Genomic DNA, 49,958 nt, shown 5'->3' with positions numbered 1-49,958 from the left:
ACGTCGGGCTCGGACGTCTACTCCACCAACCTGCTGGCCTACACCGCCACCCTCGGCAACGGCTTCTCCGCCACGCTGTCGATGGAAGACCCGAGCTTCCGCCGCTCGCCGGTCTACGCCCCGACCGCCGCCCTGTCCGCGACGGTGGGCAACACCTCGACGCAGATCTTCGGCCAGGCGAACTCGCTGATCCCGGTGGTCCTCGGCGTCAACGCCGCCGGCCAGCCGATCGGCTTCGGCTTCACCGACGGCATCCAGCGCAACCGCATGCCCGACTTCGTCGGCGTGCTGCGCTACGACCAGCCCTGGGGCTCGGCCCAGCTCTCCGCTGCCGTGCATGAGATCAACACCGGCAACGTGATCACCCAGGGCGGCTTCCTCGGCACCAACAGCGCCGGGGCGGCCCTCACTGCCACCAACGCCAACACCGCCCGCACCCAGAGCGAGTACGGCTGGGCCGTCCAGGGCGGCCTGAAGGTCAACGCCCCGTTCATCGCGCCGGGCGATGCCTTCTACCTCCAGGGCGCCTATGCCGAAGGCGCGCAGATGTACACCGGCAACGGCTCGTACAACGGCTCCTATTCGATCAACCCGACCTCGATCGAGGGCGCGTCGTTCAACCAGAACTTCTCCGACGCGACGATCAACCCGTTCACCAACCAGCTGCAGCTCTCCACGAGCTTCTCGGTGATCGGCTCGTTCCTGCACTACTGGTCGCCGGAGTGGCGTTCGGCGGTGTTCGCCTCCTACGGCGAGAACACCTTCGGGGCCGGCGCCCGCGCCGCCCAGGGCGCCTATTACGGCTTCGTGCCGACCACGGGCACCAACATCGGCAGCACCGTCATCTCGACGCTGGGCGTCGGCACGCCGGGCACGCGGTTCTATGCCCTCAACGGCAACCTGCGCGACACGTACATGCTCTATGCCGGCGCGAACCTGATCTGGTCGCCGGTGAAGGACCTCGATATCGGCGTCGAGGGCATCTACGCCCAGTACGGTGTCCAGAACGGCCGGGTGCTCGACACCCAGAAATTCAACTACACCGCCGCCTACGTGAATGCCGGCAACCCGGTGAAGACGATCACCAGCACCGACGTCTTCCAGGCCCGCTTCCGCGTCCAGCGCGACTTCTGATCACCAATCTCGACCGGGATTCTCCAAAGCCCCGGTCTAGATGTCCCCCGTGCAAGAGGGATCTCGACTGCCCGGCCTCGTGCCGGGCATTTTTTTTGGCCACCGAAGACGAACTTCGTCGATGCACTACGGTTGCTCGACATCGCGAAGTTCTTGGCGCCCGGCGCCGGCCGATATCGGCTGACGTACTTGTCGTTACTTCCTCCCGAGTCTACAAGCGACCTCCATAGGAAGCGGACCGGGGCAGGGATGAGCGATGACATGGTTGCTCTCCTGCTGGCCGTGGCCGCAGAGAACGCCGACCTGCGCGACCAGCTCGCCACCGCCCAGGACATGCTGGTGGAGACCGCGATCGACGCCGGCAACCTGCACGCCCTGATCGAGGCCGTGCAGGCCGAGCGCGATGCGTGGCAGGCCGAAGCCGAATACCTGAGGGGAGACAGGATGAAGCGCGCCCGCTAGCGCGTTTTTCGCCAACCTCGGATCGGGTGTCCCCGCGCCTCGGTCCGGGTCCCCTCCCCCTTGTGGGGAGGGGTTGGGGTGGGGGTGGTGCCGGAGAGGGCTCCGGCGGTGCCCCCTGAACCTCCCCCACCTCCCGCTCCTCCCCACAAGGGGGAGGAGAGCCATGTGGCGCCGTGGGCGCACCCGATCCAGAATCCCCGGAAAACGCCGTGGCGCGCGCCCTCGCGGCGTCCCCGCCGCCGTTCTGAACGAATCGTCGAATGGGGGCGTTGGCCCATGAGGTGACACCACGTTCGCCTCGGGAGACAAACGCCATGTCCGTCAAAACACTTGCGCTCGCAGCGACCCTCCTCGTCACCGTCTCCGGGGGGGCCTTCGCGCAGACCCGCGCCGGGGGCGGAAGCGCCGAGGGCAACATGAACAGCCCCGGCAGCGTGAAGAGCGAATCGCAGAAGATGAACGAGGAGCGCGGCGGCGCGATGAGCACCGGTGCCCCCGGCACGAGCGGCGGCCCCCCGGTCAGCACCCCCGGTGCGGCGGCGGGGAGCGGTGGGGGCAACGGCGCCACCGGCAGCGGCGCAGCCCCCAGCGGCAAGTAATACAAGGAGGGGGAGCCCTGCGGAGGCTTCCCCTCACCCAGGCTGTGACCTACCGGGACGGCCGCACCCGGCGGGGGCGCGCGGCACCGGTGGCCCGCCGGGCCGCCGGCCTCAGCTCCGCCACGCCGGGGCGGCCTCCGAGGCCGGGCCGGCTTCGGCGAGGTAGGCCCAGGCGGCGGCCTCGTCGGCGAGGTCGAAGGTCTTCGTCTCCACCGGCATGATCAGGCCCGAGAGCTTGATCATCGCCTCCGCGAAGGCCGGCGCACCGACGACGACGTAATGCCGGATATGGGCCACCGAGCGGGCCTTCACGCTGGTGGCGTAGCCGTCGAAGGTCGCGCCGAGCTCGGACCCCTCGTAGTTCGCCATGACGATCAGCATGTCGATGGTCTTGTGGGCCTGCATGGCCTGGTCCGTCAGGGCGGACATCCATTCGATGTCGGGCCGGGTGATCTTGTCCCTGATCTCGAAGGCCAGGAGGTCGGGGCGCGGCGCGTCCCGCTGGACGATCGATCCATCCGGTGCTGTGTTCATGTGAACCTCCCCGCCGCGGTGCGGCCTTCGAACGATGGACCGGTCACGCCCGGTCCGGACGGCCTACCCCTCGGCGCGCAGGCTCCGGATGAACTTCCGGGCGATCTCGCGCACGGCCTCGTCGTCGCGGGCGGCGCCTTCGGACTTGTCCCAGAGATGATCGAGGCTGCCCTCCAGCTCGTCCAGCAACTCGGGGTGGCGCTGCGCGAGGGAGCGGATCGTCCCGAACAGCAGGTGTTCGACGGCCATCTCACGCCGACGGGCGTCGGCGACCTGGTCCAGCGGAGGGGGTGAGATCTGATCGGTCATGTGCCCTCAACGGGCATCGGCGGGCCCGGTTCTCCCCTGCGGCGAGGTGCGACGTCATGGGCGCGGGGGAGCGCCGGGGGCTTGGGAGGGGGCTCGGCTTGCCCCGCCGCGCGTCTGAGCCATCTCCTGCGGCTCGACGACGTATGGGACGGAGATCGTGATGCGCCCCTTTGCCCTCGCAGGCCTTCTGCTCCTCGGCGCGCTGCCGGCCCCCGCGCAGGAGGCGGCCGATACGGTGCCGGTCTGTGACAGCCTCATCGCCCTGCGCCAGCTCGCCGCCGGGGCCGGCGAGGACCGCGCCCGTGCCGCCGGGCAGGTCTCCAGCCAGCCCGGCTGCCGCCTCGTCCCGCGGGACCGGATCGGTGCGGTCGAGCGTCGGGCGATGTTCGGCGGAGGCACTTACGAATGCGTCGGCATCGCGGGCGGTGCGTGCGCCTGGGTGATGCCGTAGCGCCCCGCCCCCGGCCCCGGGGCGGAGGCCCGAGGGCGTGAACCGCCCCCGGTCCGTGCGTCGCCACCGTCGCGCGGCGGGGCCGTCACGTGCCGCCCGGCGTCGCCGCGTCACGCACCCGGAACGTGCCGGACGGCATGGGCGGCGTGCCGGTCGGGGAGGCGGTCTCCCCCGCCGAACAGCTTGCGCCGGAGCGAGCCGGGCGCGTAGGCGGTCTTGTACAGGCCCCGCCCCTGAAGCTCGGGGATCACGAGGTCGATGAAGTCCGAGAAGCTCTCCGGCACGACGATGCGGCTGAGGTTGAACCCGTCCACCTCACCCTCTTCGACCCAGGATTGCAGCTCGTCGGCGATGGACACCGCGTCGCCGGTCAGCACCGCGTAGCGCCCGCCGAGGCCGAGCTCCGCCAGCAGATCCCGCTTGGTCAGCCCCCGCTTGGCGGCCGCGGCGGTGGCCGACTGGATGGCGTTGCCGGGGGCGTAGGGGATCACCTCGTCGAGGCCGTAGCGGGCGAAGTCGATGCCCGTAGAGGCGGAGAAATGCGCGAGCCCGGCCTCGGCGCTGGCGTAGCGCATGTACTCGGCGCGCTTGTCCTCGGCCTCCGCGCGGGTGCGGCCGGGGATCGCGGCGATGCCGATGAACACCTTCACGTCCTGCGGGTCCCGTCCGGCGGCGGCGGCCTCGGCGCGGATCGCGCGGACGGCGTCCCGGGCCGACGCCTTGTCCCGCGCCGAGATGAACACGCATTCGGCGTGCCGCCCGGCGAAGGCCCGGCCACGGCCGGAGGCGCCCGCTTGGTAGAGGACGGGCGTCCGCTGGGGCGAGGGCTCGCACAGGTGGTAACCTTCGACCGCCAGGAACTCGCCGCGATGGGAGACCGGCCGGATCCTCGCCGGATCGCTGAAGACCCGGGCCTCGCGGTCGCGCCGCGCCGCCGCGTCGTCCCAGCTCCCCTCCCACAGCTTGTAGAGCACCTCCAGATACTCGTCCGCATAGTCGTAGCGGCGGTCATGGGCCGGAAGCGCCTCGCCCCGGCCGCGATGGGCGCTTTCGAGGTAGCCGGTGACGATGTTCCAGCCGATCCGGCCGCCGGTGAGGTGGTCCAGCGTCGAGACGCGCCGGGCGAAGGTGTAGGGCGCCTCCGCGAAGACGTTGACGGTGACGCCGAAGCCGAGGTGCTCCGTCACCGCCGCCATGGCCGGGACGATGAGCGTCGGGTCGTTCACCGGCAGTTGCACGGCCTCCCGCGCCGTCACGTCGATGCCGCCGCCGTAGACGTCGTAGACGCCGAGGATGTCGGCGATGAACAGCCCGTCGAACAGGCCGCGTTCCAGAAGCTTCGCCTGGTCCGTCCAGTAGCGCAGCGTGTTGTACTCGCTGGAACGGTCGCGCGGGTGGGTCCACAGGCCGTGGTTGATGTGGCCGACGCAATTCATGTTGAACGCGTTGAGCCGGATCTCCTTGCGAGGGGACGTCATCGCACCTTGAGCCTCCGCACGATGCTGTCGCCCGTGACCTGCACGAGGCAGACGAGGACGATCAGGATCGCGATGACCACCGACATCACCGTCGTGTCGAAGCGCTGGTAGCCGTAGCGGATCGCCACGTCACCGAGGCCGCCCGCGCCGACCGCGCCGGCCACGGCCGAGGCGCCGATCATCGAGACGATGGTGATGGTGAACCCGCCGACGATGCCCGGCAGGGCCTCGGGCAGCAGCACGTGGAGGAGGATGTGGCGGCGGCGGCAACCGATGGACTGGGCCGCCTCGATGAGCCCCGGATCCACCTCCCGCAGGGACACTTCCGCGATCCGCGCGAAGAAGGGCGTGGCGCTCACCGCCAGCGGCACGATGGCCGCCCAGACGCCGATGGTGGTGCCGACGACGAGCCGGGTGAACGGGATCAGCGCCACCAGCAGCACGATGAAGGGCACCGCCCGGAAGCCGTTCACCACGAGGCCGACGAGACGGTTCGTCCGCGGCGCCGGGACGATGCCGCCCGGCCCGGAGGTGACGAGGAACAGCGCCAGGGGGATGCCCGCGAGCACCGCGATCCCCGCCGACACGCCCACCATGAACAGCGTGTCGAACGCCGCCTGCCAGAGGCGGTCAATCATCTGCGGCGACATAGCCGACTCCTTCGACGGTTTCTCCGATCGCCCTCAGCCTCGCCTCCGCCTCCGGGCCCTCGGCGGCGATGAGCAGGCGGCCGACGGCGTGCCCCTGGATCCGCTCGACGCCCGCCTGCAGGAGCTGCACCGCGCCGCCCGTGGCCGCGACGAGGGCGGACAGGTCGGGGGGCGTGCGCCCGGAATAGGTGATCCGCAACACCGCCCTGGCGCCGGGCGCCGGATACGGCATGAGCCGGTCCGACAGATCGCTGGACAGGTCGCGGGTGAGGGGCGCGAGCAGCGCCCGGGTCGCCGGGTGTTCGGGCGCGCCGAACAGGCGCCAGACCGGCCCGGCCTCGGCGACCCGCCCGGCTTCCAGCACCACCACATCGGTGCAGATCTCGCGGATCACGCTCATCTCGTGGGTGATGAGGATGATGGTCAGGTTGAGCCGCCGGTTGATGTCCCGCAGCAGGCCGAGGATCGAGAGCGTGGTCTCGGGGTCGAGGGCCGACGTCGCCTCGTCGCAGAGCAGGATCTCCGGGCCGCTCACCAGGGCGCGGGCGATGCCGACGCGCTGTTTCTGCCCCCCCGACAGGCGCGAGGGATAGGCCTCGGCCTTGCCCTCCAGGCCGACGAGGCGCAGCGCCTCCTCCACCCGGCGGGCGGTCTCCGCCCTGCCGACCCCCTGCACCTTGAGCGGCAGGGCCACGTTCTGCCGGACGGTCTTGGCCGAGAGCAGGTTGAAGTGCTGGAAGATCATGCCGATGCGGCGGCGCAGGGCCACGAGGCCGTCCGTGCGCAGGGCCGCGATGCGCTCGCCATCCACCAGCACCCGGCCGGAGGTCGGCTCCTCCAGGCGGTTGACGGTCCGCAGCAGGGTCGACTTGCCGGCGCCCGAGCGACCGATGATGCCGAAGATCGCCCCGGACGGGATGTCGAGGCTGACGTCGTCGAGCGCGCGGATCTCGCCCCCTGCGGAGCGATAGGTCTTCGAGACGTTCTCGAACCGCACGGTGCCGGTGCCGCCCGGTCCCGCCTCCCCCCGGGCGGCCGTGATCGCGGGCCCACCCGCCGCCGCCGTGGGCGTGGCCGGGCCTGCCATCCCGAGACTGTCCAAGGCCAAGGTCGCCATCGTCAGTTCTGCCACGCGAGCAGGTACAGCTTATCGCTGCCAGCGAACGATTTGTTGATCTGCTGCTTCACGGCCTCGGAATTTTGGAAGATCTGCACGAACTTCCTGATCGTCGGATCGTCCTTGCGCGACGCCTTGGTGACGAAGCTCACCGCGAACAGCTTGTCCTCGATGCCGGAATAGATCAGCCCGCTCGTCGGATCGAAGGCGCCGGCGGCGACGATGAAATGCGGGTAGCCTTGGGCCAAGTCGACATCGCCGGTGATCCGCACCAGTTGCGGCCCCTCCACCTCGACGAATGTCAGCTTCTTCGGGTTCTCGGTGATGTCGTCCAGGGTGCCGAGGAAGCCGACGCCAGCCTTGAGCGTGATGAGGCCGGCTTTCTGCAGGAGCAGGAGGGCCCGCCCCTGGTTCACCGGATCGTTGGCGATGGCGACCTTCCCGCCCGCCGGGATCTGGTCGAGGCTCCGATGCTTGAGGGAGAACAGCCCGATATTCTGCAGGATGCCGAGCCCGACGATGTCGAACCGGTAGCCCTTCTGCTTCTCGGCGTTTTCCATGAAGGGGCGATGCTGGAAGAAGTTCAGGTCGATGTCGCCCGCATCGAGGGCGACGTTCGGCGTCGTCCAGTCGCTGAACTCGATCACCTTCACCGCGATGCCCTGGTCCTTGGCCTCCTTGGCGGCCGCCGTGACGGCGTCGCTGTAGGCCCCCGGCACGGTCCCGATCGTCAGGGTCTCGGCCTGGGCCGCCATCGTGCCGAGGGAGACGAGGGCGATGGCGAGGGTCTTCAGGAAGCGCATCGGTGGGGGACTCCGGTCTCCCGGTCCGGCGGCGCCGGGGCGGGGTGTCGAGGATCGAAGGGGGGGCGTGGCGCCCTCGCCCGGGCCGCGCCGGTCAGGACGGGCGGACGGGGACGACCGAGCCGCGGTAGCGGTCGCGGATGAACTGCGCGACCTCGGCCGAGGTCAGCAGCGTTCCGAGGCGCAGCACGCGTGGGTCCTTCGCCAAGCCCTCGGTGGTGACGAGGACGTTCGCATACGGGTTGCCCTCGGCGCGTTCGAGCGCCAGCGCGTCCCGCGCCGGCTCCAGCCCCGCTTCCAGCGCGTAATTGCCGTTGATCACCGCGAGGGCCACGTCATCGAGGGAGCGCGGCAGTTGCGGCGGCGCGATCTCGACGAAGCGGAAGTTCTTCGGGTTCTCAACGATGTCGTCCAAGGTCGCGTTCGCCCCCGCCCCCATCGCCCGCAGCCGGATCAAACCGTTCGCCTGAAGCAGCGACAGCCCGCGGCTGGTGTTGGTGATGCTGTTCGACAGGGAGACGACACCGCCGGCCGGCAGGGCGGCGAGCGATCTGGCGCGGCGGCTGTACAACCCCAGGGGCTCGATATGCACCGCCGCGACGACGGCGAAGCGCATCCCCATGGCGGCCTCCTCCGAGCGGAGGAAGGGGACGTGCTGGAAGAAGTTGGCGTCGGCGTCGCCGTCGCGCAGCAGGGCGTTCGGGCGGAGATCCCCCGAGATCTCGATGGTCTTGAGCGGCAGGTCGGGCGCGAGCTTTTCGGCGACGAATTCGAGGATCTCCGCATGCGGCGCCGAAGAGGCCACGACCCGCAGCGGCGCCGCGGCGGCGCGGGCCGGTGCGATGCTCAGGGCCAGGGCGCCGGACAGGAAGACACGACGGGTTGATGCAGGCACTGCGCGCGCTTTTCGGAATGATCTGGAAGATGAAAGCTGGTCTTCGTATCTCGAAACGAAGGTCTCGTATCAAGAGGACCGATTATCGAATTTCCGCCCGCGCGAAGGGCATCGTTTCGGAATCCCGTCATCGGAGGATGGCAACGTTCTCCCGGCACGGGGCCGTGACGGGACTCACCGATGACGCTGCCGGCGCCCGCCCTCACGGGGGATGCCGCCCGCCCGGGGCGCCGGGGCGGTCGCCACGACAGGCCCGGCGGCCCCTTTGACGGAATCAGGACGCGTGGACCCGCCCGGCGACCGGCCTTTTCAGACACAAGTGGGTGAACGCAGCGGTGGCGCCCTCCGCACGCGGCAAACAGGGGCATTGTGCCGGCCCGTTTCGACCACAATCGGCTGACCTTTACATTCCGCCGCATGCCGGCTCTGATGAAACCCCGCGATCGATGGGCCACCAAGGCCTCCGACGCTTTGGCACCGGGAGGGGGACGATGCAGAATGTTGCTTCGTCCGAAGTCCACTGGGGCGACAGTTCTCCCCATGAGACCGAGCGCGCGGCGGAAGCCCGCCAGATTTATGCACGCAAACGCAGCGCCGACGCCGCGAGGGAACGGTGCTTGGCCCTGGGGCAGGTCGTCCAGGCCGAGATCCTCCCGCAGCTGATGCTGCTGCATCGGGGGTTCGTGTCCGCGGAGGCCAAGCCGGTCTTCAAGCCGGATGTGGGGCAGGTCGCCGCCTTCTCCGATCTGGCGCTGGCACCGGACGAGGCGCCGATCATCGAGGCGTTCTCGGCCCTGTTGGCGCAGGGCCATCCCCTGGATCGCCTGTTCCTCGATCTGCTGGCGCCTGTGGCGGCCCTCCTGGGCCGCATGTGGGACGACGACTTGTGCGATTTCCTCGAGGTGACGACGGGCGTCGCCCGGCTCCAGCATCTCGTGACGCGGTTCCGAATCGACGACGAGGCGTTTCCCCTCAATGGGAAGCGGCGCGTCCTGCTGATGGGCGCCCCCGGCGAACGACACACATTCGGCGTGCGGATCATCGAGCAGTTCCTGCGCCGGGCGGGGTGGATCGTGTCGATCGGGCTCTCCTCCAGCCCGGACGAGATCGCCGCCCTGGTGGCCTCCGAATGGTTCGCCGTCGTCGGCCTGACCCTCAGCGACGAGACCCGCGTCGAGCCGTTGGCGCAGGCGATCCGCTCCGTGCGGGCCGTCTCGCTCAATCGCGGCATCGGCGTCATGGTGGGCGGTCCGGTGTTCCTGGCGCAGCCGGAGCTCGTCGCCCGGGTCGGCGCGGACGCCTCTGCGGTGGACGCGGCGACGGCGGTCCTCCTCGCCCAGCGTCTGCTCGAATTCGGCACGCACGGCGCCGCCCGGGCTTAGCGGCGGCGGCGTTCCCACGCTGCCCTCGTCGTCCTCCCCGACGGGTCCCCGCGAGCCGCCCCTCGGACGGATCGGAGCGGGGGCGCCGCGCGGACCCGGCCGCGGGCCGTCCATGCCCGCGTGCACCGCCGCCGCGCCGAGGGGGGGGGCCTGCCGGGACCCATCGGCGGCACGTTTCGCGCGCCGCTGCCCCCGCGCAGGCCCGGCCCGGGACATCGCATCGACAGTCCGCGCCCGCGATGACCGCGCCGGATAAAGACTTTCCGCGTGGGCGGAAGATGTTTCTAAAATGGCACAGGTCTCGCCGGGACGGGTCGATCAGGCTTCATTCGTTCATCGTTCCTGTCTGGCTCAGTTCAAGTGACTGTAGTGTCATGAAGGTTCGCGCATCTGACGATGGCGCCGGCCCACCCGGTTGGGTCCCGCGCCCCGTGTCAGAGAACGTCCGCCATGTCCTTACGCCGTCGGCTCCCGTCTTTCGTCGTCCTCGCCGCCGCGGCGGTCCCGGATCCGGCCGCGGCGCAGTCCGTGTCCGACATGGCGGCGCGGATGGATGCCATGCAGCGCCAGATGCAGGCGATGCAGCAGGAACTCGCCGCCCTGCGCCGCCAGGCGGCCACCCCCCGGGCGGCCCCGGGCAGCGAGGCCCAGGGGCGCCGGAACCCGCCGCGTGAGCAGGCCAGGATCGCCCTCCGCACCGAGCGCCAGCAGCGGAGCGCCCAGGCCGGCGACCCGGGCGGAGCCCCGCCCGCCCCGAGCGACCACACGCCGGTCATCCTCGCGAACGACCTCGTCTGCAACGCCGGCAGCTATGCGCTGGGACCGGCGATCTGCTTCACGCCGGGGGGCTTCGTCGAGCTCGCGGGCTTCTACCGCAGCGCCAACACCGTCTCCGACGTCGCTACCGACTTCAGCGGCATCCCGTTCCGCAACAGCCCCCAATCCCGCGAGGGCGAGTTCCGGCTCTCGGCGCGGCAGAGCCGCCTGAGCGGTCTGTTCACGGCCCGCGTCGAGCCGACGCTCCAGATCTCAGGCTACTACGAGATCGACTTCCTGGCCGCCGGCGTCACCTCCAACTCCCGGGAGAGCAACAGCTACGTCCCGCGCATCCGCCAGATCTTCGCCACCGTCGAATCCCTCGACACCGGCTGGCACGTCCTCGCGGGCCAGGCCTGGAGCCTGATCACCACCGATCTGTCCGGGATCACCCCGCTCAAGGAGCAGATCCCCCTGACCATCGACGCCCAGTACGTGCCGGGCTTCAACTGGACGCGCAATCCGCAGATCCGCGTGGTCAAGGACCTGGCGCCGGGCCTCTGGGCCGGCCTGTCCGTCGAGTCGCCCCAGAGCGTCCTGCCCCCGAGCCCCTTCGCCGCGCCCTCGACCGTCAACGTCAACAATACCGGCGATGCGGCCGGCCTTCTCAACAACTCGACCACCTACTCGAACAGCCGCATCCCTGACATCGCCGGCAAGCTCGCCTTCGAGCCGGGCTTCGGCCATTACGAGGTCAAGGGGCTCGCGCGCTTCTTCGACGACCGGATCGCGCCGACCGCCCTCAGTGCCACCGTCCGCACGCCCGGGCGGTCGGACACCGCGTTCGGCTACGGCATCGGCGGGGCCGCCACGCTCCCGGTCATCGACAAGCGCCTCGACCTTCAGGTCAGCGGCCTCGTGGGCCGGGGCATCGGCCGTTACGGCTCCGCCCAGTTGCCCGACTTCGCCCTGCGCGCGGACGGCGCGATCGCCCCGATCGCGGAATTCCAGCTGCTGGCGGGCGCCGTGTTCCATGCGCAGCCGGGCACCGACCTCTACGTCTACGCCGGCTGGGAGCATGCCGGCCGGGCGGGAGCCTTCAGCACGGCCGGCTACGGCTCGCCGACCCTGGTGGTGACGGGCTGCGACGTCGAGGGGGCCGCGAGCGGCACCTGTCAGGCCGAGACCCGGGACATCCGCCAGATCACCGGCGGCTTCTGGCACGACCTCTACAAGGGCGGGTACGGCCGTCTCGTCGCCGGCGCCCAGGTCTCCTACACGGAGCGCGATGCGCTGCCGGGGGCGCTCGGCATCCAGCCCACGGCCCACCTCGTCACGGGCCTCACCTCCCTGCGCTACTATCCCTTCTGACCGCGGCCTTCGCCCGGCGCCGAACGCACGGACGGCGTCGGGCGAAACGAGGACGGGCCCTCCCGGTGGGGCAGGCCGCCGCACCTGAATCGACGCCCCGCACGGCTTGCGTCGAGGGCGGCGCTCGCCATGGTGCGCCCCATGATCCGCCTGATCCCCAGCCTGCCCGCCCTCTACGTCATCGCGCGCGTGGTGTGGCCGAGCCCATGGCCCCCCGCGGTCAAGCTCGGCCTGTCCGTCCTCCTCCTCGTCGCGTCGCAGTACCACCTGTGGAGCCGCCTCTCGTCCGGATCGGTCTTCGCCCCGGAATTCCCCCGCCCGGTGGTGATCCTGTTCAACTGGGCGTTCGGTGCGCTCGCGCTGGCGGCCCCGATGCTGCTCGCCCTCGATGCCGCGGCCTTGGTGGGCCGGGTCCTCCCCGGGGGCGGATGGGCGGTCTCCCCGGCCTGGCGCGAGGCGGCCGCCGTCGCAGCCTCGGTGCTGGCGGCGGTGGCGGTGGCGCAGGCCGTGCGCGTGCCGCCGCTGAAGGACGTCACGGTGGCGATACCGGACCTGCCGCCAGGCTTCGACGGCTACACGATCCTGCATCTCACCGACCTGCACATCAGCCGCCTGTTCCCGGCGGCCTGGGCGGAGACCGTGGTGGCCCGGGCCAACGCGCTGGGCACCGACCTGATCGCGGTGACGGGCGATTTCATCGACGGGTCGCTCGAAGCCCGGCGGACCGACGTCGAGCCCCTGCGCGCCCTGAGGGCGCGAGACGGCGTCTGGGCCGTGCCCGGCAACCACGAGTACTTCTTCGACCACGACGCCTGGATGCGCCACCTCGCCGGGCTGGGGATCCGCGTGTTGGCCAACGCCCACACGGTCCTCGGGCGCGCTGGCGGGCGGCTCGTGCTGGCGGGGGTGACCGACCGCTCGGCCCCCGCCACGGGCCACCCGGGGCCCGACCTCGCCGCGGCGCTGGCGGGCATCCCCGCCGGTGCACCGGTCGTGCTGCTCGATCACCAGCCGGCGAACGCCCCGCGGGCGGCGGCGCAGGGGGTCATGCTGCAACTGTCCGGACACACCCACGGCGGCATGATCCGCGGCCTGGACCGGCTGGTGGCGCGGGGCAATGCCGGGTTCGTCTCCGGGGCGTACCGGGTCGGGGGCATGGTGCTCTACGTCAGCAACGGCACCGCCCTGTGGCCGGGCTTCGCGCTTCGGCTCGGCCGCCCCTCCGAGTTGACGCGGATCACCCTGCGGCCCTCTCCGTAGCGCCGCCCGTGGCCGTTCGGTACGGCATCGCGGGCGCGCGGGGATGGCGAGGCGTGGGGATGAAGCGATCATGACCATGGATCGACCGCAGGGCGTGACACCCCGCCGCGTCCTCGTGGTGGGGGCGACGGGCACGATCGGCCGGGCGACCGTGCGGGCGCTGGTGTCACGTGGGCACCGGGTCGTCTGCCTCGTCAGGCGCCCGGCCGACACCGCCGGTGCGGGCGACGGGCCCGAGGGTCCCGCGAGCGCCATCGAACGGATCGTCGATCTCACCGACCCGGCGTCGCTGGCGCGCGACGGCGTCCGCGGCGAAGCGTTCGACGTGCTGGTATCGTGCCTCGCCTCGCGCACCGGATTGCCCGACGACGCCTGGGCGATCGATTACGGCGCGCAGGTGAACGCCCTCCACGCGGGCCGGGCGGCCGGTATCACGCATGCCGTGCTGCTGTCGGCGATCTGCGTCCAGAAGCCGGTCCTCGCCTTTCAGCACGCCAAGCTCGCCTTCGAGAAGGTGCTGATCGACTCGGGGCTCGACTACACGATCGTTCGGCCCACGGCCTTCTTCAAATCGCTCTCGGGGCAGATCGACCGCCTGAGGCGCGGCAAGCCGTTCCTGGTGTTCGGCGACGGAACCCTGACGGCCTGCAAGCCGATCGGGGACGACGACCTCGGCCGCTATCTCGCCGAATGCCTCGACGACGAGGGCCGGCGCAACCGCGTGCTGCCGATCGGCGGACCGGGCGAAGCGATCACGCCGCGGGCGCAGGGCGAGCGGCTGTTCGCCCTGCTGGGGCGCGAGCCGCGCTTCACGCAGGTGCCGGTGGCGCTGCTGGATGCGGTCGTCATCGTCCTGGCGACGATGGGACGATGGGTGCCGTCCCTGGCCGGCAAGGCGGAACTCGCGCGGATCGGGCGCTACTACGCGACCGAGTCCATGCTGGTGCTGGACCCCGCCACCGGGCGATACGACGCGCACGCCACCCCTTCGACCGGGTCGGAGACGCTGTTCGACTATTATGCGCGGGTCATCCGTGGCGAGGCGGTCGCCGAGCGCGGCGACCACGCGGTGTTCTGACGGCGCCGAGGCCCGAACGGCGTCCCCCCCGATGCGGGGAGCGGACCTCGTCCCGGAGGGCGTTCCGCCTCCGGCCCTCCGCGGGCTCACGGCGAGTGGATGAGGTCTTTGATCCGCGAGGCGAGCGCTTCCATCGCGAACGGCTTGCTCAGCACCTGCATGCCGGGTTGCAGGTGCCCGCTGCCGAGGAACGCGTTCTCGGCGTAGCCGGTGATGAACAGGACCTTGAGTGCCGGGCGCCGCTCCCGCCCCGCATCCGCCATCTGCCGCCCGTTCATGCCGCCGGGAAGGCCGACATCGGTGACGAGCAGGTCGATCCGCACGTCCGATTGCAGGACCTTCAGCCCCGCGACGCTGTCGGCCGCCTCGATGGCGGTGTAGCCGAGATCCTCCAGGACCTCGGTCACCAGCATGCGGACCGACGGCTCGTCATCGACGATGAGCACGGTCTCGCCCTGTCCGGCGCGCGCCACCTCGGACAGCCGGGTGATGTCGTCGTCCTCGTTGGCCTCCCCGTAGTAGCGGGGCAGGTACAGGCACACGGTCGTGCCCTGGCCGACCTCGGAGTAGATCCGCACCTGGCCGCCCGACTGCCGGGCGAAGCCGTAGATCATCGACAGGCCGAGCCCGGTGCCCTCGCCGATGGGTTTGGTGGTGAAGAACGGCTCGAACACCCGCGCGATCACCTCCGGCGGCATGCCGGTGCCGGTGTCGGTCACGCACAGCGAGAGGTACTGCCCCTCCGGAATCTCGTGCGTGGTGGCGGCCGGTCGATCCAGCCATTTGTTGGCCGTCTCGATGGTGATGCGCCCCCCGTCCGGCATCGCATCCCGGGCGTTGATGCACAGGTTCAGGAGGGCGTTTTCGAGCTGGCCCGGGTCGATCAGGGTCGCCCACAATCCCGCCGCGCCGACCACTTCCAGGGCGACCTGGGGGCCGATGGTCCGGCGGACCAGCTCCTCCATCCCGGCCACGAGACGGTTCACGTCGGTGGGCTTCGGGTCGAGGGTCTGGCGGCGGGAGAAGGCGAGCAGGCGGTGCGTCAGGGCCGCCGCCCGCTTGGTCGCACCCTGGGCGACGGTCATGTAGCGGTCGAGATCGCCGAAGCGTCCCTGGCCCATGCGCGTCTGCATGAGTTCGAGGGAGCCCGAGATGCCCGCGAGCAGGTTGTTGAAATCGTGCGCCAGCCCCCCCGTGAGCTGGCCCACCGCCTCCATCTTCTGGGCCTGACGGAGCTGCTCCTCGGCGACCAGCAACTCGGTCGTCCGGTCGGCGACGCGCTGCTCCAGCGTCTCGTTGAGGGCCCGGAGTTCGGCGGAGACCCGGTCGCGTTCGGCCTCCACCGCGCGCCGCCCATCCACGTCGATGAGGACGCCCGGAAAGCTCAGGGGCGTGCCGTCCGGGGCATGGTCGACCCGGCCGTTCGCCTCCAGCCAGTAGTACAGGCCATCGGCGCGGCGGACGCGGTACTGGTGGGCATAGGCGCCGCCGCGGGTGATCGCATCGTTGATCGCCTCGGCCAGTCCCGCCTGGTCGTCGGGGTGGACGGTCTCGACGATCTTGGCGAGCGGGATGCCCTCCCGGCCGTGGGCCGGGTCGAGGCCGAAGGCGCGGGCGAAGGCCTCGTCCACCGTGAAGCGGTCCCTCGGCAGGTCCCAGAACCACGTGCCGATGATCGCGCCCGCCGCGAGCGCGAGCTGGACGCGCTGGACGTTCTCCCGGGCCAGGGCCTCGCTGGCGCGCAGTTCCGCCTCCGCCCTCTTGCGGGCGGTGATGTCGGTGAAGAGGACCGCCACCTCGCACCGAGCGGCCGGCTCGATCCGGTGGGCGGCGACCTCCAGGTGCCGGCCGGTCAGGGCGAACATCCGGTCGAACCGCACGGGCTGGCCGGTGCGGAGGACGTCCCCGTAGCGCTTGAGCCAGTCCTCGGCTTCGAAGTCCGAGGCGATGTCGCGCAGCGTCTGCCCCTCCACGTGCGGGATGCCGAGGTGGTGCTCGAACGCGGGGTTGGCCTCGATGTGCACGTAGTTGCTCAAGGGGCCGTGGGGCCCGTCGATGAAGCGGATGACGCAGAAGCCCTCGTCGATCCTGTCGAACAGCGTGCGGTAGCGCCCCTCGCTGCGGGCGAGGGCCTCGCGGGCGGTCTGCTGCTCTGTGATGTCGCGCGCCACGCCCGCGAACCGGACCGGCCGGCCGGACGGGTCGAACTCGATCTCCCCCTTGCGGGCGATCCAGCGGATCTCACCGGTGTCGGGGCGGCGGATGCGGTACTCCACGTCCCGGGGCGGCGCGCCCTGCCGGCGCGTCCGGGCCGTGGAGACGAGGTGCGCGTCCTCCGGGATGATGAGCGCCTCGAACGCCGTCGATGGGTACCCCGCCCGTTCGGGCAATCCGTAGAGCCGGCAGAATTCCGGGGTCGGCGTGAGGACGTTGTCCGCCAGGTCGATGGTGAAGAGGCCGACGCCGCCCGCCGCCTGGGCCTGGCGCAGGCGCGCTTCCGCGTCCGCGAGGGCGTTGCGGGCCAAGTGCTCGTCGGTCCTGTCGCGCAGGATCTTGACGAAGCCGGTGGCGGTGCCGGCCTCGTCCCGCAGGGCCGACATCTCGCCGCTGGCCCAGAACGGCGTCCCGCGCTTGCGCAGGTGCCAGCGCTCGTCGACCGCGCGCCCGTCCGTGAGGGTGCGCCGCATCTCCTCGCCCGGGATGCCGGCGGCGCGGTCCTCGGCTGTGAAGATCGCTTCGCCGGATTGCCCCCTGATCTCCTCGGCCGTCCAGCCCAGGATGCGGACCGCCCCGCCGCTCCAGTTCGTCACGGTCCCGTCGAGGTCCATCACGATGATGGCGTAGTCGATGGCGCTCTCGAAGACCGCCCGGTAGCGGCTCTCGGTGGCCTGCGCGGCACGCTGGGCGGCGACCTCCCGGGCCTCGACCAACCCCGCCGAGGCGGCCCCGGCGAACAACCGCACGACCTGCAGGTGCCGGTCCGTGAACACGTCCGGCCTGCTCGACTGGATCTTCAGGACACCGATGCTCGTGCGCCCCCGGAAGACCGGGACGGTGATGCACGCGCGCAACCGCATCCGCTCGGCCAGGAGCTGATCGACGCGCACGTCGACCCGGACGTCGGGCACGAGGCAGGGTTTGCGGGCCTTGAAACACGCCCCGGACAGGCTCCCCTCCAGCGGCACCCGCCGGCCCCGGAAGGCTTTCAGGGTGCCGGCGACGGCCCGGTATTCGAGGTCCTTGCCGTCGGCCAGCTCGACGGTCCCGCCATCGGCCTCGGGCACGGCCTGCATGGCGCCGACGATGAGGATATCCAGGATCGTGTCGAGATCGCCCCCGGCCTCCGAGATGGCCGCCTGGGTGCGGTGAAGGACCTCGCGGGCCTGGTGGATCGCGGCCTGGTCGGCCAGCAGCGCATCGCGGGTGGCCACCGAGCGCCGGAGGTCGAGTTGGCTCATCACCTGGCGCGCCAGCGCCTTCAGGTCGCCGGCCTGGGCCGGCGTCAGGCCGTCCGGCCGCGGCGCGGTATCGATGACGCACAGGCTGCCGATGACCTGCCCCTCGGTCGTGCGCAGGGGCGCCCCCGCGTAGAAGCGGATGAAGGGCTCGCCGGTGACGAGCGGGTTCGCCCCGGTGCGGGGGTCGGCGGCGAGATCCGGGATGACGAGCAGGTCTGGCTCGTTCAGGACGTGGGCGCAGACCGAGCTGTCGAGCTCCGTCTCGCAGAAGGGAAATCCAGCCCGGGCCTTGAACCACTGCCGGTCGGCCGCCACGAGGCTGACCAGCGCCACGGGGGTCTGGCACAGGTGGGTGGCCAGCTGCACGATGTCGTCGAAACCCTCCTCGGGCTGGGTGTCGAGGATGTCGTAGGCGGCGAGCGCGGCGAGCCGGACCGGATCGCGAACGGCGTCATCGGAGGCGGACATGGCGCGTCAGACTGAGCCGCGGTCGATGTCGCGCCGCTCTCCCGCAGGTCGAGCGCCGGGCATCGCGCCCTGACGGCCGATCCGGCGGCGCCATGCCGCGCGCACGACTTCGCGGGCGCCGGTGCCGCGCCCGGAGGCGACCGCGGCCCGGATGGCGGCGTCCTGCTTCCTCGTCAGGGCGATGGAGCGGGTGGGCGTCGTGGACATAGGTCGCCTTCCCACAGCTGAACGGCGCTATCAATGCTCAGGAATGATGACGGCCTTCAACTGTCTGCCATCATCGGCCTCACCGACGTGAGGTCGCGGTGGAATGCGCGATTGCCGGTCCGCTAACCTTCGCTCGATTGGCCAACCCGTTGGCCGGCCCATCCGAGCCTGAGTTTCGCCCCCTGCCGGTTGATCACGCCGAACCGCAGCACGGCCTGTTCCAGGTAGTCGATCGCATCCACGAGGTGGCCGCGGGCGGTCGCCACCTCATCGTCCTCATCCGATGGGGTTTCGGCCAGCTTGACGGCCGCGATCAGGACCCGGTCGCGCTCGTCCTCGATGCGGGGATCGCGCTCGACATGGCCGCGCACGTCGGCGTCGAAGGCCTCGATCACCGCCCAGGGCAGGGCATCCTTCGCGATCGCCCCCGGAAACCGCGCGCAGTGCCGGCGGGCGGCCATCGCGGCCCGAGCCACGTGGTCTGCGAGCGTGGCGGCCATGACTCGCTCCTGCCGATCGGATCGCGCCTCGACCCTGCGCCGCATGCCCGTCCGTCACCGTGCCCTCCGGGCCGATCACGGGTGGGCGCGGTTGCCGGTCGTGCGTTCGCGAATTCTTGAGTAAACTGATTTGGGTCGGTCGCTCAATGATGGCGACTGGCGGAGGGAGCGGGATTCGAACCCGCGATACGGTTTCCCGTATACACACTTTCCAGGCGTGCGCCTTCAACCACTCGGCCACCCCTCCGGTCCGGGGCTCGTGGCGCCCGGCGCGGGGCCGGGCGCGGGGCGGGCCGCGCGGAGGGCGTGCTGTATCCTGCGCAGGGGGCCTCGCGCAAGGCACCGGCGGGAGGAAAATGCGCCTCCCGCCCGCCGTCCCTCCCGCGTCCGCGGGGTGCCGTCACTCCCCGTCGTCGAGGTGGAAGTGGACGCGCTCGACATTGGCGCGCTCGAAGGCCTGCATGACGTGCTGGTAGGACCGCTCCATCTCCGTGGCCGCATCCCCCGGCGTGTCCTCGGGCTTGAGGACGAACATCAGCAGCGAGCGGCCCGTCACCTCGTAGGGCTGGCGGAAGCCGAAGCTCTCCGCGTCCTGGCTGTCGGGCAGGTTGGTGTCGAGGAGGCGCGTCCAGGCCTCGCCGCCCACCGTCTCCGGCAGGGTGAAGCTCACGAGGTCGTGGTAGGCGTTGAACAGCAGCAGCAGGGTCGCGTCGCCGCCCCTGCGGTGCAGGCCGGTGGCCTGGGCGCGGCCGTCGAGGCGCACGGCGAAGGCCCGGGCACCGCCGTCGTTCCAGTTCTCCGGGGCCATCTCGCCCCCGTCCGGGCGCAGCCACGTGACGTCCTGCACGCCGAACTCCTCGTCGTAGCCCCCGGTCAGGAACCGGCCGCGATTGAGGATCGGCAGGGCGTTGCGCAGGATGATCAGGCGCTGGGTGAACTCCGCGAGGTCCCGCTCCTCCTCGGCGATGGCGTCCCAGTCGAGCCAGGAGATCTCGTTGTCCTGGCAATAGGCGTTGTTGTTGCCGTTCTGCGTGCGGGCGAACTCGTCGCCGGCCAGCAGCATCGGCGTGCCGCGCGACAGGAACAGGGTCGCCAGCATGTTGCGCATCTGGCGCAGGCGCACCGCCCGGATGCCCGGATCGTCCGTCGGCCCCTCGACCCCGTAATTGTAGGACAGGTTGTGCGAGTGCCCGTCGCGGTTGCCTTCGCCGTTGGCCTCATTGTGCTTGTCGTTGTAGGCGACCGTGTCGTGCAGGGTGAAGCCGTCATGGGCGGTGAGGAAGTTCACGCTCGCCCAGGGCTTGCGCCCGCGCTTGTTGAACTTGTCCGCCGATCCGGTGATCCGGGAGGCCATGTCCGGCAGCAGGCCGCCGTCGCCCTTCCAGTAGCCGCGCACGTCGTCCCGGAACCGGTCGTTCCACTCGGCCCAGCCCGGCGGGAAGCCACCGACCTGATAGCCGCCGGGCCCGCAATCCCACGGCTCGGCGATGAGCTTGACCGAGTTGAGCACCGGGTCCTGCCGGCAGGTGTCGAGGAAGCCGCCGCCCTCGTCGAAGCCGTAGGGCTCCCGGCCGAGGATCGTGGCGAGGTCGAAGCGGAAGCCATCGACCTGCATCTCCGTCGCCCAGTAGCGCAGCGAATCGGTGACGAGCTGCAGCACCCGGGGGTGGGACAGGTTGAAGGTGTTCCCGGTCCCCGTATCGTTGATGTAGTAGCGCGGCTCGTTCGGCAGCAGCCGGTAGTAGGAGGCGTTGTCGATGCCCTTGAACGAGAGGGTCGGCCCCTTCTCGTTGCCCTCGGAGGTGTGGTTGTAGACCACGTCCAGGATCACCTCGAGGCCGGCCCCGTGCAGGCGCGAGACCATCTCCTTGAACTCGGAGAAGGCGAAGTCCGGCACCGCGGCGTAGCGCCGGGCGGGGGTGAAGAACGAGATGGTGTTGTAGCCCCAGTAGTTCACCAGGTCCTTCTCCTGCAGGTAGTCGTCCTGCACGAAGGAATGCACCGGCAGCAGCTCCACCGCGGTCACGCCGAGGCTCTTGATGTAGTCGAGCACTTCAGGGGTGCCGAGGCCGGCATAGGTGCCGCGCAGCTTCTCGGGCACCTTGGGGTGGAGCTTGGTGAGGCCCTTCACGTGGGCTTCGTAGACGATGGTCCGGTCCCAGGGCACGTTGGGCTTCTGGTGGCGGCCCCAGGTGAAGGCGGGGTCGATCACGCGGGAGCGCCGGGTGAAGGGGCTCGAATCGCGCTCGTCGAAGGTCGTGTCGTCGCCCGTCTCCATCTGGTAGCCGAACAGGGCCGGGTTCCAGGTGATGGAGCCCACGAGGCCCTTGGCGTAGGGGTCGATGAGCAGCTTGTTCGGGTTGAACCGGTGCCCGGCCTTCGGCTCGTAGGGGCCGTGGACGCGGTAGCCGTAGATGGTGCCCGGCCGGGCGTCCGGCAGGTAGCCGTGCCAGATCTCGTCCGTGTACTCGGGCAGCTCGATGCGCTCGATCTCGCGCTCGCCCTGGTCGTCAAACAGGCATAGCTCGACCTTGGTGGCGTGCGCGGAGAACAGGGCGAAGTTCACCCCCAGGCCGTCCCAGGTGGCGCCGAGGGGATAGGGCTGCCCCTCCAGGATGCGCGAGCGGGCCGCACGGGCCTGGAACGTGGAACGAGGGGTATCGGACATGGGGTCTCCGGTGCTCCGCCTGCCGGCGCCGCGGCAGGGGCATTCCGGGAACGTCCCGGGCACGGCGAAGCTCCCGCACCGCCGCGAAAATTTGGGACGGGCCCGCCGGACTGTCCGCGGCTACGGGATATCCACCAGGGTCTGCGTTAGATAGGCCCGCGCGAAGCCCGCCAGCCGCACCGGGTCGAGGTCGGCGGGCTGCCTCAGGAGGCGCAGGCCCGCCAGCTCGGGCTCCGCCTCGGCCCGCCGATGCGCCTCGGCCCGGGCCAGGAGGGCGTCGGCCGTCTCGGGGAAGCGCACCGGGCGCAGGAAGGCGAGCTGCCCCTCCCCCGCCAGGAGGGTCCAGTCCTCCGCCGCCCCCTCCGGCAGGCGCAGGCCGGTCTCCTCGGTGAATTCCCGTTCCGCGCTGCCGGTGAGGTCGACCGCCGCGCCGCGCAGGTCGTCCCGGTCGGGGGTGCCGCAGGGGAAGTAGAGCTGGCCGGCATTGGCGGTGTGGGCGCCCATCTCGCCCACGAGCACCGCGCCGTCCGCGCTCCAGGGCACGATGGCCGCGAAGGCGTTGGCGACCCGCCCGTCGAACCGCCCGCCTTCGCGGTAGGCGATGAGCTGCGAGAAGCGCGCCTCGAACAGGTCGATCCGGCCGATCCCGTCCGTGACGGCGCAGGCGCAGGACAGGAGGACGACCCCGTCGAACATCGCGGGCCGGGCGGCGTGGCGCCGCTCCCAATGGGCGGCGATGGCCCGCGCGTTGTCCCGCGCCCAGGGCCATGCGTAGGGCACGAGGCGGGCCTCGATCCCCCTGAGGCGCGTCGTCCGGAACGCCTCAGACATGCAGCGTCCCTTCCGAGACGATCACCGCCGCGCCGCCGATCTCCACCGCGCGCAGGGCGCCGGATTCGACCGTGAGCTGGAGGGCGATCTCGCTCGGGCGGCCCATGGCCTGGCCCTGGCGGATCGCCACGTCGTGGGTGCCCTCCCCCAGGGTCTCGAACTGCATCAGCACCCCGGCGAAGGCGGAGGCCGCGGCGCCCGTGGCGGGATCCTCCGGGACGCCGAAATTCGGGGCGAACATCCGCACCCGCCAGCCCCCGGGGGGGCCCTCCGGGTCGGGCGTGTACAGGTAGAGGCCGTCCTCGGGGGCGGGCGCCTGGGCGGGGCGGGCGGCGTCGAGGGCCGCCACGGAGGCGACGGGCACGCAGGTGAACCGGGGGCCGACGCCGTGGCGGCTCGGCCGGTGGCGGCCGGTGGCGATGTCGCCGGGCTGGAGGCCGACGAGGGCGGCCAGCGCCTCCGGCTCCGGGCCGGGGCCGAGATACTCCGGCAGGAGCGGCAGCCGGAACCGCGCCCGGCCGCCGCTGCCGTCGGCCAGGGTCTCGACCACGCAGGGGACGGTCCCGATCTCCTCCTCCAGGCCGAAGGCGCGGGCATCGCCCCCCGTGGGATCCTGCAGGGCGAGGAGCACCGCCGCCCCCACCGTGGGGTGCCCGGCGAAGGGCAGCTCCCGGCCGGGGGTGAAGATGCGCAGGCGTGCCCGGTGCCGGGGCTCGGCGGGCGGCAGCACGAACACCGTCTCGGACAGGTTGAACTCCCCGGCGACGGCCTGCATCGCGGCGGCGTCGAGGCCCTGCGCATCGAGCACCACCGCCAGCGGGTTGCCCGCGAGCCGGCGCCCGGTGAACACGTCGAGGGTGACGAAGCGGCGTCGGTTCATCGGGGCGGACCTCGCGTCATAGGGGCCTGGGGACGCTCACACCGCCTCGGCGGGGAAGACCTCCGAGGGCGCGACGAACTCGTCCTGCGCCGCGACGGTGAGGATCTCCCGCGAGCCGGCCTCGGCGGTGCGCTTCAGGAGACCGTAGACCGAGGCCGCCGCCCGTTCGAGCGCCACGGCGGCGGAGCGCTCCCGCGCGTAGTGGACGAGGAACAGGGCGGCGATGCAATCGCCCGCGCCGTTGACCGCGAGGGCGAGGCGCGGGGTCCGCACCCGGAACAGCTGCCCGCCCTCCCCCGCCAGGAGGTCGAGGCGGTCGGGGGGCGTCTCGGTGGTGGCCGCGGAGGTGACGAGCACCACGCGGGGGCCTCGCGCCTGCAGGGCGGCGATGGCAGCCCGCGCCTGCGCCAGCGTCGTGCTCGGCAGGCCGGTGAGGAGGTTCAGCTCGAACTGGTTCGGGGTGAGGATGTCGGCGGCCGGCACCGCCCGCTCGCGCATGAACTCGGTGATGCCGGGGCGGACGTAGACGCCCTCCTCCGTGTCGCCGATCACCGGATCGCAGCAATAGAGCGCGTCCCGGTTCTCGGCCCGCACGGCGGCGACGGCCTCCAGGATCGCCTCGCCGATCTCGGCCGAGCCCATGTAGCCGGAGAGCACGGCATCGCACCGGGCGAGCGCCCCGCGCTCCCCGACGCCCCGCACCACGTCGCGGATCGTCTGCGCGGCGAAGACCTCGCCCCGCCACGCGCCGTAGCCGGTGTGGTTGGAGAACTGCACCGTATGGACCGGCCACACCTCGACCCCGAGCCGCTGCATCGGGAACACCGCCGAGGCGTTGCCGACATGACCGTAGGCGACGTGGGACTGGATGGAGAGGACGTTCACGGGCTTGGCTCCTGCCCCCGCGTGGTTAGCCCGTTCCGCGGCCGGCCGCATCCCTGCACTTGCCGGGGTGCCATGTCGGCATCAGATGGGACCGGCCCCACAGGAGATCGTTCCGACCGCGATGGACATCGAAGCCCTCAAGACCGCCACGCTCACCTTCGTGGAGGCCCACAAGGCCTGGACTCCGGTGATCGCCGCGGGGCTCGCCTTCTGCGAATCGATCGCGGTGCTGTCGCTGTTCGTGCCGGCGACGGTGATCCTCCTGGCGGTGGGGGCGCTGATCGGCGGGGCGGGGCTCGATTTCTGGCCGGTGGTGATCGGCGCGGCCGTCGGGGCGGCGGCGGGGGATTGGGTGTCCTACGAGTTCGGGCGCTGGCTCGGGCCGGGGGCCAAGACGAAGTGGCCCCTGAGCCGCTACCCGGAGATGACGCAGAAGGCCGAGGGCTTCATCGGCCGCTGGGGCGTGGCGGCGGTGGCGCTGGGGCGGTTCTTCGGCCCGGCGCGGGCGCTGGTGCCCCTGCTCGCCGGGGTGCTCGGCCTCGCCCGGCTGCCGTTCCAGCTCGCCAACGTCGCCTCGGCGGCGGTCTGGGCCTTCGTGCTCCTCGCCCCCGGTGCGGGGCTGCTGGCGTGGTTCGACCGGTGAGTCGCCGCGTGGTGCCGCGCCGCAGGTGACGGCGCCGGCCGATGCCGGCAGGATGTTCCGATTCGGCACAGACTCCGATTCGCGCACCGTTTGCCCATGACCTCCACCGCCCTCCCCGCGCCCGCGCTCGTCCTTCCCCCGGACCGGCGCCAGTCGCCCACCGCCCTGCGCGTCCAGCGCGGGGTGCGGCGGCTGTTCTCGGAGATGGGCTGCGTGACGTTGCCGGAATTCTCCCTCGTCAACGGCCGGCGGGCGGACGTGATCGCCCTGTGTGGGGCGGGGCGGCTCACCATCGTGGAGATCAAGTCGAGCGTGGCCGACTTCCGGGCCGACCGGAAATGGCCCGACTACCGGGACTTCTGCGACCGCTTCTTCTTCGCCATCCCCGACGACGTGCCGGAGGATCTGATCCCCGAGGAATGCGGCCTGATCGTCGCCGACGCCTACGGCGCGGCGATCCTGCGGGAGGCGCCCGAGCACGCCCTGAGCGGCCCCCGGCGCAAGGCGGTGACCCTGCGCTTCGCCCACAGCGCCGCCCGGCTGCTGCACTCCCTGGCCGATCCGGGGGCGATCCGCGAAGGGGCGCTCTGAGAGTCGGGCCGGGAGAAGGCCTCCTTCCCTCGCCCTCATCCTGAGGTGCCCGCGGAAGCGGGCCTCGACGGAGGGCTCCAGAAGGCGCTGCGATCCCTGGAGCCCTCCCTCAAAGCGGCTGGCGCCGCACCTCAGGATGAGGTCCTGGACGGGATGGTCCGGCTTCCCGGCCGGACACCGGGGAGGCTTGCCCCGGAGCGCCGCCGCGTCCACAGCGGGGGCATGACGCCCGTCGCGCTGTTCGAACTGGTCCTGGTGCTGCTGGCCGCGGCCCTGGTCCTGTCCCTCGCCGCCGCCCGCCTCGGCCTTCCGCCCGCCGCCGCCCTGGTGATCGGCGGCATGGCGCTCGCCTTCGCGCCGGGCCTGCCCACCTTCGACCTCGACCCGGATCTGATCATGGTCCTGTTCCTGCCGCCGCTCCTGCTCGAATCGGCCTACTTCACCGTCTGGCGCGACTTCCGCGCCTCCCTCGGCCCGATCCTGTCCCTGTCCCTCGGGGCGGTGCTGTTCACCACCCTGGTGGTCGGGCTGATCGCCCACTGGGTCGCGCCGGGCCTGCCCTGGGCCGCGTGCTTCGCGCTCGGGGCCATCGTCTCGCCCCCGGACGCCGTCTCGGCCAAGGCGGTGCTGGCCAGGGTCACCCTCCCCCGCAAGACCGTGACGGTGCTGGAGGGCGAGAGCCTCGTCAACGACGCCTCCGGCCTCGTGCTCTACCGGTTCGCCGTGGCCGCGGCCCTGACCGGCGCCTTCGACGCCTGGGCGGCGCTCGGCAGCTTCGCGTGGCTCGCCGCGGCGGGCGTCGCGGTCGGGATCGTCCTCGGCTTCGCCGCCAACCGGGGGATCGCGCGACTGCGGGATGCCGAGGCGACGACGGTGGTCACCTTCCTCGTCGCCTACCTCGCCTACCTCGCCGCCGAGGAGATCCACGCCTCGGGGGTGCTGGCGGTGGTGGCCTGCGGGCTGATGCTGGGGGCGCGCGAGCACGAGACCTTCGACGCCCGCACCCGGACCCGCGCCCTCGCCGTCTGGGGCTTCGTGGTGTTCATCCTGGAGGCGCTGGTCTTCGTGCTGATCGGGCTGGCCCTGCGCGGCGTGCTCACCCGCATGGGCGGCAGCGCGGATGCCCTCGCGTCCGGCCTGCCGCTCGCCCTGGCGGCGACGGTGGCCTGCGTGGCGGCCCGCCTCGCCTGGGTGTTCCCCGCGGTCTACCTGCCTCTGCTGATGCCGTGGCGCCGGCCGGGGGCCCCGCCGCCCCTGCGTCCGGCGATCCCCCTGGTGGTCGGCTGGGCGGGGATGCGCGGCGTCGTCACCCTGGCGGCGGCCCTGGCCCTGCCCCTCGGCTTCCCCGGCCGCGACCCGATCCTGATCGCCGCCTTCGCGGTGATCCTGTTCACGGTGCTGGTGCAGGGCACCACCCTGGGCCCGCTGATCCGCCACCTGCGCCTCGATTCCAGCGGAACCCTGCCGGACGGGCATCTCGACGCGTCCATGGCCCGGGTGGCGGTGAACGAGGCCGGATTGGCGGTCCTGGAGGAGCTCCAGCTTCCCGAGACCGGGGCACCCCGGCATCCCCACCTCGTGGACCAGTACCGGCGGCGGGTGTGGGCGATGTCACGCCTGCGCGACGAGCGCCTGGCGGCCGAGGCGGAGCGCGAGGCCCATGTCGAGGCGGCGCTGGCTGCGGTGAAGGCCGGGCGGGCGGCCCTCGTCGCCCTGCACCGGGAGGGCCGGATCCACGGCTCGGTTTTGCGGATCATCGAGGCCGAACTCGACCTCGAGGAGCTCCATCTCAGGCGGTTTGCCGGCGACCATGCCGGCCACGGCTGACGCGGCCGAAGCCACCCTCAGTGGGCGGCGCAACCCTCGGGCGTGCCGTAGCTGCCGTAGACGATCCGCACCTTGCGCAGGCAATCCGGCTTGGCCGCCGGGGCCGGGGCGATGGCGCTGACCTCGACGGGATCGACCCGCAGGGTCGCGGTGGCCACAGGGTCGTCGGAGGTGGCGAGCGCCCGGCTCGCGCCCATCACGACGGGGGTGGCGGCCATCGCCGACAGGGCGAGGGTGGCGACGAGGGTCAGGTGACGGCGGGCGAAAGACTGGTTCATCGTCGGTGGTCCGAAACATTCGGCAGCACGAGGGCGCCGGAAATCCCCTGGTTGCCCATACAACTTGGCCGTAGGGTCGCGGTTCCGGCGCCCGGTGCCGACTTTTCAGCCTCCCGCAAGCAACGTTCCGGCGACGAAGGTTCCGGGCCGGCGTTCCGGCAAAAGACTTACTGCACATGCGCGAACGAAGGCTTGCCGGCGCCGCCTTGATCCTTGGATCCGGGGACGGGCGGTCGCCGCGGGGCGGGCGGGCGATCACCGCGGGGCGCCTTGCGCCGGCCGCGCCGCTCTCCTAGACCCCCGGCCGAATCCGAAAGCACCGACCGATCATGCCGAGCGCCGCCCCCACCCCCAAAAAGTCCTTCCAGGGGCTGATCCTGGCGCTGCAGGAGTACTGGGCGGCCAAGGGCTGCGTCATCCTCCAGCCCTACGACATGGAGGTCGGCGCGGGGACCTTCCACCCGGCCACGACCCTGCGGGCACTGGGGCCGAAGCCGTGGAAGGCCGCCTACGTGCAGCCCTCCCGCCGGCCCAAGGACGGGCGCTACGGCGAGAACCCCAACCGGCTGCAGCACTATTACCAGTTCCAGGTGATCCTGAAGCCGAACCCGCCGAACCTGCAGGAGCTCTACCTCGCCTCGCTCGCGGCGATCGGCGTCGACCTCGCCCTGCACGACATCCGCTTCGTGGAGGACGACTGGGAGAGCCCGACGCTGGGCGCCTGGGGGCTCGGCTGGGAGTGCTGGTGCGACGGGATGGAGGTGAGCCAGTTCACCTACTTCCAGCAGGTGGCGGGCATCGAATGCGCCCCCGTGGCCGGCGAGTTGACCTACGGCCTCGAACGGCTCGCCATGTACGTGCAGGGCGTCGAGAACGTCTACGACCTCGACTTCAACAGCGCCGAGGGCGAGGACCGCGTCACCTACGGCGACGTCTTCCTCCAGGCCGAGCAGGAGTACTCCCGCCACAACTTCGAGGCGGCGGAGACGGGCATGCTGTTCCGCCAGTTCACCGACGCGGAGGCGGCCTGCCGGACCTACCTCGATGCCGGCGCCCCCGCCGAGGGCGAGCGCCACCGGATGGTGCAGCCGGCCTACGACCAGTGCATCAAGGCGAGCCACGTCTTCAACCTGCTCGACGCGCGCGGCGTCATCTCGGTCACCGAGCGCCAGAGCTACATCCTGCGGGTGCGCGAACTCGCCAAGGCCTGCGGTGCGGCCTGGCTGAAGACGGCGGCCGGGGGGGCCTGAGCGGATCCCGCCCGCACGGTCGGGTTCGTCCGACCCACCTCCTCATCCCGAGGTGCCCGCGGCAGCGGGCCTCGAAGGAGCCCTCCAGACAGCGCGCGATCCCTGGAGCCCTCCTTCGAGGCGGCTTCCACCGCACTCAGGATGAGGTCTTCGAGGCGGCCACTTCGCGCCGGCACCTCTGGATGAGGTGATGGAGTAGGGGCGAGCGCCCCTCGGGGAGCCCCTTGCGCCCTCGTGCGTTGCAGCCCCGCCAACCGGCGCGCTCCCAGCGCGTCCGCAGACGCGGGAATCGCATCATGAAACAGACCGCCTTCGCCCTCGGCTTCCTGGTGCTCGGCCTCGCCCCCGCGCTCGCCGCAGAGCCCGGCCCGGAGGCCGTGGTGAAGAAGCTCTACGCCGAGCCGCACCCGGATCATTCCGCGGTCTACACGAAGCGCCTCCAGACCCTGTTCGACGCGGATGCGAAGCAGGCCAACGGCGCCACCGGCAACCTCGATTTCGACTACCGCCTCAACGGCGAGCCCCTGAAGCCCGACACCGTGAAGGCGCTGACCTTCAAGGAGGCCACGGAGGGCAAGGACCAGGCGAAGGTCACGGTGCAGCGCAAGGGCGGCGACGGTGGCAAGGCCATCGTCTACGACCTCGTGCGCGAGGATGGCGGTTGGCGCGTCTCCGATGCCCACTCCATCGGCGACCGGAAGTGGCAGCTCTCGACCATCCTGAAGGGCGAGGCGCGCTGAGGGCGTTTGCACCCTCGACAGGGGTGCGGCGCGGCGATATGGCCGCGCCATGCCCGACCTCCTGCTCGAACTCCGCTCGGAAGAGATCCCCGCCCGCATGCAGCGGCGCGCGGCCGAGGATCTCCGGAAGCTCGTCACCGACGCGCTGGTGGCGCGCGGCTTCCTCTACGAGGGCGCCAAGGCCTTCGCGACGCCCCGGCGCCTCGCCCTCCACATCGCCGGCCTGCCCGCCCGGGGCGAGGCGGTCCGCGAGGAGCGGCGCGGCCCCCGGGTCGGCGCCCCCGAGGCCGCCGTCCAGGGCTTCCTGAAGGGCGCGGGGCTCACGAGCCTCGATCAGGCGACCACTGTCACCGACCCGAAGAAGGGCGAGTTCTACCTCGCGGTGATCGAGAAGGCCGGCCGCGCGACGCTGGACGTGCTGGCCGAGATCCTGCCCGAGATCATCCGGACCTTCCCCTGGCCGAAGGCGATGCGCTGGGGCGCGGCCTCGGCGCAGCCGGGGTCCCTCCGCTGGGTGCGCCCGCTCCAATCCATCGTGGCCACCTTCGGCCCCGAGACCGAGACGCCGGACGTCGTCCCCTTCGAGGTCGGCGGCATCCGGGCCGGGACCACCACCTACGGCCACCGCTTCCTGGCGCCGGGCGCGATCGAGGTGCGCCGCTTCGATGACTACATCCAGGCCCTGGAGAAGGCGAAGGTCATCCTCGACGCCGACCGGCGCAAGGACGTGATCCTGCACGACGCCCGCGACCTCGCCTTCGCCCGCGGCCTCGACCTCGTGGAGGACGAGGGCCTGCTGGAGGAGGTCGCCGGCCTCGTGGAATGGCCGGTGGTGCTCATGGGCTCCTTCGACGACGCCTTCCTCGACATCCCCGCCGAGGCGATCCGCGCCACCATCCGCGCCAACCAGAAGTGCTTCGTGCTGCGAAAGGCCGGCTCGGAGGATCTGGCCCCGGCCTTCATCCTCGTCTCGAACCTGATGGCCAGCGACGGCGGGCTCGCCATCACCGCCGGCAACGAGCGCGTGGTGCGGGCGCGGCTCTCGGACGCCAAGTTCTTCTGGGAGACCGACAAGGCGGTGAAGCTCGAAGACCGGCTGCCGAAGCTCGACACCATCGTCTTCCACGAGAAGCTCGGGACGCAGGGAATGCGCATCCAGCGCATCGCGGCGCTCGCGAAGCAGCTGGCCCCGCTGGTCGGCGCCGATCCGGCGCTCGCCGAGCAGGCCGCGCGGCTGGCCAAGGCCGACCTCGTCACCGAGATGGTCGGCGAGTTCCCCGAGTTGCAGGGCCTGATGGGCGCCAAATACGCGGCGCTGGAAGGTCTGCCGGACAGCGTCGCGACGGCCCTCGGCGACCACTACAAGCCGCTCGGCCCCACCGACCGGGTGCCGGGCGACCCCGTCGCCATCGCCGTGGCGCTGGCCGACAAGATCGACACGCTGGTGGGCTTCTGGGCCATCGACGAGAAGCCCACGGGGAGCAAGGATCCGTATGCGCTGCGCCGGGCCGCGTTAGGGGTGATCCGATACCTGCTTGAGGGCAGGCGGCTGAATCTTATCGGCGTTTTTGATGCCCACAGTGCGCGGGTCGAAAAATCGCTGATGCACAAACGACTCGCCGAAGCGGATGGCGGAGATGTCGCATCGATCACAGCAACAGTGTCTGAGCCCTGGGGCGGAAAGCACGTCAAGGTACAGAACATCGACCTCCTCGCCTTCTTCGCCGACCGCCTGAAGGTCTACCTGCGCGACCAGGGCGCCCGGCACGACCTCGTGGACGCGGTCTTCGCCCTGCCCGGCCAGGACGACCTGCTGCTGATCGTCCGCCGGGTCGAGGCGCTCCAAAGATTCCTGGAGACCGAGGACGGGAAGAACCTGCTCGCGGGCTACAAGCGCGCGGCCAACATCCTGCGCATCGAGGAGAAGAAGGACGGCCGCGCCTACGACGCCGCCCCCGATGCGGCCCTGGCCGCCCGGGGCGAGCCGGCCGAGCGGGCGCTGGCCGAGGCGTTGCAGACGGCCCGCGCCGAGGCGTCCAAGGCCGTCGCGGCCGAGGACTTCTCCGGTGCCATGCGGGCGCTCTCGACGCTCCGCGCCCCGGTCGACGCCTTCTTCACGGACGTCACCGTGAACGCGGACGATCCGAAACTCCGCGAGAACCGCCTGGCACTCCTCAATGCGCTGCGCGCCGCCACGCGGGAGGTGGCCGACTTCTCGAAGATCGAGGGGTAGTAGGCCAGCCCATCCCCCCGCCCTCGCCGTCATTGCTTCGCTCCGCTCGCAATGACGGGGTGGAGGCGGATGGTCCCAGGGGCCTCGAGCCCGTGCCGTCCTCACCCATGATCGTGCCCGTCATGCTCCGGCAGGGTCAGGCCGAAATGGCTCACGAGGTCGGCCACCTGCGCCGGCGAGAGGTGGCGTGGGTTCAGGTTGCGCAGGAGGAGGTAGAGCTTGGCGGTCTCCTCCAGTTCCTCCGTGGCGAAGACGGCGGCCTCCAGGCTGTCGCCGGCCACCACCGGGCCGTGGTTGGCGAGCAGCACTGAGCTGTACTGCCCGGCCAAGCCCCGGATCGCGTCGGCCACCGCCGGGTCGCCGGGGCGGAAATACGGGACCAGGGCCGTGCCCCCGGTGCGCATCAGGTAATAGGGCGTGAGGGGCGGCAGCACCGCCTTCGGATCGATCTCCGGCAGCATCGACACCGCCACCGCGTGCGTCGAGTGCAGGTGGACGATGGCCCGGGCGCTGCCCCGGCTCTCGTAGAGGGCGCTGTGCAGCGGGATCTCCTTGGTCGGCTTGTCCCCGGACAGGAGCCGCCCCGCCCCGTCGAGGCAGGAGATCCGCGCCGGGTCGAGGAAGCCCAGCGACGCGTTGGTCGGCGTCACCAGCCAGCCGCCGTCGGGCAGGCGGAGCGAGATGTTGCCCGAGGATCCCGGCGTCAGGCCGCGCTCGAACAGCGAACGGCCGTAGCGGCAGATCTCCTCGCGCAGGCGGGCGTCCTCGCTCATGCGGTGGCTCCTTCGATCAGCGCGAACCCGAGGTCGATGGTTTGGGGAGTCTTGCCCGTGAGGCAGGCGGCGGCAGCGCGGCCGATCTCCAGGCGCGGGGTGCGCACCGTGGAGAGGGGCTGGGGCATCGCCTCGGTGAAGTCGAGCCCGTTGAAGCCGAACAGGGCGATTCGCCCCGGCACGGCGAGCCCCGCCGCGAGGCAGGCGAACCAGCCGCCGAGCGCCATGTCGTCGTTGGAGAAATACACCGCGTCGAGGCGCGGATGGCGGGCGAGCAGCGCCTCGAACCCCGCCCGCCCGGAGGCCGCGGAGGAGCGGCCCGGCCGGATCTCCCGGCCCTCCAGGGCGAGGCCCGCCTCGGCCAGCACGCCCTCGAACGCCGCGAGCCGCTTGCCGGCCCGCAGGTCGACCTCCGAATCGAGGCCGATATAGCCGATCCGCCGGTAGCCCCGGGCGAGCAGGTGCCGGGCGCTCGCCGCCCCCGCCTCCCGGTTCGAGAAGCCGACCACGGAGTCGATCCCCTCCCCGTCCGTGTCGATCATCTCCACCACCCGCACCCCGGCGGCGCGGGCGAGCGCCACCGTGCCTTGCGTGTGCTCCAGCCCCGTGAGCAGCAGCGCCTCCGGCCGCCAGGACAGGAGCGCGGCCACCAGGGCCTCCTCCCGCTCGGGATCGTACTCGCTGACGCCGACGACGCTCTGCATCCCCGTGCCCTCGAGGGCCGTGGTCAGGCCGCGCAGGAGGTCCGGGAACACGATGTTGGCGAAGGAAGGGATCACCACCCCTACGAGCCCCGGCCCCGCCCCGCCCCCGGCGAGGCTGCCGGCCAGCCGGTTCGGCACGTAGCCGAGCCGGGCCACCGCCTCCGCCACCCGCTCCCGGGCGCGCTTCGACGAGGAGCCGTGGTTGCGCAGCACCCGCGAGACCGTGCTCTCGCCGACGCCGGCCTCGCGGGCGACGTCGGTGAGCGTCACGAGCCGTCCGGGCGGCTGAAACTCGTTCATGGTCCCGCTTTCTCCCCGCACGGTTCGGGCGACGGGCCTCCCATCCACGCCCTCATCCTGAGGTGCCCGCGGCAGCGGGCCTCGAAGGAGCCCTCCAGCCTGCATGCGATCCCTGGAGCCCTCCTCCGAGGCGGCTATCGCCGCACCTCAGGAAGAGGGCGTGGATGGGAGGCATGGACGGCACCCCTCACCCCGCCATAAACCCCTGCATTTTGTTTCACAACACAATTGGCAGCGCTGCCAAAGAGAGATATAGCGCGACTCACAGCCGCCCCTTGAGCGGCGGAACGGGCCTTCCCACGAGGGAGGCGAGGGAGGAAACACGATGCCAGTCCAGGCCGCCGTGGCGCCGGGGAGCGCCGCACCGGGCCAGCAGAGCTTCATCGACAGGACCTATTCCAAGGTCTTCTGGCGGCTCGTGCCGTTCCTGATGCTCTGCTACATCGTCGCCTATCTCGACCGGGTGAACGTCGGCTTCGCCAAGCTGCAGATGTCCAAGGAGCTCGGCTTCTCCGAGACGGCCTACGGCCTCGGCGCCGGCATCTTCTTCCTCGGCTACTTCCTGTTCGAGGTGCCCTCGAACGTCATCCTGCACAAGGTCGGCGCGCGGGTCTGGATCGCGCGGATCATGATCACCTGGGGGATCATCTCCGGGGCGTTCCTGTTCGTGAACTCGGAGGCGACCTTCTACGCGATGCGCTTCCTGCTGGGGCTGGCCGAGGCCGGGTTCTATCCGGGCGTGATCCTGTACGTGACGAACTGGTTCCCCTCGCACCGCCGGGCGCGGGTGATCACCGTGTTCATGGCGGCGATCCCGGTCTCGGGGGTGTTCGGCAACCCGCTCTCCGGCTGGATCATGGACTCGTTCCACGGCACCCACGGCCTGTCCGGCTGGCAGTGGATGTTCCTGATCGAGGCGGTGCCCGCGGTGATCGTCGGCATCGCGGTGCTGCTCTACCTCGACAACCGCCCCTCCGAGGCCAAGTGGCTCGACACCCGCGAGCGGCAGGTGCTGGAGCGGGACATCGCCGCCGAGGAGCGCACCAAGACCGACAGCCCCCACTCGATCGCCACCGTGTTCCGGAACGGCCGGGTGTGGTTCATGAGCCTGATCTACTTCCTGTTCGTGGCCGGGCAGTACGGGCTGGCCTTCTGGGTGCCGACGATCGTCAAGGCGTCGGGCATCCAGGGCAACCTCAACATCGGCCTCATCAGCGCGATTCCCTTCCTGGTCGCCACGGTGGTGATGGTCGCCCTCGGCCGCAGCGCCGACCATTTCCGCGAGCGGCGCTGGCACCTCATCGTCCCGGCGCTCATCGGCGCGGCGGGCTTCGTGGTCTCGGCCTCCAGCACGGACACGGTGGTCGCCATCGCGGCGCTCTCGGTGGCGGCCGGCGGCGTGCTCGCCTGCTCGCCCCTGTTCTGGTCGCTGCCGACCGCCTTCCTCAGCGGCGCGGGCGCGGCGGCGGGGATCGCGCTCATCAACTCGGTGGGCAACCTCGCGGGCTTCGCCGGCCCCTACGCCATCGGGGCGCTGCGCGACTACACCGGCAGCACCGCCGCCGGCATGTACGTGCTGGCCGTGACCCTGGTGCTCGGCGCGGCCTGCGTGTTCGCGGTGCCGCCCCGCCTCGTGAACCGCTGAGGACCGCCCGATGACCGGAACGACAGCACGCCGCGCGGCGGTGATCGGCCTGGGCTCGATGGGCTCGGGGATGGCGGCCTCGCTCCTGCGGGCGGGGTTTTCGGTGGCGGCCTGCGATGTGAATCCGCAGGCGGTGGCCCGCTTCCGGGAGACCGGCGGCGAGGCCGCGGCGAACCCGGCCGAGGCGGCCAGGGGCGCCGCCGTGGTGATCGCGGTGGTGGTGAACGCCGCCCAGACCGAGGCGGTGCTGTTCGGGCCGGACGGCGCGGCGGCGGCGATGCCGGAGGGGGCGGTGTTCGTCTCCTCCGCGACGATGGACCCGGCCGTGGCGCGACGCCTCGCGGCCCGGCTGGAGGCCACCGGCCGCCACTATCTCGACGCCCCCATGAGCGGCGGCGCCGTCCGGGCCGCCGAGGGGGAGCTGACCTTCCTCGCCTCCGGTTCGCCCGCCGCCTTCGCCGGGGCGCGGGACGCCCTCACCGCCATGGCCGGCACCGTCTACGAGCTCGGCGACGAAGCGGGCCAGGGCGCGGCCTTCAAGATGATCAACCAGCTGCTGGCGGGGGTCCACATCGCCGCCGCCTGCGAGGCGGTGAGCTTCGCGGCCAAGCAGGGGCTCGACCTGAAGCGCGTCTACGAGGTGATCACGAAATCCGCCGGCAACTCGTGGATGTTCGAGAACCGGGTGCCGCACATCCTCGATGCGGATTACTCCCCGAAGAGCGCCGTCGACATCTTCGTGAAGGATCTCGGCATCGTGCAGGACATGGCGCGGGCGGAGAAGTACCCGGTGCCGGTGGCCGCCGCCGCCCTGCAGATGTTCCTGATGGCCTCCGGCTCGGGCATGGGCCGGGACGACGACGCCTCCGTGGCCCGCCTCTACGCGCAGGTCTCCGGGGCTGTGCTGCCGGAATAGGCCGCGGGTTGTATCCCCTCTCCCCGCCTGCGGGGAGAGGGCTGAGCCCCCCTCGTCGGGGGCGAAGCGAGGCGGCAGCCGAAGGTGAGGGGGGGAGCCGGGTGAGCCTCATCCGCCCGGCCCCCTCACCTCCGCTCCGGCTTCGCCTCCGCTTCCCGCCGACACGACGAGGTGTCGCCGGGCCTCTCCCCGCAAGCGGGGAGAGGGGTATTCGTGTCGCGCGAAAAGGTCCGAAAAAATGCCCCGCTTCGCCGCCAACCTCACGATGATGTTCAACGAGGTGCCGTTCCTCGACCGGTTCGAGGCCGCCGCGCGGGCGGGGTTCGGGGCGGTGGAGTTCCTGTTCCCCTACGAGCACCCGCCCGAGGCCATCGCCGAGCGCCTGCGGGCGAACGGCCTGACCCAGGCCCTGTTCAACATGCCGCCGGGGGATTTCGCCAAGGGCGAAAGGGGCTTGGCCGCGCTTCCTCACCGGTTCGATGAGGTGAGCGCCGGCATCGACACGGCGCTGCGCTACGCTGAGGCGACCGGCGTGAGGCGCCTGCACCTGATGGCCGGGCTCGCCGACCCGCACGATCCCGCGGCGCGGGACGCCTATCGCCGGGCCGTGACCGTCGCGGCGGAACGGCTCGCCCCGGCCGGGCTCGACCTCGTGCTGGAGCCGATCAACGGCCGCAACATGCCGGGCTATTTCCTCAACGATTTCGGGGCGGCGGCGGCGCTGATCCGGGAGCTGGGCCTGCCGAACCTGAAGCTCCAGTTCGACCTCTACCACTGCCAGATCCTGCACGGCGACGTGACCATGCGCGTGCGCGAGCTGATGCCGATGGTCGGCCATGTCCAGACCGCGAGCGTGCCCGACCGGCACGAGCCCGGCACCGGCGAGATGGACGACGCGTTCCTGTTCGCGGAGCTCGACCGGCTCGGCTACGACGGGTTCGTGGGCTGCGAATACATCCCGGCGGGGAACACCGAGGCGGGCCTCGGCTGGTTCGCCCCCTACAGGAAGGCCTGACCCCGATGACGACCGCCACGCCGCTCGCCCTCGGCTGCGTCGCCGACGACTATACCGGCGCCTCCGACCTCGCCAACACCCTGACCCGCGCCGGCCTGCGCACGGTCCAGACCATCGGCGTGCCCAGCGCCGACCTCGCCCTGCCGGAGACGGACGCGGTGGTGGTCGCCCTCAAGAGCCGGTCGATCCCGGCGGGGGAGGCGGTCGCCCGCTCCCTGGAGGCGGAGGCGTGGCTGCGCGGGCAGGGCGCCGCGCACGTGATGTTCAAGGTCTGCTCGACCTTCGATTCCACCGACGCGGGCAATATCGGCCCCGTCACCGACGCTTTGCGGGAGGCGGCGGGCGAGGCCATCGCCCTCGTCACCCCCGCCTTCCCGGAGACCGGACGCAGCGTCTACCAGGGCCACCTGTTCGTGGGCGCCCTGCCCCTGAACGAGAGCCCCCTGAAGGACCATCCCCTCAACCCGATGCGCGACGCCAACCTCGCCCGGGTGCTGGCCCGCCAGAGCCGGAGCGGCGTCGGCCTCATCGACATCGCCACCGTCGCGCGGGGGCCGGAGGCGGTGGCCGCTAGGCTCGATGCGCTGGCCGCCGAGGGCAAGGGCGCGGCCATCGCCGACGCGATCTTCGACCACGACCTCGAAACCCTGGGCCGGGCCATCGTCGCGAGGCGCTTCTCGGTGGGGGCCTCCGGCCTCGGCCTCGGGCTCGCCCGCGCGCTCCACGCCGACGGGCGCGGCCGGCGGGACGCGGCGGGCGCGGCCCTGGGCGAACCGGTCGGCGGATACGCCGCCTGCCTCGCCGGAAGCTGCTCGCAGGCGACCCTCGGGCAGGTGGCGGCGGCGCAGGCCCACATGCCGGTGCTGCGCCTGGAGGCCGGCCGGCTGCTCGCCGAACCGGAGGCGGTGGTGGCCGAGGCCTTGGCTTTCGCCCGCGAGCGGATCGCGGCGGGTCCGGTGCTGATCGCCTCCTCCGCCGAGCCGGAGGCGGTGCGCGCCCTGCAGGTCCGGCACGGGTCCGAGGCGGCGGGGCACGCCGTCGAGGCGGCCCTGTCGGCCATCGCCGAGGGGCTGGTGGCGGCCGGCGTGCGCCGCCTCGTCATCGCCGGCGGCGAGACCTCCGGCGCAGCGGTGGACAGGCTCGGTCTGCGCGCCTTCCTCGTCGGGCCGGAGATCGCCCCCGGCGTGCCGGTGCTGCGCACGGCGGGACGGCCCGAGCCGATGTTGCTGGCCCTCAAGTCCGGCAATTTCGGCGCGGCCGACTTCTTCGCCCGCGCCCTCGACATGATGGACTGACAAACCCCGGGTTTCCGAAGGGCCGCGCCCCCCGGGCGGCGCCCCGCATGCCCCAGGGGCCTTGCCCCTGGACCCCACCGAAGGGCTCGGCCCTTCGGAATCCCCACGATTGACGGAGGCTTCCCATGCACGCCCTGATCCTCGGTGCCGCCGGCATGATCGGCCGGCGCCTCGTCGAGGCCCTCGTCGCCGGGGGCGCCGTCGGCGGGCAGCCCCTCACCGGGCTGACCCTCCTCGACGTGGTGGCCCCCACCGCCCCCGACGGCGTGCCCGGCCCGGTGCGCGCCGAGGCCGCCGACCTCTCCGCCCCCGGCGCCGCCGAGGCGGCGATCCGCGACCGGCCGGAGGTGATCTTCCACCTCGCGGCGGTGGTCTCCGGCGAGGCCGAGGCGAATTTCGACCTCGGCTATCGGGTCAACCTCGACGCGACGCGCTTCCTGTTCGAGGCGATCCGCGCCGCCCATCTCAGCGACGGCTACCGGCCGAAGGTGATCTTCACCTCCTCCCTCGCCGTGTTCGGGCCGCCCTTGCCCGACATCATCCCCGACGACTTCATCCTGCGCCCGGCGACCTCCTACGGCACGCAGAAGGCGATGGGCGAGATGCTCCTCGCCGACTACGCGCGGCGGGGCATCTTCGACGGGATCGGCCTGCGCCTGCCGACGATCTGCGTGCGGCCGGGCAAGCCGAACAAGGCGGCCTCGGGCTTCTTCTCCGGCATCCTGCGCGAGCCGCTGGCCGGGCAGGAGGCGATCCTGCCCGTCGCCGACACGGTGCGGCACTGGTTCGCGAGCCCGGCGGCGGCGGTGGGCTTCCTCACCCACGCGGCGGCCCTCGACCTTTCCCGCCTCGGCACCCGCCGGAGCCTGACCATGCCCGGTATCTCCGCGACGGTGGCCGAGGAGATCGAGGCCCTGCGCCGGGCGGCCGGCGACAAGGCGGTGGCCCTGATTCGCCGGGAGCCCGACGAGGCGGTCCGCCGCATCGTGGAGACCTGGCCCGCGGCCTTCGACACCGAGGCCGCGACGGCGCTGGGCTTCCAGGCGGACGCCTCGTTCGACGCCATCGTGGCCCAGCACATCGCCGAATCCCACGGGGGGTGAGGGGGCGTCAGAGCGCGGGGGCGATGTTGGTCTGCGGAAAATCGTCCCCGACGAACAGCAGCCGCGCCCCGTGCGCCTTGGCACAGGCATAGGCGAAGCAGTCGCCGAGGTTGAGGCGGGCCGGATGGCGGCCCTTGCCGAAGCGGGCATGGGCCGCGAGAGCGAGGCGGGCTTCCACCAATCCCATCGAAACCGGCACGATGCCGTTTCTCACGCGGAAATCGTTCACGATCGCGACCGCGTCATCGATGCCGACTGTTTGGATCCGAGCCACGGCCAACGCCGTTTCAAATAGGGCGATTCCGTTGGTCAGACGTCGGGATGCACGGCGGATTCGGTCGGCGATAAGCTCATAGCCGGGCTCGCGACAGAGAATCGCGACGAGAGCCGACGCATCGATGACCATCAATCCTCGTAGAGGCTGTCATAGAAGGCCTTGTCGGCCTTCAGGCCGGTCTTCGGGTATGCCGCCAAGGCATCCTGGATCGGCTTGATCCTGTCGAGAAAGTCGGCCAACGACTCGTCCCGCCGCGCCAGTTCGTTCACCAGAGCAAGCCGCACCGCCTCGGCCTTGCTCACGCCCGTCCGCGATGCCAATTTCTCGGCAAGCTGATCGACCTCGTCGCTGGCGATGGTGAGCGGCATGGCTGCCTCCGTGGTGAGCGGAAAAACGTAAGCCAGCCCGACCCTTGCCGCAAGCACACCAGAAATTGAGAGAACCCGGATGACCCGCCTCGACGAGGCCCGCGCCGCACTGAAGGAGACCTTCGGCTACGAGGATTTCCGGCCCGGCCAGGACGAGGTGATCGGCGCGGTCCTCGACGGGGAGGACGTCTTCGCCGTGATGCCCACCGGCTCCGGCAAGTCGATGACCTACCAGCTCCCGGCCCTGGTTGATGCCGGGCTCACCGTGGTGGTCTCGCCGCTGATCGCCCTGATGCACGATCAGGTGCAGCAGATGCGCAGCGTCGGCATCCCGGCGGCGACCCTCAACTCCACGGTGCCCGAGACCGAATCCCGCGAGACGTGGCGCGCCATCCGCTCGGGGGAGATGCGGCTGCTGTTCGTCTCCCCCGAGCGGTTGCTGATGGACGGCTGCATGGAGGCCCTGCGCGGGGCCGGGGTGCGCCGGCTCGCGGTGGACGAGTGCCACTGCGTCTCGCAATGGGGGCACGATTTCCGCCCCGAATACCGGGAGATCGCCCGGGCGCGGGAGGCGCTCGGCAACGTCCAGACCGTCGCCCTCACCGCCACCGCGGATGCTGCCACCCGCGCCGAGATCGCCGAGCGGCTGTTCCCCGAGGGGCGGGCGCCGAGGATCTTCGTCCACTCCTTCGACCGGCCGAACATCCGCCTGACCTTCCAGCCGAAGGACAACCCGGCCCGGCAGATCGAGCGGTTCCTGAAGCACCGCCGCGCCGAGAGCGGGATCATCTACTGCTCGTCGCGCAAGCGCACGGAGCAATTGGCCGAGACCCTGAGCAAGGACGGGTTCAACGCCCTGCCCTACCATGCCGGCCTCGACCAGGGCACGCGGATGCGCAACCAGGACCGCTTCCTCCAGGAGGACGGGGTGGTGATGACCGCCACCGTCGCCTTCGGCATGGGCATCAACAAGCCCGACGTGCGCTTCGTCTGCCACGCCGACATGCCCACCAACGTCGAGGGCTACTACCAGGAGATCGGCCGCGCCGGCCGCGACGGGCTGCCCGCCGACACCCTCACCCTCTACGGCCTGGACGACATGGCACTGCGCCGCCGCCAGATCGACGAGAAGGAGATCTCCGACGAGCGCCGCCGGACCGAGCGGCGCAAGCTGGAGGCGATGATCGCCCTGTGCGAGGGCGCCTCCTGCCGGCGGCAATCGCTGCTCGCCTATTTCGGCGAGGCGAGCGGGCGCTGCGGCCGCTGCGACCTGTGCCGCGACGGGGTGGAACTGGTGGACGGCACCGTGCCCGCCCAGAAGCTCCTCTCGGCCATCGTGCGCACCGGCCAGCGCTTCGGCGCGGCCTATGTCTGCGACGTGGTGCACGGCAAGGAGAGCGACCAGATCCGCCGCAACGGCCATGACGGGCTCAAGACCTTCGGGGTCGGCTCCGACAAGACGGTCACGGCGTGGCGGGCGATCCTGCGCCAGCTCTTCGCGGCCGGCGCGGTCGCCGAGAACTCCGACGGCTACGGCGGCCTCAGCCTCACCGAGCGGGGGACGGAGATCCTCTACGGGCGCGAACCCGTCACCCTCCGGCCCGATCCCGAGCCCAAGCCCGCCTCCCGAGAGCGCCGTCGCACGGCGCCCCGCGCGACCGAGGAGCTGGGCCTGCCCGAGGCGGACGAGGCCCTGTTCCAGCACCTGCGCGGCCTGCGCGCCACCATCGCCCGGGCCGAGGGCATCGCCGCCTTCATGGTCTTCCCCGACCGCACCCTGATCGAGATGGCCCGCCAGAAACCCATCGACCTCTGGGCGATGCGCACGATCCACGGGGTCGGCGAGCGCAAGCGCGAGGCCTATGGCGGGCGCTTCGCGGAGGCGATCGGCGAGTTCCTGAGCCACGCGCCGGGGACGTAGGGCACCTGAACCCCTCCCCCGCGGAGGAGAGGGGGAGATACGGCGCCAGGGCCGCGAAAACCGTGCCGAATCCCCCGCCATTCACATGAGAGACAGGCCGGATGTTGCATCGCAGGTCCGGAAGGCACTAATCGGGCGCGACTGCCACAGCGCCCGGTCCGGGTCCGCCGCCGTAGGCCTGTTCGTCGAGACCGCCGTATGTTCCGCAACGATGTCCCGATCACGCCCGAGCTCGTGGCCCAGCACGGCCTCAAACCGGACGAGTACGACCGCTTCCGGGCGCTCATCGGCCGAGACCCGACGCTGACCGAGCTCGGCATCGTCTCGGCGATGTGGAACGAGCATTGCTCGTACAAGTCCTCCCGCAAGCACCTGCGCGGGCTGCCGACCTCGGCGCCGTGGGTGATCCAGGGGCCCGGCGAGAATGCCGGCGTCATCGACATCGGCGACGGGATGGCCTGCGTCTTCAAGATGGAGAGCCACAACCACCCGAGCTTCATCGAGCCCTACCAGGGCGCGGCGACCGGGGTCGGCGGCATCCTGCGCGACGTGTTCACCATGGGCGCGCGCCCCATCGCGGCCCTGAACGCCCTGCGATTCGGCGATCCCGAGCATCCCCGCACCCGGGGCCTCGTCTCCGGCGTGGTGGCGGGCGTGGGCGGCTACGGCAATTCCTTCGGCGTGCCCACCGTCGGCGGGCAGGTCGGCTTCCATCGGCGCTACGACGGCAACATCCTCGTCAACGCCATGGCGGTGGGCCTCGCCAAGCAGGACGGCATCTTCTACGCGGCGGCGGCCGGCGTGGGGAACCCGATCGTCTACCTCGGCTCCAAGACCGGCCGGGACGGCATCCATGGCGCCACCATGGCCTCCGCCGAGTTCGACGAGGGCACGGAGGCCAAGCGCCCCACCGTGCAGGTGGGCGACCCCTTCGCCGAAAAGCTGCTGCTGGAAGCCTGCCTGGAGCTGATGGCCTCGGGGGCGGTCATCGCCATCCAGGACATGGGCGCGGCGGGGCTCACCTGCTCGGCCGTCGAGATGGGCGCCAAGGGCGACCTCGGGGTCGAGCTCGACATCGAGAAGGTGCCCGCCCGCGAGGAGGGCATGACCCCCTACGAGATGATGCTCTCCGAGAGCCAGGAGCGGATGCTCATGGTGCTCAAGCCCGGCATGGAGGCAGAGGCCGAGGCGATCTTCGTGAAGTGGGGTCTCGACTTCGCGGTGATCGGCAGGACCACCGACACCCTCCGCTTCGTCGTGAAGTGGCACGGCGAGACGGTGGCCGACCTGCCGATCAAGGAACTCGGCGACGAGGCACCCCTCTACGACCGGCCGCACCTCGCCAACACCCATCGGGACGTCATCCGCCCCGCGGACGTGGCCGCGCCCGCCTCCCTGGCCGACGCGCTGAAGCGTCTCGTGGCCGCGCCGGACCTCGCCTCGAAGCGCTGGGTCTACGAGCAGTACGACCACTTCATCCTCGGCAACACCGTGCAGAAGCCTGGCGGCGACGCGGCCATCGTACGGATCGAGGACGGCCCCAAGGGCCTCGCCATCACCTGCGACGTGACGCCGCGCTACTGCGAGGCCGACCCGGTCGAGGGCGGCCGGCAGGCGGTGGCCGAGGCGTGGCGCAACATCTCGGCGGTGGGCGGGCGCCCCCTCGCCATCACCGACAACCTCAACTTCGGCAACCCGGAGAAGCCGGAGGTGATGGGCCAGCTCGTCGGCTGCCTCCAGGGCATCGGCGAGGCGTGCCGGGCGCTCGACTTCCCGGTCGTGTCCGGCAACGTCTCCCTCTACAACGAGACCAACGGCGTCGGCATCCTGCCCACCCCGACCATCGGCGGCGTCGGCGTGCTCGACGACGTCACCCGCCACGCCACCATCGCCCTGAAGCGCGAGGGCGACGCCCTGGTGCTGATCGGGGCGGGCGAAGGCTGGCTCGGCCAGTCGGCCTACCTCGCGGTGGTCGAGGGCCGCGAGGAGGGCGCGCCCCCGCCGGTGGACCTCGCCCTGGAGCGCCGCCACGGCGATTTCGTGCGCGGGCTGATCGTCGCGGGCACGGTCGATACTGTCCACGACCTGTCGGACGGCGGCCTCGCCGTCGCCCTGGCCGAGATGGCGATGGCGGGCGGCCTCGGCGCGGCCCTGCCGGACGTGCCGGTGGACCTGCCGGCCCACGCCTACCTGTTCGGCGAGGACCAGGGCCGCTACCTGATCGCCGTGGCGCCCGAGACCGCCGCCGACCTGCTCACCAGCGCCGCGGCGCAGGGCATCGCCGCCGCGGTCGTGGGCATCACCGGCTCCGACCGCCTGACCCTGCCCGGCGGCGAGACCATCGCCGTCGCCGACCTCCGCGAGGCCCACGAGGGCTGGATGCCGGCCTACATGGCGAGCCAGCCCGCCGCCCCCGCCGCCTGAATTTCGGAGAATCGTTCCATGCCGATGGATGCCCGCGAGATCGAGCGCATGATCGTCGAGGCCCTGCCCGACGCGAAGGTCGAGATCCGCGACCTCGCCGGGGACGGCGACCACTACGCCGCCACCGTCCTCTCCGCCGCCTTCAAGGGCAAGACCCGGGTGGCCCAGCACCAGATGGTCTACGGCGCCCTCCAGGGGCGCATGGGGGGTGTGCTCCACGCCCTTGCGCTGACCACGGGCCTCCCGCAGGATTGAGGCCCCCCGCGGAGGCGCTCCCGATGGACCGGCCGACCCTCTACGACGACGACATCGTGACCTGGGCCGACGAACAGGTGGCGGCCCTGCGCGCCCTCGCCGCCCGGAGCGACCTGTCGAACGCGGTCGATTGGGAGAACGTGATCGAGGAGATCGAGAGCGTGGGGCGGTCCGATATCGAGCGGGTGGAGAGCGCCCTCGCCCAGATGCTGATCCACATCCTGAAATATGCGTCGGCTCCCTCCGCGCAATCGACCCGTTCGTGGCGAACGGAAGTGCTCCTGCACCACGCGGCCGCCGAGAAGACGTATCGCCGCTCGATGCGCCAGCGGATCGACTGGGACCGCCTCTGGGCGCGCTCCATCAGGCTCGCCCGGGCGGCGCTCGATGAGTTCGGAGATTCCCTCATCGCCGGCCTGCCCGATCGCCTGCCGTTCACGCCCGAAGAACTGACGGCACCCGACTTCGACATGGATCGCGGTCTCGAACGCCTCGCCGCCGTGTTGAAATCCCCGCCCGACCGTCACTAGATCACCGTTACGGAAACAAGGACTCTTCGATGACCGACGCCAACGCGACCATCCAGAACGAGATCGCCTCCCAGGACGTGGTGGTCTTCATGAAGGGCACGCCGCAGATGCCGCAATGCGGTTTCTCGGGGCAGGTGGTGCAGATCCTCACCTACCTCGGCGTGCCGTTCAAGGGCGTGAACGTCCTGGCCGACCAGGGCATCCGCGAGGGCATCAAGGCCTTCTCGAACTGGCCGACCATCCCCCAGATCTACGTGAAGGGCGAGTTCGTCGGCGGCTGCGACATCACCCGCGAGATGTTCCAGTCGGGCGAGCTGCAGACCTTCCTCGCCGAGAAGGGTGTGCCGGTGAAGACCGCCGCCGCCTGATCGGGGCCGGGCACCCCTCCTGTGAGGGGTGACCCTACACTCCTCCTCATCCTGAGGTGCGGCGTCAGCCGCCGCGAAGGAGGGCTCCAGGGATCACGGAGCTTTCTGGAGCCCTCCTTCGAGGCCCGCTGATGCGGGCACCTCAGGATGAGGTGATGATCGGGAGAAAGCTGGCATGCGGCCCGCTAGTGCGGTCACGCACTCACTTCGTTCATGCGTATCTGCCCTAGCTCCTTGTTTTCGCATCAATTTTTCCAGACACGGCTGACGCCTTCGTCTGGATCGATGCACCAGGTCGCATCCGCCCACGAGATCGACTATATGAGGTCCCTTCAACCGAAGGGATCCGCATCACCATGGCGACGCCGTCGCTCGACAGCGGCCGTGTGGCTGCTCTTTCCGCCATTGAGAAGACCCCCGAGTTCCGGCCCGAGCGCACCGCCCTCCCCGGCCGGAAGCTCTCCCTCGTCGGCCTCACCCGCGACGACCTGAAGGCCCGCCTCATCGAGGCCGGCGTACCCGAGCGCGAGAGCCGGATGCGTGCGGGCCAGGTCTGGCACTGGATCAACCTCCGGGGCGCCACCGACTTCGGCGAGATGACCACCATCGGGAAAGGCCTGAAGGCCGAACTCGCCCAGCACTTCACCCTGGAGCGCCCGGAGGTCGTCAGCCGGCAGGTCTCCCGCGACGGCACCCGCAAGTGGCTGCTGCGCATGGCGCCGACCAACGCGCAGGAGCACAACCGCGGCGCCGAGATCGAGTGCGTCTACATCCCTGGCCCGGACCGCGGGACGCTCTGCGTGTCCAGCCAAGTCGGCTGCACCCTCACCTGCTCGTTCTGCCACACCGGCACCCAGCGCCTCGTGCGCAACCTCTCGGCCGCCGAGATCGTCCAGCAACTCGTCGTCGCCCGGGACGAGCTCGGCGACTGGACCGGCCAGATGCCGAGCCGCGATGCGGCCGGCGGCGGCGAGGTCGGCCGCCTCGTCACCAACATCGTGTTCATGGGCATGGGCGAGCCCCTCTACAACTTCGACGCGGTGGTCGATGCGGTGGGGGTGATGGCGGACCAGGAGGGCCTCGGCCTGTCCCGGCGGCGGATCACCGTCTCCACATCCGGCGTCGTGCCGCAGATCCCCCGCCTCGGCGCGGAGGCGAACGCCATGCTGGCGATCTCCCTCCACGCGGTGCGCGACGACCTGCGCGACGAGCTCGTGCCGCTCAACCGCAAGTATCCGATCCGCGATCTGCTCGCCGCGTGCCGGGCCTATCCGGGGCTCAACAACGCCCGGCGCATCACCTTCGAGTACGTGATGCTGAAGGGCGTCAACGATTCCGATGCGGACGCGAAGGAGCTGGTGCGGCTGCTCAAGGGCATCCCGGCCAAGATCAACCTGATCCCGTTCAACCCCTGGCCCGGCAGCCGCTACGCGTGCTCCGACTGGGACCGGATCGAGCGGTTCTCGGAGATCGTGTTCAACGCCGGCTACGCCTCGCCGGTGCGCACGCCCCGGGGCCGGGACATCCTCGCCGCCTGCGGCCAGCTCAAGAGCGAGACCGAGAAGCTGCGCGTCCGCGCCCGGATGATGCTGGAGGACGGCATCGCCGAAGGGCTCTACATCAGCGACGAGGATTGAGGGCGACGCCGCGGGGCGGGGTCAGCCCGCCTTCGGCCGGGCCGCCATCGCGATCAGCGCGGAGGCGGCGAGCCATCCGGCGGCCCCGCTCCCGGCCTTCACCAGGAAGTCGCCGATCCGGCCGTGGCGGCTGGCCGCGAGGCCCTGTCCGGCTTCGAGGAGGCCGGCGACGGCGATGACCGCCACGAGGATCGCGATGCGGTGCCGCGGGAACGCGAGCGCCGCCAATCCCCCGAACAGGAGATAGGCGACGCTCCGCTCCAGGTTGGCGGGCCCCACTTCGGGCCGCAGGCCGATGGGCGACAGGGTCACGAAAACCAGGACCGCCAGGATCGTCCAGAAGGCGAGGCGAAAGAGGGTGAGCATGGCCTGCTGACTACGCCATCCGGGTCGATCTGACGACATGATCGCCTGTGGAGGTAGAGGGGAGTGCGAGGCCGGGGTCTTGCCCCCGCCCCCCACCCAGGGGCCTTGGGGGCCCCTGGGAGTCCGACGGCCTCTCAGCCCAGGCGGACGCGCCAGATCTCGTCGGCGTATTCGCGCATCGACCGGTCGGAGGAGAACCACGCCATCCGCGCCGTGTTGCGGATCGCCTTGGCCCACCACGTGGCCGGGTCGCGCCACGCGGCGTCGATGGCCCGCTGGGTCCGCCAGTAATCGTCGAAGTCGGCGGTCAGCAGGTAGGGGTCGCGGCCGCGCAGGTCGTCGGTGAGGGGGCGGAACCGGCCCGGCTCCTCCGGCGAGAACCGCCCGGAGGCGATCATGTCGAGGGCCGCCGCGAGGCGCGGGGACGCCTCGATCGCCGCCTTCGCGTAGCCCGGCACCGCCTTGCGGGCGGTGACGCCCGCCGCGTCGAGGCCGAAGATGAAGATGTTGTCCGCCCCGACATCGTCGCGGATCTCGATGTTGGCCCCGTCGAGGGTGCCCACCGTGAGCGCGCCGTTGAGGGCGAACTTCATGTTGCCGGTGCCGGAGGCTTCGAGCCCCGCGGTCGAGATCTGCTCGGAGAGGTCGGCAGCCGGGATGATCGCCTCCGCGAGGCTCACCGAGTAGTTCGGCAGGAACACCACCTTCAGCCGGCCCGCCACCACCGGGTCGTCGTTGACGGCCCGGGCCACGTCGGCGGCGAGCTTGATGATCAGCTTCGCCTGGACGTAGCTCGGCGCCGCCTTGCCGGCGAAGATCTTGACCCGCGGGGTCCAGTCCCGGTGCGGCTCGGCCTTGATCGCCTGATACAGCGCCACCGTCTCCACGACGTTGAGCAACTGGCGCTTGTATTCGTGGATGCGCTTCACCTGCACATCGAAGAGGGCGTCGGGGTCGATGTCGATCCCCGTGCGGTCGGCGACGAGGGCGGCGAGCGCCTCCTTGCGCTGCCGGCGCACCGCCCGGTAGCGGGCCACGAAGCCCGCATCCTGCGCGAATGGCTCGAGGCCGGTGAGCAACTCGGGGTTGTCGAGCACGCCCTCGCCCAGGGTCTCGACGGCGAGCCGGGTGAGGCCGGGGTTGGCGGTGTGCAGCCAGCGCCGGAAGGTGATGCCGTTGGTCTTGTTGACGATCTTGTCCGGGTCGAGGGCGTGCAGGTCGGAGAACACCGTGGAGCGCATCAGGTCGGTGTGCAGGGCCGAGACCCCGTTCACCCGCCGGGCCCCGTGGAAGGCGAGGTGGCCCATCCGCACCCGGCGCCCGTGCGACTCGTCGATCAGCGAGACGGAGGCGAGGTGGGCGGCGTCGCCCTGGCCGTTCTTGCCCTGCTCCTCGAGGTGCATCCAGTTGATCAGGTAGATGATCTGCATGTGGCGCGGCAGCAGCCGCTCCATCAGCTCCACCGGCCAGGTCTCCAGCGCCTCGGGCAGGAGGGTGTGGTTTGTGTAGTGCAGGGTGTGGGTGGTCACGTGCCACGCATCCTCCCAGGAGAGGCCGTGGTCGTCGGTGAGGAGGCGCATCAGCTCCGGCACGGCGATGGCCGGGTGGGTGTCGTTGAGCTGGATCGCCGCGTGGTCGGGCAGGGAGCGCAGGTCTCCGCGCTCGGCCCGGTGCCGGGCGAGGAGGTCCTGCAGCGAGGCGGAGGTGAAGAAGTATTCCTGGCGCAGGCGCAGCTCCTGGCCGGCGGCGGAGGCGTCGCTCGGATAGAGCACCCGGGAGATCGCCTCGGCCCGCATCCGCTGGCTCAGGGCGCCGACATGGTCGCCGCCGTTGAAGGCGGCGAGGTCGATGGGGGCCTCGGCTTCGGCCTTCCACAGGCGCAGGCTGTTGACCTGGCACCCCCGCCAGCCGACCACCGGCACGTCGTGGGCCACCGCCAGCACGGTCTCGGCCGGCTGCCAGCGCCGGGCGATCCCCTCGCCCGAGGCCGACATGGTCACGCCGCCGCCGAAGCCGATCCGGTAGGTCGTCTCGCGCCGGGGGAACTCCCACGGGTTGCCCTCGGAGAGCCACGTCTCCGGCGCCTCCTGCTGCCAGCCGTCCTTGAAGGACTGGCGGAACAGGCCGTGGTCGTAGCGGATGCCGTAGCCGACCGCCGGGATCTTCAGGCTCGCCATGCTCTCCATGAAGCAGGCGGCGAGCCGGCCGAGGCCGCCGTTGCCGAGGGCGGCGTCGGGCTCGGCGTCCTGCACGGCGTCGAGGTCGATGCCGAGCTGGCCCAGCGCCTCGCGCACCGTCTCGGTGAGGCCGAGGTTGTTGAGGG

Annotated in this window: 46 protein-coding genes and 1 tRNA gene (1 of these 47 only partly in view); 25 read left to right on the top strand and 22 right to left on the bottom strand. The window is 71.3% G+C overall.

Annotated features, from left to right (window positions below; all coding sequences use genetic code 11):
* The 3 genes from MKK53_RS03020 to MKK53_RS03010 all read left to right on the top strand — a co-directional run.
* Window positions 1–1,134 (top strand): porin (locus tag MKK53_RS03020; RefSeq protein ID WP_243926773.1); only part of this gene is annotated, 1,134 nt, incomplete at its 5' end.
* A 249-nt stretch (window positions 1,135–1,383) separates the two neighbouring features.
* Window positions 1,384–1,596, top strand: coding sequence for a hypothetical protein (locus MKK53_RS03015; RefSeq protein ID WP_243926771.1), 213 nt, complete (start codon window positions 1,384–1,386; stop codon window positions 1,594–1,596).
* Window positions 1,597–1,910: 314 nt separating this feature from the next.
* On the top strand, window positions 1,911–2,195 hold the full coding sequence (locus MKK53_RS03010; RefSeq protein WP_243926769.1) for a hypothetical protein: 285 nt from the start codon (window positions 1,911–1,913) through the stop codon (window positions 2,193–2,195).
* Window positions 2,196–2,306: 111 nt separating this feature from the next.
* On the opposite strand, the gene MKK53_RS03005 is transcribed toward MKK53_RS03010, so the two are convergent.
* Window positions 2,307–2,729 (bottom strand): STAS/SEC14 domain-containing protein, encoded by a 423-nt coding sequence (locus MKK53_RS03005; protein WP_243926767.1) that lies wholly within the window; start codon window positions 2,727–2,729, stop codon window positions 2,307–2,309.
* 63 nt (window positions 2,730–2,792) lie between these two features.
* Window positions 2,793–3,038: a hypothetical protein gene (locus tag MKK53_RS03000; RefSeq protein WP_243926765.1), complete on the bottom strand. Its 246-nt coding sequence runs from the start codon at window positions 3,036–3,038 to the stop codon at window positions 2,793–2,795.
* A gap of 160 nt (window positions 3,039–3,198) precedes the next feature.
* Between MKK53_RS03000 and MKK53_RS02995 the strand changes: the two genes are divergently transcribed.
* On the top strand, window positions 3,199–3,489 hold the full coding sequence (locus MKK53_RS02995; protein ID WP_243926763.1) for a hypothetical protein: 291 nt from the start codon (window positions 3,199–3,201) through the stop codon (window positions 3,487–3,489).
* A 110-nt stretch (window positions 3,490–3,599) separates the two neighbouring features.
* Here MKK53_RS02995 and MKK53_RS02990 read toward each other — a convergent pair whose 3' ends face one another.
* From MKK53_RS02990 to MKK53_RS02970, 5 genes are all read right to left on the bottom strand, one after another.
* Window positions 3,600–4,967, bottom strand: coding sequence for an LLM class flavin-dependent oxidoreductase (locus MKK53_RS02990; protein ID WP_243926761.1), 1,368 nt, complete (start codon window positions 4,965–4,967; stop codon window positions 3,600–3,602).
* On the bottom strand, window positions 4,964–5,617 hold the full coding sequence (locus MKK53_RS02985) for a methionine ABC transporter permease (RefSeq protein ID WP_243926759.1): 654 nt from the start codon (window positions 5,615–5,617) through the stop codon (window positions 4,964–4,966). The genes MKK53_RS02990 and MKK53_RS02985 overlap by 4 nt, the downstream gene beginning before the upstream one ends.
* Window positions 5,598–6,734: a methionine ABC transporter ATP-binding protein gene (locus tag MKK53_RS02980; protein WP_409564259.1), complete on the bottom strand. Its 1,137-nt coding sequence runs from the start codon at window positions 6,732–6,734 to the stop codon at window positions 5,598–5,600. The genes MKK53_RS02985 and MKK53_RS02980 overlap by 20 nt, the downstream gene beginning before the upstream one ends.
* A 2-nt stretch (window positions 6,735–6,736) precedes the next feature.
* Entirely contained in the window at window positions 6,737–7,537 is an 801-nt protein-coding gene (locus MKK53_RS02975) for a MetQ/NlpA family ABC transporter substrate-binding protein (RefSeq protein WP_243926755.1), read from the bottom strand.
* 94 nt (window positions 7,538–7,631) lie between these two features.
* Complete coding sequence (locus MKK53_RS02970) at window positions 7,632–8,432, bottom strand: MetQ/NlpA family ABC transporter substrate-binding protein (protein WP_243926752.1); 801 nt, start codon at window positions 8,430–8,432, stop codon at window positions 7,632–7,634.
* A gap of 617 nt (window positions 8,433–9,049) precedes the next feature.
* Between MKK53_RS02970 and MKK53_RS02965 the strand changes: the two genes are divergently transcribed.
* The 4 genes from MKK53_RS02965 to MKK53_RS02950 all read left to right on the top strand — a co-directional run bounded on the left by MKK53_RS02965 (window position 9,050) and on the right by MKK53_RS02950 (window position 14,279).
* On the top strand, window positions 9,050–9,814 hold the full coding sequence (locus MKK53_RS02965) for a B12-binding domain-containing protein (protein WP_243926749.1): 765 nt from the start codon (window positions 9,050–9,052) through the stop codon (window positions 9,812–9,814).
* A 450-nt stretch (window positions 9,815–10,264) separates the two neighbouring features.
* Window positions 10,265–11,941 carry a hypothetical protein gene (locus MKK53_RS02960; RefSeq protein WP_243926746.1) on the top strand — a complete coding sequence of 559 codons (1,677 nt, stop codon included), beginning with the start codon at window positions 10,265–10,267 and terminating at the stop codon, window positions 11,939–11,941.
* Between the two features lie 141 nt (window positions 11,942–12,082).
* On the top strand, window positions 12,083–13,201 hold the full coding sequence (locus MKK53_RS02955; RefSeq protein WP_243926745.1) for a metallophosphoesterase: 1,119 nt from the start codon (window positions 12,083–12,085) through the stop codon (window positions 13,199–13,201).
* A gap of 115 nt (window positions 13,202–13,316) precedes the next feature.
* Window positions 13,317–14,279, top strand: coding sequence for an NAD(P)H-binding protein (locus MKK53_RS02950; RefSeq protein ID WP_313901522.1), 963 nt, complete (start codon window positions 13,317–13,319; stop codon window positions 14,277–14,279).
* Between the two features lie 86 nt (window positions 14,280–14,365).
* Here MKK53_RS02950 and MKK53_RS02945 read toward each other — a convergent pair whose 3' ends face one another.
* The 8 genes from MKK53_RS02945 to pdxY form a co-directional block, all read right to left on the bottom strand.
* A complete protein-coding gene (locus MKK53_RS02945) occupies window positions 14,366–18,205 on the bottom strand; it encodes a PAS domain S-box protein (protein WP_313901521.1) in 3,840 nt (1,279 codons plus the stop codon).
* A gap of 6 nt (window positions 18,206–18,211) precedes the next feature.
* Window positions 18,212–18,412 (bottom strand): hypothetical protein, encoded by a 201-nt coding sequence (locus MKK53_RS02935; protein ID WP_243926741.1) that lies wholly within the window; start codon window positions 18,410–18,412, stop codon window positions 18,212–18,214.
* A gap of 122 nt (window positions 18,413–18,534) precedes the next feature.
* Complete coding sequence (locus tag MKK53_RS02930) at window positions 18,535–18,912, bottom strand: hypothetical protein (RefSeq protein ID WP_243926739.1); 378 nt, start codon at window positions 18,910–18,912, stop codon at window positions 18,535–18,537.
* A 157-nt stretch (window positions 18,913–19,069) separates the two neighbouring features.
* A tRNA-Ser gene (locus tag MKK53_RS02925) sits at window positions 19,070–19,159 on the bottom strand.
* Between the two features lie 153 nt (window positions 19,160–19,312).
* Window positions 19,313–21,580, bottom strand: a complete 2,268-nt coding sequence (gene glgX, locus MKK53_RS02920; protein WP_243926737.1) for a glycogen debranching protein GlgX — start codon at window positions 21,578–21,580, stop codon at window positions 19,313–19,315.
* Between the two features lie 120 nt (window positions 21,581–21,700).
* On the bottom strand, window positions 21,701–22,411 hold the full coding sequence (locus MKK53_RS02915) for an NUDIX hydrolase (protein ID WP_243926735.1): 711 nt from the start codon (window positions 22,409–22,411) through the stop codon (window positions 21,701–21,703).
* Window positions 22,404–23,291 carry a PhzF family phenazine biosynthesis protein gene (locus MKK53_RS02910; protein WP_243926733.1) on the bottom strand — a complete coding sequence of 296 codons (888 nt, stop codon included), beginning with the start codon at window positions 23,289–23,291 and terminating at the stop codon, window positions 22,404–22,406. Before MKK53_RS02910 ends, MKK53_RS02915 begins: the two co-directional genes overlap by 8 nt.
* 36 nt (window positions 23,292–23,327) lie before the next feature.
* Window positions 23,328–24,176 (bottom strand): pyridoxal kinase PdxY, encoded by an 849-nt coding sequence (gene pdxY / locus MKK53_RS02905; RefSeq protein WP_243926731.1) that lies wholly within the window; start codon window positions 24,174–24,176, stop codon window positions 23,328–23,330.
* Window positions 24,177–24,297: 121 nt separating this feature from the next.
* On the opposite strand from pdxY, the gene MKK53_RS02900 reads away from it, so the two are divergent.
* The 3 genes from MKK53_RS02900 to MKK53_RS02890 all read left to right on the top strand — a co-directional run bounded on the left by MKK53_RS02900 (window position 24,298) and on the right by MKK53_RS02890 (window position 27,237).
* A complete protein-coding gene (locus MKK53_RS02900; protein ID WP_243926729.1) occupies window positions 24,298–24,819 on the top strand; it encodes a DedA family protein in 522 nt (173 codons plus the stop codon).
* A gap of 96 nt (window positions 24,820–24,915) precedes the next feature.
* Entirely contained in the window at window positions 24,916–25,410 is a 495-nt protein-coding gene (locus tag MKK53_RS02895) for an MmcB family DNA repair protein (RefSeq protein WP_243926727.1), read from the top strand.
* A gap of 222 nt (window positions 25,411–25,632) precedes the next feature.
* Window positions 25,633–27,237 (top strand): Na+/H+ antiporter, encoded by a 1,605-nt coding sequence (locus tag MKK53_RS02890; protein ID WP_243926725.1) that lies wholly within the window; start codon window positions 25,633–25,635, stop codon window positions 27,235–27,237.
* A 17-nt stretch (window positions 27,238–27,254) separates the two neighbouring features.
* Here MKK53_RS02890 and MKK53_RS02885 read toward each other — a convergent pair whose 3' ends face one another.
* Window positions 27,255–27,515: a hypothetical protein gene (locus tag MKK53_RS02885; protein WP_243926723.1), complete on the bottom strand. Its 261-nt coding sequence runs from the start codon at window positions 27,513–27,515 to the stop codon at window positions 27,255–27,257.
* 329 nt (window positions 27,516–27,844) lie between these two features.
* Between MKK53_RS02885 and MKK53_RS02880 the strand changes: the two genes are divergently transcribed.
* From MKK53_RS02880 to glyS, 3 genes are all read left to right on the top strand, one after another.
* Window positions 27,845–28,765, top strand: a complete 921-nt coding sequence (locus MKK53_RS02880) for a glycine--tRNA ligase subunit alpha (RefSeq protein WP_243926721.1) — start codon at window positions 27,845–27,847, stop codon at window positions 28,763–28,765.
* A 296-nt stretch (window positions 28,766–29,061) separates the two neighbouring features.
* Window positions 29,062–29,505, top strand: a complete 444-nt coding sequence (locus tag MKK53_RS02875; RefSeq protein ID WP_243926719.1) for a hypothetical protein — start codon at window positions 29,062–29,064, stop codon at window positions 29,503–29,505.
* 49 nt (window positions 29,506–29,554) lie between these two features.
* Complete coding sequence (glyS, locus tag MKK53_RS02870; RefSeq protein ID WP_243926716.1) at window positions 29,555–31,738, top strand: glycine--tRNA ligase subunit beta; 2,184 nt, start codon at window positions 29,555–29,557, stop codon at window positions 31,736–31,738.
* Window positions 31,739–31,839: 101 nt separating this feature from the next.
* On the opposite strand, the gene MKK53_RS02865 is transcribed toward glyS, so the two are convergent.
* Together MKK53_RS02865 and MKK53_RS02860 are read right to left on the bottom strand one after the other, a co-directional pair.
* The gene (locus MKK53_RS02865) at window positions 31,840–32,511 is read right to left on the bottom strand and encodes an aldolase (RefSeq protein ID WP_243926714.1); all 672 of its coding nucleotides are present in this window, start codon (window positions 32,509–32,511) and stop codon (window positions 31,840–31,842) included.
* Window positions 32,508–33,515 carry a LacI family DNA-binding transcriptional regulator gene (locus tag MKK53_RS02860; protein ID WP_243926713.1) on the bottom strand — a complete coding sequence of 336 codons (1,008 nt, stop codon included), beginning with the start codon at window positions 33,513–33,515 and terminating at the stop codon, window positions 32,508–32,510. The genes MKK53_RS02865 and MKK53_RS02860 overlap by 4 nt, the downstream gene beginning before the upstream one ends.
* A 325-nt stretch (window positions 33,516–33,840) precedes the next feature.
* Here MKK53_RS02860 and MKK53_RS02855 point away from each other — a divergent pair, with 325 nt between their 5' ends.
* From MKK53_RS02855 to denD, 5 genes are all read left to right on the top strand, one after another.
* The gene (locus MKK53_RS02855; RefSeq protein WP_243926710.1) at window positions 33,841–35,160 is read left to right on the top strand and encodes an MFS transporter; all 1,320 of its coding nucleotides are present in this window, start codon (window positions 33,841–33,843) and stop codon (window positions 35,158–35,160) included.
* 10 nt (window positions 35,161–35,170) lie between these two features.
* Window positions 35,171–36,076 carry an L-threonate dehydrogenase gene (gene ltnD, locus MKK53_RS02850; RefSeq protein ID WP_243926708.1) on the top strand — a complete coding sequence of 302 codons (906 nt, stop codon included), beginning with the start codon at window positions 35,171–35,173 and terminating at the stop codon, window positions 36,074–36,076.
* Between the two features lie 238 nt (window positions 36,077–36,314).
* Window positions 36,315–37,091, top strand: a complete 777-nt coding sequence (gene otnI / locus MKK53_RS02845) for a 2-oxo-tetronate isomerase (RefSeq protein ID WP_243926706.1) — start codon at window positions 36,315–36,317, stop codon at window positions 37,089–37,091.
* Window positions 37,092–37,096: 5 nt separating this feature from the next.
* The gene (gene otnK, locus MKK53_RS02840; protein ID WP_243926704.1) at window positions 37,097–38,386 is read left to right on the top strand and encodes a 3-oxo-tetronate kinase; all 1,290 of its coding nucleotides are present in this window, start codon (window positions 37,097–37,099) and stop codon (window positions 38,384–38,386) included.
* Between the two features lie 125 nt (window positions 38,387–38,511).
* On the top strand, window positions 38,512–39,489 hold the full coding sequence (denD, locus tag MKK53_RS02835; protein ID WP_243926702.1) for a D-erythronate dehydrogenase: 978 nt from the start codon (window positions 38,512–38,514) through the stop codon (window positions 39,487–39,489).
* Between the two features lie 7 nt (window positions 39,490–39,496).
* On the opposite strand, the gene MKK53_RS02830 is transcribed toward denD, so the two are convergent.
* Both MKK53_RS02830 and MKK53_RS02825 read right to left on the bottom strand, forming a co-directional pair.
* Window positions 39,497–39,895 carry a type II toxin-antitoxin system VapC family toxin gene (locus tag MKK53_RS02830; protein ID WP_243926700.1) on the bottom strand — a complete coding sequence of 133 codons (399 nt, stop codon included), beginning with the start codon at window positions 39,893–39,895 and terminating at the stop codon, window positions 39,497–39,499.
* Window positions 39,895–40,134, bottom strand: coding sequence for a type II toxin-antitoxin system VapB family antitoxin (locus MKK53_RS02825; protein ID WP_243926698.1), 240 nt, complete (start codon window positions 40,132–40,134; stop codon window positions 39,895–39,897). The genes MKK53_RS02830 and MKK53_RS02825 overlap by 1 nt, the downstream gene beginning before the upstream one ends.
* 79 nt (window positions 40,135–40,213) lie before the next feature.
* On the opposite strand from MKK53_RS02825, the gene recQ reads away from it, so the two are divergent.
* From recQ to rlmN, 6 genes are all read left to right on the top strand, one after another.
* Window positions 40,214–42,055 (top strand): DNA helicase RecQ, encoded by a 1,842-nt coding sequence (recQ, locus tag MKK53_RS02820; protein ID WP_243926696.1) that lies wholly within the window; start codon window positions 40,214–40,216, stop codon window positions 42,053–42,055.
* Between the two features lie 198 nt (window positions 42,056–42,253).
* Window positions 42,254–44,479 (top strand): phosphoribosylformylglycinamidine synthase subunit PurL, encoded by a 2,226-nt coding sequence (purL, locus tag MKK53_RS02815; protein ID WP_243926694.1) that lies wholly within the window; start codon window positions 42,254–42,256, stop codon window positions 44,477–44,479.
* Window positions 44,480–44,497: 18 nt separating this feature from the next.
* Window positions 44,498–44,734 carry a BolA/IbaG family iron-sulfur metabolism protein gene (locus MKK53_RS02810; protein ID WP_243926692.1) on the top strand — a complete coding sequence of 79 codons (237 nt, stop codon included), beginning with the start codon at window positions 44,498–44,500 and terminating at the stop codon, window positions 44,732–44,734.
* Between the two features lie 23 nt (window positions 44,735–44,757).
* Window positions 44,758–45,264: a DUF29 domain-containing protein gene (locus MKK53_RS02805; RefSeq protein WP_243926690.1), complete on the top strand. Its 507-nt coding sequence runs from the start codon at window positions 44,758–44,760 to the stop codon at window positions 45,262–45,264.
* A 29-nt stretch (window positions 45,265–45,293) separates the two neighbouring features.
* The gene (gene grxD / locus MKK53_RS02800) at window positions 45,294–45,632 is read left to right on the top strand and encodes a Grx4 family monothiol glutaredoxin (RefSeq protein WP_243926688.1); all 339 of its coding nucleotides are present in this window, start codon (window positions 45,294–45,296) and stop codon (window positions 45,630–45,632) included.
* A gap of 356 nt (window positions 45,633–45,988) precedes the next feature.
* Complete coding sequence (gene rlmN / locus MKK53_RS02795) at window positions 45,989–47,269, top strand: 23S rRNA (adenine(2503)-C(2))-methyltransferase RlmN (protein ID WP_243926686.1); 1,281 nt, start codon at window positions 45,989–45,991, stop codon at window positions 47,267–47,269.
* A 21-nt stretch (window positions 47,270–47,290) separates the two neighbouring features.
* On the opposite strand, the gene MKK53_RS02790 is transcribed toward rlmN, so the two are convergent.
* On the bottom strand, window positions 47,291–47,635 hold the full coding sequence (locus MKK53_RS02790; RefSeq protein ID WP_243926684.1) for a hypothetical protein: 345 nt from the start codon (window positions 47,633–47,635) through the stop codon (window positions 47,291–47,293).
* A gap of 134 nt (window positions 47,636–47,769) precedes the next feature.
* Window positions 47,770–49,958 carry the 3' portion of a glycogen/starch/alpha-glucan phosphorylase gene (locus MKK53_RS02785; protein WP_409564260.1) on the bottom strand. Its footprint extends 268 nt past the window's final position, so the window shows 2,189 of its 2,457 coding nt (coding positions 269–2,457); the start codon falls outside the window, past its right edge; the stop codon is at window positions 47,770–47,772.

It is taken from the genome of Methylobacterium sp. J-076 (genome assembly GCF_022829405.1).
GTDB lineage: Bacteria > Pseudomonadota > Alphaproteobacteria > Rhizobiales > Beijerinckiaceae > Methylobacterium.
This window is presented reverse-complemented; position numbering and strand designations above follow the sequence as displayed.

Coding starts and splice junctions, on each gene's coding strand:
- MKK53_RS03015 (WP_243926771.1), top strand. CDS start 1,384: ATGAGCGATGACATGGTTGCTCTCCTGCTGGCCGTGGCCGCAGAGAAC.
- MKK53_RS02805 (WP_243926690.1), top strand. CDS start 44,758: ATGGACCGGCCGACCCTCTACGACGACGACATCGTGACCTGGGCCGAC.
- MKK53_RS02915 (WP_243926735.1), bottom strand. CDS start 22,411: ATGTCTGAGGCGTTCCGGACGACGCGCCTCAGGGGGATCGAGGCCCGC.
- MKK53_RS03000 (WP_243926765.1), bottom strand. CDS start 3,038: ATGACCGATCAGATCTCACCCCCTCCGCTGGACCAGGTCGCCGACGCC.
- MKK53_RS02985 (WP_243926759.1), bottom strand. CDS start 5,617: ATGTCGCCGCAGATGATTGACCGCCTCTGGCAGGCGGCGTTCGACACG.
- MKK53_RS02880 (WP_243926721.1), top strand. CDS start 27,845: ATGCCGAGCGCCGCCCCCACCCCCAAAAAGTCCTTCCAGGGGCTGATC.
- grxD (WP_243926688.1), top strand. CDS start 45,294: ATGACCGACGCCAACGCGACCATCCAGAACGAGATCGCCTCCCAGGAC.
- recQ (WP_243926696.1), top strand. CDS start 40,214: ATGACCCGCCTCGACGAGGCCCGCGCCGCACTGAAGGAGACCTTCGGC.
- MKK53_RS02990 (WP_243926761.1), bottom strand. CDS start 4,967: ATGACGTCCCCTCGCAAGGAGATCCGGCTCAACGCGTTCAACATGAAT.
- MKK53_RS02890 (WP_243926725.1), top strand. CDS start 25,633: ATGACGCCCGTCGCGCTGTTCGAACTGGTCCTGGTGCTGCTGGCCGCG.
- MKK53_RS02910 (WP_243926733.1), bottom strand. CDS start 23,291: ATGAACCGACGCCGCTTCGTCACCCTCGACGTGTTCACCGGGCGCCGG.
- ltnD (WP_243926708.1), top strand. CDS start 35,171: ATGACCGGAACGACAGCACGCCGCGCGGCGGTGATCGGCCTGGGCTCG.
- denD (WP_243926702.1), top strand. CDS start 38,512: ATGCACGCCCTGATCCTCGGTGCCGCCGGCATGATCGGCCGGCGCCTC.
- MKK53_RS02975 (WP_243926755.1), bottom strand. CDS start 7,537: ATGCGCTTCCTGAAGACCCTCGCCATCGCCCTCGTCTCCCTCGGCACG.
- purL (WP_243926694.1), top strand. CDS start 42,254: ATGTTCCGCAACGATGTCCCGATCACGCCCGAGCTCGTGGCCCAGCAC.
- MKK53_RS02995 (WP_243926763.1), top strand. CDS start 3,199: ATGCGCCCCTTTGCCCTCGCAGGCCTTCTGCTCCTCGGCGCGCTGCCG.
- MKK53_RS02825 (WP_243926698.1), bottom strand. CDS start 40,134: ATGCCGCTCACCATCGCCAGCGACGAGGTCGATCAGCTTGCCGAGAAA.
- MKK53_RS02955 (WP_243926745.1), top strand. CDS start 12,083: ATGATCCGCCTGATCCCCAGCCTGCCCGCCCTCTACGTCATCGCGCGC.
- MKK53_RS02790 (WP_243926684.1), bottom strand. CDS start 47,635: ATGCTCACCCTCTTTCGCCTCGCCTTCTGGACGATCCTGGCGGTCCTG.
- otnI (WP_243926706.1), top strand. CDS start 36,315: ATGCCCCGCTTCGCCGCCAACCTCACGATGATGTTCAACGAGGTGCCG.
- MKK53_RS02960 (WP_243926746.1), top strand. CDS start 10,265: ATGTCCTTACGCCGTCGGCTCCCGTCTTTCGTCGTCCTCGCCGCCGCG.
- glgX (WP_243926737.1), bottom strand. CDS start 21,580: ATGTCCGATACCCCTCGTTCCACGTTCCAGGCCCGTGCGGCCCGCTCG.
- otnK (WP_243926704.1), top strand. CDS start 37,097: ATGACGACCGCCACGCCGCTCGCCCTCGGCTGCGTCGCCGACGACTAT.
- MKK53_RS02865 (WP_243926714.1), bottom strand. CDS start 32,511: ATGAGCGAGGACGCCCGCCTGCGCGAGGAGATCTGCCGCTACGGCCGT.
- MKK53_RS02895 (WP_243926727.1), top strand. CDS start 24,916: ATGACCTCCACCGCCCTCCCCGCGCCCGCGCTCGTCCTTCCCCCGGAC.
- rlmN (WP_243926686.1), top strand. CDS start 45,989: ATGGCGACGCCGTCGCTCGACAGCGGCCGTGTGGCTGCTCTTTCCGCC.
- MKK53_RS02860 (WP_243926713.1), bottom strand. CDS start 33,515: ATGAACGAGTTTCAGCCGCCCGGACGGCTCGTGACGCTCACCGACGTC.
- MKK53_RS02935 (WP_243926741.1), bottom strand. CDS start 18,412: ATGTCCACGACGCCCACCCGCTCCATCGCCCTGACGAGGAAGCAGGAC.
- MKK53_RS02945 (WP_313901521.1), bottom strand. CDS start 18,205: ATGTCCGCCTCCGATGACGCCGTTCGCGATCCGGTCCGGCTCGCCGCG.
- MKK53_RS02830 (WP_243926700.1), bottom strand. CDS start 39,895: ATGGTCATCGATGCGTCGGCTCTCGTCGCGATTCTCTGTCGCGAGCCC.
- MKK53_RS02900 (WP_243926729.1), top strand. CDS start 24,298: ATGGACATCGAAGCCCTCAAGACCGCCACGCTCACCTTCGTGGAGGCC.
- MKK53_RS02855 (WP_243926710.1), top strand. CDS start 33,841: ATGCCAGTCCAGGCCGCCGTGGCGCCGGGGAGCGCCGCACCGGGCCAG.
- MKK53_RS02875 (WP_243926719.1), top strand. CDS start 29,062: ATGAAACAGACCGCCTTCGCCCTCGGCTTCCTGGTGCTCGGCCTCGCC.
- glyS (WP_243926716.1), top strand. CDS start 29,555: ATGCCCGACCTCCTGCTCGAACTCCGCTCGGAAGAGATCCCCGCCCGC.
- MKK53_RS03005 (WP_243926767.1), bottom strand. CDS start 2,729: ATGAACACAGCACCGGATGGATCGATCGTCCAGCGGGACGCGCCGCGC.
- MKK53_RS03010 (WP_243926769.1), top strand. CDS start 1,911: ATGTCCGTCAAAACACTTGCGCTCGCAGCGACCCTCCTCGTCACCGTC.
- MKK53_RS02980 (WP_409564259.1), bottom strand. CDS start 6,734: ATGGCGACCTTGGCCTTGGACAGTCTCGGGATGGCAGGCCCGGCCACG.
- MKK53_RS02885 (WP_243926723.1), bottom strand. CDS start 27,515: ATGAACCAGTCTTTCGCCCGCCGTCACCTGACCCTCGTCGCCACCCTC.
- MKK53_RS02930 (WP_243926739.1), bottom strand. CDS start 18,912: ATGGCCGCCACGCTCGCAGACCACGTGGCTCGGGCCGCGATGGCCGCC.
- MKK53_RS02810 (WP_243926692.1), top strand. CDS start 44,498: ATGCCGATGGATGCCCGCGAGATCGAGCGCATGATCGTCGAGGCCCTG.